This window comes from bacterium, assembly GCA_030652805.1.
GTDB lineage: Bacteria > JAHJDO01 > JAHJDO01 > JAHJDO01 > JAHJDO01 > JAHJDO01.
In genome coordinates, this window is the sequence record JAUSPT010000100.1 from 1 (window position 1) to 57,671 (window position 57,671).

At 36.9% G+C, this 57,671-nt stretch carries 53 protein-coding genes and 3 tRNA genes; 40 read left to right on the top strand and 16 right to left on the bottom strand.

Going from position 1 to position 57,671, the window contains the following annotated elements; translation table 11 throughout:
• Positions 1 to 140: 140 nt before the first annotated feature.
• The 18 genes from Q7J67_09650 to Q7J67_09735 all read left to right on the top strand — a co-directional run bounded on the left by Q7J67_09650 (position 141) and on the right by Q7J67_09735 (position 13,064).
• On the top strand, positions 141 to 1,283 hold the full coding sequence (locus tag Q7J67_09650; protein ID MDO9465544.1) for a glycosyltransferase family 4 protein: 1,143 nt from the start codon (positions 141 to 143) through the stop codon (positions 1,281 to 1,283).
• Between the two features lies 1 nt (position 1,284).
• Entirely contained in the window at positions 1,285 to 2,451 is a 1,167-nt protein-coding gene (locus Q7J67_09655; protein MDO9465545.1) for a glycoside hydrolase 100 family protein, read from the top strand.
• Positions 2,452 to 4,734, top strand: a complete 2,283-nt coding sequence (locus Q7J67_09660; protein ID MDO9465546.1) for a glycosyltransferase family 4 protein — start codon at positions 2,452 to 2,454, stop codon at positions 4,732 to 4,734.
• Between the two features lie 100 nt (positions 4,735 to 4,834).
• Positions 4,835 to 5,380 (top strand): cupin domain-containing protein, encoded by a 546-nt coding sequence (locus Q7J67_09665; GenBank protein ID MDO9465547.1) that lies wholly within the window; start codon positions 4,835 to 4,837, stop codon positions 5,378 to 5,380.
• A gap of 14 nt (positions 5,381 to 5,394) precedes the next feature.
• Positions 5,395 to 5,763, top strand: a complete 369-nt coding sequence (speD, locus tag Q7J67_09670; protein ID MDO9465548.1) for an adenosylmethionine decarboxylase — start codon at positions 5,395 to 5,397, stop codon at positions 5,761 to 5,763.
• On the top strand, positions 5,760 to 6,239 hold the full coding sequence (locus Q7J67_09675; protein MDO9465549.1) for an arginine decarboxylase, pyruvoyl-dependent: 480 nt from the start codon (positions 5,760 to 5,762) through the stop codon (positions 6,237 to 6,239). The genes speD and Q7J67_09675 overlap by 4 nt, the downstream gene beginning before the upstream one ends.
• Entirely contained in the window at positions 6,240 to 7,076 is an 837-nt protein-coding gene (gene speE / locus Q7J67_09680; protein ID MDO9465550.1) for a polyamine aminopropyltransferase, read from the top strand.
• On the top strand, positions 7,067 to 7,909 hold the full coding sequence (gene speB / locus Q7J67_09685; protein ID MDO9465551.1) for an agmatinase: 843 nt from the start codon (positions 7,067 to 7,069) through the stop codon (positions 7,907 to 7,909). The genes speE and speB overlap by 10 nt, the downstream gene beginning before the upstream one ends.
• A gap of 61 nt (positions 7,910 to 7,970) precedes the next feature.
• Positions 7,971 to 8,834 (top strand): lysophospholipid acyltransferase family protein, encoded by an 864-nt coding sequence (locus tag Q7J67_09690; GenBank protein ID MDO9465552.1) that lies wholly within the window; start codon positions 7,971 to 7,973, stop codon positions 8,832 to 8,834.
• 48 nt (positions 8,835 to 8,882) lie between these two features.
• Positions 8,883 to 9,533, top strand: coding sequence for a glycosyltransferase family 2 protein (locus tag Q7J67_09695; GenBank protein ID MDO9465553.1), 651 nt, complete (start codon positions 8,883 to 8,885; stop codon positions 9,531 to 9,533).
• 1 nt (position 9,534) lies between these two features.
• Positions 9,535 to 10,326, top strand: a complete 792-nt coding sequence (locus Q7J67_09700; protein MDO9465554.1) for a hypothetical protein — start codon at positions 9,535 to 9,537, stop codon at positions 10,324 to 10,326.
• On the top strand, positions 10,323 to 10,982 hold the full coding sequence (locus Q7J67_09705) for a protein-L-isoaspartate(D-aspartate) O-methyltransferase (protein ID MDO9465555.1): 660 nt from the start codon (positions 10,323 to 10,325) through the stop codon (positions 10,980 to 10,982). Before Q7J67_09700 ends, Q7J67_09705 begins: the two co-directional genes overlap by 4 nt.
• On the top strand, positions 10,963 to 11,574 hold the full coding sequence (locus Q7J67_09710; GenBank protein ID MDO9465556.1) for a YqaA family protein: 612 nt from the start codon (positions 10,963 to 10,965) through the stop codon (positions 11,572 to 11,574). Before Q7J67_09705 ends, Q7J67_09710 begins: the two co-directional genes overlap by 20 nt.
• A 4-nt stretch (positions 11,575 to 11,578) precedes the next feature.
• A tRNA-Pro gene (locus Q7J67_09715) sits at positions 11,579 to 11,652 on the top strand.
• A 95-nt stretch (positions 11,653 to 11,747) separates the two neighbouring features.
• Positions 11,748 to 12,053, top strand: a complete 306-nt coding sequence (locus Q7J67_09720) for a non-histone chromosomal MC1 family protein (GenBank protein ID MDO9465557.1) — start codon at positions 11,748 to 11,750, stop codon at positions 12,051 to 12,053.
• A 78-nt stretch (positions 12,054 to 12,131) separates the two neighbouring features.
• Positions 12,132 to 12,854, top strand: coding sequence for a ComF family protein (locus Q7J67_09725; protein MDO9465558.1), 723 nt, complete (start codon positions 12,132 to 12,134; stop codon positions 12,852 to 12,854).
• A 59-nt stretch (positions 12,855 to 12,913) separates the two neighbouring features.
• Positions 12,914 to 12,984: transfer RNA gene (locus Q7J67_09730), tRNA-Gln, on the top strand.
• Positions 12,985 to 12,988: 4 nt separating this feature from the next.
• Positions 12,989 to 13,064: transfer RNA gene (locus Q7J67_09735), tRNA-Glu, on the top strand.
• Positions 13,065 to 13,090: 26 nt separating this feature from the next.
• Here the strand turns inward: Q7J67_09735 and Q7J67_09740 are convergent.
• From Q7J67_09740 to Q7J67_09760, 5 genes are read right to left on the bottom strand one after another with little or no spacing between them, the layout of a single operon-like run.
• A complete protein-coding gene (locus Q7J67_09740) occupies positions 13,091 to 14,050 on the bottom strand; it encodes an acetyl-CoA carboxylase carboxyltransferase subunit alpha (GenBank protein MDO9465559.1) in 960 nt (319 codons plus the stop codon).
• Positions 14,047 to 15,210 (bottom strand): L,D-transpeptidase family protein, encoded by a 1,164-nt coding sequence (locus Q7J67_09745; protein MDO9465560.1) that lies wholly within the window; start codon positions 15,208 to 15,210, stop codon positions 14,047 to 14,049. Before Q7J67_09745 ends, Q7J67_09740 begins: the two co-directional genes overlap by 4 nt.
• 14 nt (positions 15,211 to 15,224) lie before the next feature.
• Positions 15,225 to 16,037, bottom strand: coding sequence for a serine/threonine-protein kinase (locus Q7J67_09750; GenBank protein ID MDO9465561.1), 813 nt, complete (start codon positions 16,035 to 16,037; stop codon positions 15,225 to 15,227).
• 14 nt (positions 16,038 to 16,051) lie between these two features.
• Positions 16,052 to 17,017, bottom strand: coding sequence for a hypothetical protein (locus Q7J67_09755; protein ID MDO9465562.1), 966 nt, complete (start codon positions 17,015 to 17,017; stop codon positions 16,052 to 16,054).
• Between the two features lie 53 nt (positions 17,018 to 17,070).
• The gene (locus Q7J67_09760; protein MDO9465563.1) at positions 17,071 to 17,928 is read right to left on the bottom strand and encodes a hypothetical protein; all 858 of its coding nucleotides are present in this window, start codon (positions 17,926 to 17,928) and stop codon (positions 17,071 to 17,073) included.
• A 140-nt stretch (positions 17,929 to 18,068) separates the two neighbouring features.
• On the opposite strand from Q7J67_09760, the gene def reads away from it, so the two are divergent.
• The 15 genes from def to coaD all read left to right on the top strand — a co-directional run bounded on the left by def (position 18,069) and on the right by coaD (position 33,538).
• Entirely contained in the window at positions 18,069 to 18,509 is a 441-nt protein-coding gene (gene def, locus Q7J67_09765) for a peptide deformylase (protein MDO9465564.1), read from the top strand.
• Positions 18,510 to 19,193 carry a YggS family pyridoxal phosphate-dependent enzyme gene (locus tag Q7J67_09770; protein ID MDO9465565.1) on the top strand — a complete coding sequence of 228 codons (684 nt, stop codon included), beginning with the start codon at positions 18,510 to 18,512 and terminating at the stop codon, positions 19,191 to 19,193. It abuts the gene before it with no gap.
• On the top strand, positions 19,180 to 19,407 hold the full coding sequence (locus Q7J67_09775; GenBank protein ID MDO9465566.1) for a zinc ribbon domain-containing protein: 228 nt from the start codon (positions 19,180 to 19,182) through the stop codon (positions 19,405 to 19,407). Before Q7J67_09770 ends, Q7J67_09775 begins: the two co-directional genes overlap by 14 nt.
• A gap of 1 nt (position 19,408) precedes the next feature.
• Positions 19,409 to 20,038: a hypothetical protein gene (locus tag Q7J67_09780; GenBank protein ID MDO9465567.1), complete on the top strand. Its 630-nt coding sequence runs from the start codon at positions 19,409 to 19,411 to the stop codon at positions 20,036 to 20,038.
• A 144-nt stretch (positions 20,039 to 20,182) separates the two neighbouring features.
• On the top strand, positions 20,183 to 21,235 hold the full coding sequence (locus tag Q7J67_09785) for a virulence RhuM family protein (protein ID MDO9465568.1): 1,053 nt from the start codon (positions 20,183 to 20,185) through the stop codon (positions 21,233 to 21,235).
• A 202-nt stretch (positions 21,236 to 21,437) separates the two neighbouring features.
• Positions 21,438 to 23,246 (top strand): DNA repair protein RadC, encoded by a 1,809-nt coding sequence (gene radC / locus Q7J67_09790; GenBank protein ID MDO9465569.1) that lies wholly within the window; start codon positions 21,438 to 21,440, stop codon positions 23,244 to 23,246.
• A gap of 2 nt (positions 23,247 to 23,248) precedes the next feature.
• Entirely contained in the window at positions 23,249 to 25,066 is a 1,818-nt protein-coding gene (locus Q7J67_09795; GenBank protein ID MDO9465570.1) for an AlwI family type II restriction endonuclease, read from the top strand.
• A 2-nt stretch (positions 25,067 to 25,068) separates the two neighbouring features.
• On the top strand, positions 25,069 to 25,857 hold the full coding sequence (locus Q7J67_09800) for a site-specific DNA-methyltransferase (protein ID MDO9465571.1): 789 nt from the start codon (positions 25,069 to 25,071) through the stop codon (positions 25,855 to 25,857).
• A gap of 86 nt (positions 25,858 to 25,943) precedes the next feature.
• Complete coding sequence (locus tag Q7J67_09805) at positions 25,944 to 27,650, top strand: AAA family ATPase (GenBank protein MDO9465572.1); 1,707 nt, start codon at positions 25,944 to 25,946, stop codon at positions 27,648 to 27,650.
• A 606-nt stretch (positions 27,651 to 28,256) separates the two neighbouring features.
• Positions 28,257 to 29,234, top strand: a complete 978-nt coding sequence (gene trxB / locus Q7J67_09810) for a thioredoxin-disulfide reductase (GenBank protein MDO9465573.1) — start codon at positions 28,257 to 28,259, stop codon at positions 29,232 to 29,234.
• Positions 29,231 to 31,120, top strand: coding sequence for an ASKHA domain-containing protein (locus Q7J67_09815; GenBank protein MDO9465574.1), 1,890 nt, complete (start codon positions 29,231 to 29,233; stop codon positions 31,118 to 31,120). Before trxB ends, Q7J67_09815 begins: the two co-directional genes overlap by 4 nt.
• A complete protein-coding gene (gene trxA, locus Q7J67_09820; GenBank protein ID MDO9465575.1) occupies positions 31,105 to 31,422 on the top strand; it encodes a thioredoxin in 318 nt (105 codons plus the stop codon). Before Q7J67_09815 ends, trxA begins: the two co-directional genes overlap by 16 nt.
• The gene (locus Q7J67_09825; GenBank protein MDO9465576.1) at positions 31,415 to 32,338 is read left to right on the top strand and encodes a radical SAM protein; all 924 of its coding nucleotides are present in this window, start codon (positions 31,415 to 31,417) and stop codon (positions 32,336 to 32,338) included. The genes trxA and Q7J67_09825 overlap by 8 nt, the downstream gene beginning before the upstream one ends.
• Entirely contained in the window at positions 32,335 to 33,051 is a 717-nt protein-coding gene (locus Q7J67_09830; protein ID MDO9465577.1) for an anaerobic ribonucleoside-triphosphate reductase activating protein, read from the top strand. Before Q7J67_09825 ends, Q7J67_09830 begins: the two co-directional genes overlap by 4 nt.
• Positions 33,052 to 33,055: 4 nt before the next feature.
• Positions 33,056 to 33,538, top strand: a complete 483-nt coding sequence (gene coaD / locus Q7J67_09835) for a pantetheine-phosphate adenylyltransferase (protein MDO9465578.1) — start codon at positions 33,056 to 33,058, stop codon at positions 33,536 to 33,538.
• Here coaD and Q7J67_09840 read toward each other — a convergent pair.
• Positions 33,527 to 34,858: a YhjD/YihY/BrkB family envelope integrity protein gene (locus Q7J67_09840; protein ID MDO9465579.1), complete on the bottom strand. Its 1,332-nt coding sequence runs from the start codon at positions 34,856 to 34,858 to the stop codon at positions 33,527 to 33,529. The two genes, coaD and Q7J67_09840, sit on opposite strands and share 12 nt — an antisense overlap.
• Positions 34,859 to 34,958: 100 nt before the next feature.
• Between Q7J67_09840 and Q7J67_09845 the strand changes: the two genes are divergently transcribed.
• Both Q7J67_09845 and Q7J67_09850 read left to right on the top strand, forming a co-directional pair.
• Positions 34,959 to 35,624 carry a helix-turn-helix transcriptional regulator gene (locus Q7J67_09845; protein ID MDO9465580.1) on the top strand — a complete coding sequence of 222 codons (666 nt, stop codon included), beginning with the start codon at positions 34,959 to 34,961 and terminating at the stop codon, positions 35,622 to 35,624.
• 102 nt (positions 35,625 to 35,726) lie between these two features.
• Complete coding sequence (locus tag Q7J67_09850; GenBank protein MDO9465581.1) at positions 35,727 to 36,359, top strand: corrinoid protein; 633 nt, start codon at positions 35,727 to 35,729, stop codon at positions 36,357 to 36,359.
• On the opposite strand, the gene Q7J67_09855 is transcribed toward Q7J67_09850, so the two are convergent.
• Complete coding sequence (locus Q7J67_09855; protein MDO9465582.1) at positions 36,352 to 36,576, bottom strand: DUF167 domain-containing protein; 225 nt, start codon at positions 36,574 to 36,576, stop codon at positions 36,352 to 36,354. The two genes, Q7J67_09850 and Q7J67_09855, sit on opposite strands and share 8 nt — an antisense overlap.
• Positions 36,577 to 36,653: 77 nt before the next feature.
• Between Q7J67_09855 and typA the strand changes: the two genes are divergently transcribed.
• A complete protein-coding gene (gene typA / locus Q7J67_09860; GenBank protein MDO9465583.1) occupies positions 36,654 to 38,489 on the top strand; it encodes a translational GTPase TypA in 1,836 nt (611 codons plus the stop codon).
• A gap of 5 nt (positions 38,490 to 38,494) precedes the next feature.
• Here the strand turns inward: typA and Q7J67_09865 are convergent, their stop codons facing one another.
• The 3 genes from Q7J67_09865 to Q7J67_09875 form a co-directional block, all read right to left on the bottom strand.
• Positions 38,495 to 38,926, bottom strand: coding sequence for a type II toxin-antitoxin system death-on-curing family toxin (locus Q7J67_09865; GenBank protein MDO9465584.1), 432 nt, complete (start codon positions 38,924 to 38,926; stop codon positions 38,495 to 38,497).
• Entirely contained in the window at positions 38,926 to 39,183 is a 258-nt protein-coding gene (locus Q7J67_09870; protein ID MDO9465585.1) for a helix-turn-helix domain-containing protein, read from the bottom strand. The genes Q7J67_09865 and Q7J67_09870 overlap by 1 nt, the downstream gene beginning before the upstream one ends.
• Before the next feature lie 213 nt (positions 39,184 to 39,396).
• Positions 39,397 to 39,846 (bottom strand): hypothetical protein, encoded by a 450-nt coding sequence (locus Q7J67_09875; GenBank protein MDO9465586.1) that lies wholly within the window; start codon positions 39,844 to 39,846, stop codon positions 39,397 to 39,399.
• A gap of 60 nt (positions 39,847 to 39,906) precedes the next feature.
• On the opposite strand from Q7J67_09875, the gene priA reads away from it, so the two are divergent.
• From priA to gcvPA, 4 genes are read left to right on the top strand one after another with little or no spacing between them, the layout of a single operon-like run.
• Positions 39,907 to 42,147: a primosomal protein N' gene (gene priA / locus Q7J67_09880; protein MDO9465587.1), complete on the top strand. Its 2,241-nt coding sequence runs from the start codon at positions 39,907 to 39,909 to the stop codon at positions 42,145 to 42,147.
• Complete coding sequence (gene gcvT / locus Q7J67_09885; protein ID MDO9465588.1) at positions 42,147 to 43,220, top strand: glycine cleavage system aminomethyltransferase GcvT; 1,074 nt, start codon at positions 42,147 to 42,149, stop codon at positions 43,218 to 43,220. Before priA ends, gcvT begins: the two co-directional genes overlap by 1 nt.
• A gap of 2 nt (positions 43,221 to 43,222) precedes the next feature.
• Positions 43,223 to 43,603: a glycine cleavage system protein GcvH gene (gene gcvH, locus Q7J67_09890; GenBank protein ID MDO9465589.1), complete on the top strand. Its 381-nt coding sequence runs from the start codon at positions 43,223 to 43,225 to the stop codon at positions 43,601 to 43,603.
• A complete protein-coding gene (gene gcvPA, locus Q7J67_09895; protein MDO9465590.1) occupies positions 43,587 to 44,927 on the top strand; it encodes an aminomethyl-transferring glycine dehydrogenase subunit GcvPA in 1,341 nt (446 codons plus the stop codon). The genes gcvH and gcvPA overlap by 17 nt, the downstream gene beginning before the upstream one ends.
• A gap of 3 nt (positions 44,928 to 44,930) precedes the next feature.
• Here the strand turns inward: gcvPA and Q7J67_09900 are convergent, their stop codons facing one another.
• The 6 genes from Q7J67_09900 to Q7J67_09925 all read right to left on the bottom strand — a co-directional run bounded on the left by Q7J67_09900 (position 44,931) and on the right by Q7J67_09925 (position 57,607).
• The gene (locus Q7J67_09900) at positions 44,931 to 45,965 is read right to left on the bottom strand and encodes an alcohol dehydrogenase catalytic domain-containing protein (protein MDO9465591.1); all 1,035 of its coding nucleotides are present in this window, start codon (positions 45,963 to 45,965) and stop codon (positions 44,931 to 44,933) included.
• A gap of 1 nt (position 45,966) precedes the next feature.
• Positions 45,967 to 47,088, bottom strand: coding sequence for a sugar phosphate isomerase/epimerase family protein (locus tag Q7J67_09905; protein ID MDO9465592.1), 1,122 nt, complete (start codon positions 47,086 to 47,088; stop codon positions 45,967 to 45,969).
• Between the two features lie 4 nt (positions 47,089 to 47,092).
• Positions 47,093 to 50,014, bottom strand: a complete 2,922-nt coding sequence (locus tag Q7J67_09910) for a glycosyl hydrolase (protein ID MDO9465593.1) — start codon at positions 50,012 to 50,014, stop codon at positions 47,093 to 47,095.
• Between the two features lie 184 nt (positions 50,015 to 50,198).
• Positions 50,199 to 52,259 carry a hypothetical protein gene (locus Q7J67_09915; GenBank protein ID MDO9465594.1) on the bottom strand — a complete coding sequence of 687 codons (2,061 nt, stop codon included), beginning with the start codon at positions 52,257 to 52,259 and terminating at the stop codon, positions 50,199 to 50,201.
• Positions 52,260 to 52,283: 24 nt separating this feature from the next.
• A complete protein-coding gene (locus Q7J67_09920; protein ID MDO9465595.1) occupies positions 52,284 to 56,777 on the bottom strand; it encodes a hypothetical protein in 4,494 nt (1,497 codons plus the stop codon).
• A gap of 113 nt (positions 56,778 to 56,890) precedes the next feature.
• Positions 56,891 to 57,607 carry a DUF1559 domain-containing protein gene (locus Q7J67_09925; protein MDO9465596.1) on the bottom strand — a complete coding sequence of 239 codons (717 nt, stop codon included), beginning with the start codon at positions 57,605 to 57,607 and terminating at the stop codon, positions 56,891 to 56,893.
• Positions 57,608 to 57,671 lie beyond the last annotated feature (64 nt).

Below are 57,671 nucleotides of genomic sequence, written 5' to 3' on the forward strand. Positions count from 1 at the left end.
AAAAAATGATACTATATATCAATATCAATCAAGCTGGAAAGGAGGTGGCAGAGAGCTTGAATTGTCGTGGCGTTTCTACGTATAAAGTAAAAATGCAAAAAAAGTTGAAAAGATCAACTTTTTATAACTAAACTATAACAATGAAAGTATTGCTTTTATATGATTACCCTCCCTCGCCGGCAGGTCTTGCGACACAAGGACATTTGCTGCATAGAGGGCTGGAGGAAATGGGGGTTGATGTTTATTCTGTAAACTTTGAGTCTGCTCAAGAGAAAGAGTGGTACTACAGATGGTTTGAACCAGATATTGTTGTAGGCATTGGATACTGGGGGCATACACCTCATTTAGTCCTTCATCCCCAAAGATACGGGTTAACAACTGTTCCTTGGCTGGTCGCTGATGGTTATATGGCGAACTATAGTGAGATACTTGATAATTTGCCTTTAGTGCTTGTTACTTCCAATTGGGTTAAAAAAGTGTATATGCGTGATGGTCTTAATGGTAAAAACATTGAGGTTTTGCCCGTAGGTTGTGATACGGATGCTTTTATTCCTCGTGATAAGAAAGAGCCAAAGGTTATCGCTGTGCGTGAAGCTTTAGGTATAGCAGACGACCAAATAATGGTGTTAACTATAGGCGGTGATGCAGCCTCAAAAGGCGCACAGGAAGTTATGCAGGCTTTAGCGATAAACGACACTAAGGCTCCTGATTGGAAATATGTTTGTAAGGTTTGGCCGCAACCGCGTACATATCGGCAGAATCTAGACGATTTACAATTAGCCACCCATTTAGGGATAGATAAAAATGTAGTTTATACCACAAACACTGTTTCCAGAAATTTTATGCCCTATTTATTATCTGCCTGTGATATTTATGCCGCTCCATCTCGTTTGGAAGGATTTGGTATGATTCAAATAGAAGCAAATGCATGCGGGAAACCGATTATAGGAATAAAAGCAATGGGAATGTTGGATACCTTGGTTCATGGGAAAACGGCTTTTTTAGCTGATGTTGCTCAGGAAATTAAACTTAGAGAAACAATTCTTGGAGATGAATCCGGATACGAGGATGGACATATACATACTTTTAAAAGACCAAGGACGGTAGATTACAGAGCTAGTGTCAATGATATTGCTAAATATCTTATGGATTTAATGCAAGACGCTGACTTGAGAGAAAAAATGGGTAAAGAGGGAAGAAAGAGGGTCGTTAAAAATTTTGATTATCGACTTATAGCTAAAAAGTTTGTTCAAATAGTATCAAAGCGTTTGGGGATTTCGTAGTATGAAAAAGAAAGATAAAGAATTTTTGGAAAAAGCGAAGCATGCTGCTTTAGAAGTTTTATTACATAATAACCATGGTCCATATCGTGGTTTGCCGAGAGCTGCAGGCTGGGGTTATCCTGAACCGTATACAAGGGATTTGCTGATTAGTTCCTTTGGGATTCTTGCGACAAAAAATGAAAAGTTGATTAAATCAATGAAGCGTGTTCTTGAAACATTAGCGAAAAACCAATCTCCTTTGGGCCATATTCCTTCTTTAGTTCACGATTCTGAAGACCGTGGCTCTAGTGATTGCACACCTCTATTTTTAATTGGTGTGGGGCTGTGGAGGAAGGTTATGAATGAACCGGATTTTCTTGAAGATGCTGTTCGAAAGTCTATTACATGGATGGAATATCGCAGCCCTACTAATCGCATTATGGTTTCACAATTACCAACCAGCGACTGGCGTGATGAGCAGTGGGTTTTAGGATATGGATTATTTGTGAACACACTTGTTTATATTTATCTTAAATTGTTTGGATTAAATGAACGGGCTGGAATTCTTAAAAAGCATATGACTCGTTTTACTGTAAAAGATGACAAGCAGAACCGCCATGTCCATGAAGGATTAGTGCTGCGGTCTAAACCTTATTATGCAATATGGTCCTATAAAATATATAGAAGTGAACGCTTTGATTTGCTAGGCAACAGCCTTGCAATCTTATCCGGAATAGCGCAACCTTCCAGAGCAAAAAAACTCATTAGCTGGATAGAGACTGAGTGCAAAGCGATGACGGATAGAGGAGAATTGGCTGTTGATTTACCCCCTAATTTTTTCCCTTATATCAAAGAAGAAGATCCTGATTGGTTGCCACGTTATAAGAAATACAATCAGCCGGGAGAATATCATAATGGTGGTATCTGGCCTTTTGTTTGTGGGTTTTATATCGCAGCTTTAGTTTCTGCGGGGATGTTGAATCTGGCAAAAAGAAAATTACTATCTTTGGCAAAACTTGTTAAACAGACAAGAGAAGCAAAAACCGAGTTCGGATTTAACGAATGGCATCGCGCACAAGACGGTACACCTCGGGGACAGAATTGGCAAAGTTGGTCTGCTGCTATGTATCTTTATGCTGCTGAGTGTGTAGAAAAAAAGAAAACTCCCTTTTTTGAAGAAATTAAATAAATGAGTCACAATTCAATACTTAATCGCATTGCGTTCATCGGCAACTACTTGCCGCGTCAGTGCGGTATCGCCACATTTACCACTGATTTGTGTGAGGCCATTGCCGCCCAATATAGTCAAACAGCCTGCATTGCCCTGCCGGTCAATGATATCAAGGCCGGCTATGCCTATCCGCTCCGCGTTCGGTTTGAGCTCACGGAGAAGGATATTGATTCCTATCGCCGTGCTGCTGACTTCCTGAATATCAACAACGTAGACCTCGTCTCTCTGCAGCATGAGTATGGCATTTTCGGCGGACGCGCAGGCAGCCACATCCTAGAGCTCTTGCGCGAATTGCGGATGCCTATCGTCACGACACTACACACCATTCTGCGCGACCCCGACCCCGATCAGAAGCGGGTGTTGGAAGAAGTCGCGGCCCTGTCTGATCGGCTGGTTGTTATGAGTAAGCGCGGCGCAGAATTCCTGCATGAGGTCTATGGCGTGCTGCCGGATAAGATTGATCTGATCCCGCACGGCATCCCTGATGTGCCCTTTGTAGACCCAAGTTTTCACAAAGACCTGTTTGGGGTCGAGGGCAAAATCGTCTTGCTCAGCTTTGGTTTGCTTTCGGCGAGTAAAGGTATCGAAAATGTCATAGCTGCCCTGCCCGCCATTTTAGCCCGACACCCGAACGTGGTGTACATCGTCCTTGGCGCGACCCACCCTCATGTCGTGCAGAATGAAGGCGAAACATATCGGCTGTCCCTGCAACGGTTGGCTCAGGAGAAAGGCATGGAAGGTCGGGTGATCTTTTACAACCGCTTTGTAAGTTTGGAAGAACTTGTTAAATTCATCAGCGCAGCAGATATTTACATCACGCCCTATCTCAATGTAGCGCAAATCGCCTCCGGCACACTCGCCTACACCCTGGGAGCGGGCAAGGCGGTGATTTCGACACCGTATTGGTATGCGGAAGAGATGCTGGCCGAAGGACGGGGAGTGCTGGTGCCGTTCCGGGATCCGGCAGCGCTGGCCGATCAGGTGATTGACCTTTTAGACAACGAGTCCCAGCGCCACGCCATGCGCAAACGGGCCTATGTGTTTGGGCGAGAGATGATCTGGCCGCAGGTAGCAAGCCGTTATATGGAGTGTTTTGAACGTGCGCGCGCGGAACGCCGTCATTTTGTTCACCCCGACTTTGCGGTTAAACCCCTGGACAAACGCCCGGGCGAATTGCCGCCTCTCAAACTGGATCACCTATATCATATGACGGACAAAACCGGCATCATGCAACACGCCATTTTCACGGTGCCCAACTATCACGAGGGCTACACTACCGATGACAACGCCCGCGCGCTGATGGTAAGCGCCCTTATGGAAGACATGGGCAACGAAGAGGCCTTGGCACTAGGCTCCCGTTATCTGGCCTTTATATGGTATGCCTTCAATACGAAAACCGGACGCCTCCGTAACTTTATGGATTACCAGCGCAACTGGCTGGAAGAGAGCGGTTCCGACGACAGCCACGGCCGAACATTGCGGGCGTTAGGCACCGTGTTGGGTCGATCGAATATGCTAACCTTACACAATATGGCGGGCTGGGTGTTCGAGCAGACTTTACCCGCTATTCTTAACACACCTAGCCCGCGCGCTTGGGCTTTCGCGATCATTGGCATACAAGAATACCTACAGCGGTTTGCCGGTGACCGCCAGGCTGGCCAGGTCCGCGAGGAATTGTCCACGCGGATGCTGACGTTGTATAAAAACCACCACTCAGATGAATGGTGCTGGTATGAAGACCGGCTGACCTATTGCAATGCCGCGTTGCCGCACGCCTTGCTCCTGTGTGGCCAAGCGATGTCCAATGCCGCCATGACCGAAACCGGATTGGAGTCGCTGAATTGGCTGGCCGACTTGCAACGCGCAGACGCAGGGCATTTTGTTCCTATTGGATCCAATGGTTTTTATCCGCAAGGTGGTGAACGGGCCCGGTTCGATCAACAGCCGGTGGAGGCGCAGGCGATGGTCTCCGCCTGTCTCGAAGCCTACCGAATCACGCTCGATGAACGCTGGCGCAAGGAAGCCCGCCGCGCCTTTGAATGGTTCCTTGGGCGCAATGATCTTAATCTGCCCCTTTACGATCCGACGACAGGCGGTTGTCGGGACGGCCTGCATCCCGACCGCGTGAACGAGAATCAGGGCGCAGAGTCGACGCTGTCCTTCCTCCAAGCCCTGCTGGAACTGCGGCTGGCTGAGAATATTATTATTGAGTCAGCCTTGTCTCCTCAATCTAGTGGGTAATGATGTATCTTACCATTTCCAAAGCATAAAGAATTTTTTTGTTGACAGGATTTTTTGTGTTTTATATACTTCCATAGAAAGTTTATATTAGGAAACTTCTATGGATATAAAGATTGGACAAAAGATAAAAAGATTACGTGTAGAAAGCGGACTGACTTTGCAGGAGCTTGCTTCCAGGTCAAATCTTACAAAAGGATTTCTTTCACAACTGGAAAGAGATTTAACATCCCCAAGCATTGCAACCTTAACTCAAGTATTAGAGGTGTTAGATGAAGATTTATCCTCTTTTTTCAGTAAGTTAGAAAGAAATAAAATCATATACAATAAGAGTGATAGAGTTGCCATCTCAGAAGGGGAAGGGGTTCCGAAAGTTGAAGTCCTGGTTCCAGGGGCTCAAAACAGAAATATGGATGTTTTGTTAGTGGATTTGGATGTCGGGCAAACAACCTCAAAAGATAAAATTCATGAAGGTGAGGAGTTTGGTTTTGTTGTGACAGGTAAAATTGCTCTTCATCTGGATAAGAAAGTTATGAAAATATTTAGCGGGCAGTGTTTTTATTTCCGGTCAGAGGCAAGTCATTATATAGAAAATGTCGGGAAAAAGAGAGCAAGGCTTCTCTGGGTTTCATCCCCGCCAACTTTTTAGAAAGGAGGTATGAGATGGATGCTTTAAGCAAACATATTTTAGGGGAACTATATGATTGCGACAAGACTCTTTTAAACGATCCATATATGATAGAGAAAATTATGAATGAAGCGGCTAATGTTTGCGGCGCGACAGTAATTAAAAGTGTATTTCATCTTTTTAATCCCCACGGCGTGAGCGGTGTAGTAGTGATAGCTGAGTCTCATCTTGCAATTCATACATGGCCTGAACATTGTTTTGCATCAGTGGATGTTTTTACATGCGGCAACACAGTAGCCCCGTGGAAAGCATATGACTTCTTGAAGAAGAAGCTAAAATCTAAACGTTCTACGGTATTTGAGATGAAAAGAGGGCAGGGGATAAAAGAGGGGCAGTATAAATGATTATTAAAACTCCAACCTGTTTTTTTCTTGTTTCAGGAGAAGGAGAGGGGAAGACTCCTTTAAATGCTTTTGACATGGCATTGCTTAATTCCGGAATAGGAAATACAAATCTTGTTAGAATGAGCAGCATAGTTCCTCCTGCTTGTAAAAAAATAAAACCTATTAATCTTCCTCTTGGAGCGTTAGTGCCAGTAGCGTATGCATCTATTAGTTCTGATATTCCGGGGGAGATTATTTCTTCAGCAGTTGCCGTGGCAATACCGGAGGATGATTCTAAATCCGGCTTAATAATGGAATATTCAGCCAGGGGTCATAAGGAAGATATTGAGAATATTGTAAAAAGAATGTCCGAAGAGGGAATGGCTTCCAGAGGAGAAAAAATAAAGAAGATTACTTCTAAAAGCATGGAGCATAAAGTAAAAAACATAGGTACTGCGTTTGCTGCAGTTGTCTTATGGTATGATGGAGAGATATAGATGGAACTATGGTTTACTGAGAAACACACAAAAAATTTAGGGATTAAGCTGAAAATAAAAACAGCTTTATTTCATGGCAAAAGTGAATATCAAGTGATTGATGTTCTAGATACGTTTGAATTTGGTCGCATGCTTCTTTTGGACGGGCTTGTTATGATTACTGAACGTGATGAATTTGTTTATCATGAAATGATTACTCATACTCCAATATGTGTTCACCCAAATCCGTCAAATATTCTAGTTATCGGAGGAGGAGATGGTGGAACTATCAGAGAAATCCTGAGGCACTCTGAAGTTAAAAAAGTAGATTTGGTTGAAATAGATAAGATGGTGATAGAAAAAAGCATGGAGTTTTTTCCAAATGTCAGCAGCAAGCTTAAAGATCCAAAAGTTGATATTATTGTTAAAGATGGGATAGAGTATATTAAGAAGCATAGAAATGAGTATGACATTGTAATTATAGATTCAACCGACCCAATTGGTCCGGGAGAGGGCTTAGTCAGAAAAGAATTTTACGAATCAGTTTTTGATAGTTTGAAAGAGGGTGGTATTATGGTTGCTCAAACTGAATCACCATTTATTAGCGGCAATTTAGTTGCGAATATATTTAAAAACATTAAAGCTGTTTTCCCGATAGCCAAAATGTATACTGCTTTTATTCCTACCTATCCGAGCGGATACTGGAGTTTTTCTTTTGGTTCCAAGAAGTATGATCCAATAGAGGATTTTAATCAGAAAAGGGCAGGAGATATTCAGACTCAACTAAAGTATTACAACTCTGGAATTCACAAGGCCAGTTTTGCCCTGCCAAACTTTGTGCAAAAATTATGCAGTTAAGCACTAACCAATACATCTGCGCTAATAAAAAATATGAAGAAGCAGACATAGTAATTTTTGGCGCTCCTTTTGATGGAACATCCTCATATCGCAGCGGTTCGAGATTTGCTCCAGACGCTATAAGGGAAGCATCCAGAAGCATAGAAACTTATAGTCCCTTACAGTTAAAAGATACGGAAGATTTAAAAATTGCTGATATTGGGGATCTGGAACTTCCATTTGGAGAGAAAATACGTGCTCTTAATCAAGTAAAAAAACTAGTTAAGGATATTTTGCGAGACGGGAAAGTTCCTGTAGCAATTGGCGGGGAACATTTAATTTCTGTGGCGACAATAGAAGAATGTTATAAAAAATACAAAAACCTAAATGTAGTACAGCTTGATGCACATGCTGATTTGAGAGATCAATATATGGGGGAAAGGTTATCTCATGCTACAGTCATGAGAAGAATATCTGAGCTTATTGGTTTTCAAAATATATATCAATTTGGTATCAGGTCAGGATTGAAGGAAGAGTTATCTCTTTGTAAAAAGAACAATATTATTTACCAATTCAGTAAAAAGGATTTTGAAAGGCTCATAAAGGCGGTTGCGAAGAAACCAACTTATATAACATTAGATATAGATGTTTTTGATCCATCCTTTGTTCCGGGAGTGGGCAATCCAGAAGCAGGAGGTATTTGTTTTAACACTGTTATGACATTCTTGGAATACGCAAAAAAGCTGCATATAGTTGGACTTGATTTGGTTGAACTTTCCCCACATTGTGACCCGTCAAATATATCTTCTTTTCTTGCTGCAAAACTATTACGTGAAATGCTTCTTGTAATCTAATTACAAAGCTTCGAGTATGTTTGAACTTGTAGACGGATGTTAAATATGATAAAAATGCAAAATGATTCGTTATTTATGTTATCTTATTGCTCAGTTTCTTACCATTCATCTTTCTAGAAAATGGGTATATTGTGTGGCAAGGATAGTCAGCAGATTATATTACTACTTTTCATGGCAAAGCAGGCGTGCTGTTAGAGACAACCTATCTCATGTCGTCAAGAGAAAGTTAACCAAGAAAGAGTTTCGCAGATTAATATGGCTGACCTATTTAAATTTTGGGAAATATCTGGCGGATTTTTTGTTTTTTCCAAAAATAGATGCAAGTAACATTGATAAAATTGTGAGAATAAAAAATAGGCATTACATAGATGAAGCTTTTAGCTATAAGCGGGGAGTAATCGCACTGAGCGCACATCTTGGTAACTGGGAAATAGGAGGGATAGCGCTTTCTCTTAAAGGTTATCCTATAAATGCAATTGTATTAAGTCACGATAACCCGAGAGTTAATCAGTTTTTTATTAAACAAAGAAAACAAAAAAATATGAATATAATTCCTGTGGGGTCTGCGTTTAGAAAGGCTCTCCGTATATTAAGAAAAGGAGAGGCAATAGCTGTTTTGGGAGATAGGGATATATTTAGAAAAGGAATTAAACTGGATTTCTTTGATAAAGAGACAATTGTACCAAAAGGGCCGGCAATGATGGCTGTTGAGACAGGAGCGGCTGTACTGCCTGTTTTTGCTATCAGACAATCAGATGAGACGTATAAACTAATTTTCGAGAAGCCTTTTTTTGCAAAAAGTGGGAAAAATAGAAATGAAAGCATACAAAAAACAGCTTTACAAATTGCGGGGATTATAGAAGAATACATAAGCTTTTATCCTGGACAATGGTTGCTTTTTCATCACATGTGGGAGGGAGAATAAATTAAACAAATATTAAGTATTAAACCTAGAAGCAATATTTGTGTTTTGGTGCCATGCTTCAATGAGGAAGAACATATCTGCAATTTGATAAAGGATATTAAAAAAATAGTTAAGGATGTCATGGTAGTGGATGATGGGTCAACAGATGACACCTCTCAAAGAGCACTGGATGGCGGAGCTATAGTTATAAAGCATGTAAGCAATCAAGGTAAAGGAGCAGCTCTAAGAACAGGTTTTTCCTATATTGAAAGAAAAAGGTTTAGCGCTTTAATAACTATGGATGCGGACAGACAGCACGATTATACAGAACTTCCAAAGTTTATAGAGGAATTTAAGAAGAATAGCGCTGATATAGTTGTAGGCAACAGGATGAGCGACACAAGAAATATGCCATTTGTACGATTGTGTACAAATAGAATAACATCCTTTTTTACTTCACTATTCCTTTCTTGCAGGATTAGTGATACTCAGTCCGGTTATAGGCTTATTAGAACAGAGGTATTGAAAAATATTAATCTATTAACAAGTAATTTTGAAACAGAATCTGAAGTATTGATAAAAGCGGGCAGAAAAGGATTTAGAATAAAAGAGATTCCCATAAAAACAGTATACTTACCAAACGCCCGGAGCAAAATAAGGCCGCTAAAAGATACTCTGAAATTCATAAGGCTTATACTATCCAGCATATTTTTCAGGTAAGATGAGAAAAAACAAGTTTATCCGACCATGGGTTTTAATTCTCGCTGGGGCTATAGTTGTACTGTTTGCAGTCATACCAGCACTAAATACAGTAGCATCTAATCTGATGTGCTCTAAAATTAAAAACATATGTAAAGATAGCTTTAACTGCAATATAAAACTAGAGAAGCCGCGTGTAAATACAATAAAGAGTATGATCGTCTTTGATAATATATCTATTGATAAATATATTGGTGGCAGGAAATTTAACGTTAATGTTGATAAAGTGTTTATCAAAATAAATATGGCTTCAGCAATAAAGAACATTCTTTATCTTTCTAGCCAGCCAACAAAATTTTTCGCAAGTATTGATTTCAGTTACAAGAAACATATTAAGGTGGATTTGAGGGGAAATGTTGATTTCAGAAGTTCAAAAGGAGATTTCTCTCTGGAAACAAAATGTTCCAATATAGATATAGCATATATGGGACAGTACTATACTGGTACTCCTATCTATTTTAAAAAAGGCACCGCAGATATTTCATCAATTGGAACATGTAGAAAAGGCAAGCTTAACTTTTCCCAACGTATATTAATCAAAAACCTATTCTTAAGTACAAAAAAAGACAAGGATTTAGATAGGCAGGTTTTTATTGGACTTGATTATGGAGATATCATTAATTATGTAAATGAGAAAAAGGGGAATATTGACCTGAGCTTCATTATAAAGGGAACATTAAAAGAGCCTGAGATAGACTTAAGCCCAATAATAGAGAATATACTTAGTGATATAGTGGCTTTAAAGATATCATGAAAGATTATACGGACGAACGTCTTAATATGGTAGACATTCAGCTGGCACATAGGGGAATCAAAGATAAGCGTGTTCTTGATGCTATGAGCAGAGTGCCGAGGCACCTCTTTGTTCCTTCTGATAACATCTCATCTGCATATACTGATCAGCCGCTTTCTATAGGAGAATCTCAAACTATATCCCAGCCGTATATGGTTGCTTTGATGAGCGAATGTTTAAAACTTAATGGCAAAGAGAAAATTTTAGAACTGGGCACAGGCTCAGGATATCAGACAGCAATCCTTGCAGAATTAGGTTCTTCTGTTTACACAATAGAGAGAATTAGCCCATTATCCATAAGAGCGCAAAGAACACTTAAACATTTAGGGTATGAAAACATAAAATTTAAGGTGGGAGATGGAACTCTTGGTTGGCATGAGAATGCTCCCTATGATGGAATAATGGTAACAGCTGGAGCTCCTAAAGTTTCGCAAGTTCTTATAGATCAATTATCAGAGGGTGGTAGAATAGTTATTCCTGTAGGTAATTCCTTTTCTCAAGAACTTGTTGTTACCTCAAAAATCAATAAAAAAATAAAAACCCAAAATATCTGTGGATGTATGTTTGTCCCCTTGATAGGTAAGTATGGATGGAATAGTGAGCAGAAATATTATTAGAAGATTATATAACTGGGTATTGAGCTGGGCTCATTCAAGGTATTCAATCGCGGCATTATTTACATTAGCTTTTACAGAATCCTCTTGTTTTCCTGTGCCTCCGGATGTTCTATTAATAGCTCTTTGTGTATCAAAGCCTAAAAGGGCCTTACTGTATAGTCTCATAACAACAATCGGTTCTGTATTAGGCGGAATATGCGGATATTTTATAGGTATGAAGATATGGGAGTATACAAGCAATTTCTTTTTTAAATATATTCCTGGATTTACCCCTGAATCTTTTAGCTATGTAAAAGATTTATATAACGATAATGCCTTTTTGGCGGTATTTGTCTCAGGTTTCACACCTATTCCGTATAAGGTTTTTACAATTGCTGCAGGCGTTTGCAAAATTAGTTTTGTTGTTTTTCTTGTATCATCAGTGTTAGGAAGAGGGTTAAGATTTTTTATTGTAGGCGGATTGATAAAGATTTTTGGAGAATCTGTTAAAAATTTCATAAATAAATATTTTAATCTGTTAACAATTTTGTTTACTATTCTTTTAATAGCCGGATTTTTGATACTTAAATTTGTAATCAAAAATAACCAGTAAATAGCGGGGCGTAGCGCAGCTTGGTAGCGCGCCACGTTCGGGACGTGGAGGCCGGTGGTTCGAATCCACTCGCCCCGACTACAAGGTTATCTGAGCATTGCGATTTTTTATTTGCATTTTGCAGAAGATTTGAATTATAATATAGAAAATGGCAAAAACAAGGAGGTGATACAATGGCAAAGAAAGCAGAAGCAAAGCTCTATTCGTTGAGAATAGGCAAAAAGGAAGCGAATGCATTCAAAGGAAAAGGAGCAAGACAGGCTGCTCTAAAGGCTGCTTCCAGAGGATTGAAAGATAGCGATGGTCTGATCAAACTCAGAGAACATGGGCAGAAGAAAGATGGCAAATGGAGACTGCATATATTTAAAGGTTCAGTACAGAAGGTTGCTAAACCTGCTAATGCCCCTGATTGGATGCCGGATAAAATTAATAAGCCTACTGTAAAGAAACTTCGTGTTGAGAAATTAGACAAAATATAATAGGTTGTTTCTTGCAAAGCAGTAAGAAGCCTGCTGTCACTTGGACAGCAGGCTTTTCTGTTAAGGATAAGATGTAAGGTGGAGTTCTCTATAAAACAGTTACAAAAACCAGTTAAATTTATTGTTAATCTTATTTTCCCAATTTATTGCCCAATATGCAAAAAACAGCTTTCATATCAGACTGATACCTATCTTTGTGACGCATGCAAGAAAAACATAATACCTATTACTGGAAAGGTTTGCAATAAATGTGGTAGGCCTTTTATAAATGGTATTTGTGGAATATGCAGAGAGAAGCAGTTTTGTTTCTCAAAAGCACGCGCTAGTGGAATATACGATGGCTCAGTAAGGGAGTGTATACATTTTTTTAAATATAAGAAAAAGACGTATCTTTTAAACACGTTGTTTGAGGTGTTTTTATTGCCAAATAGTCCTGATTTCCTTAGCTGCGATTTAATTGTTCCTGTACCCCTCCATTGGATACGAAAATATTCCAGAGGATTTAATCAGGCTGAACTAATAGGGAAAAAAATTAGTAAGAGGTTCAATATACCATTGTCAAAAACTAGTTTAAAGAGAACGAAAGCAACTCCTTCACAAACAGGTCTTTCTCTGAAAGAACGTACTAAGAATATTAAAGGAGCGTTTTCAGTAAGGAATGAACAAAAGCTAGATGGAAAAAGAATTTTACTTGTTGATGATGTTATGACAACAGGTGCAACTGTTAATGAATGCTCCAGAGTCTTATTGCAAGCCGGAGCAAGGGAAATTCTTGTATATACCTTAGCAAGAGGGATGTAGAGAGTTAAGAGTTAAATCTTGACTTTATACAATGTTTTTTTATAATTGTCTCAGTATTTTGCCCCGTCGTCTAATGGTAGGACGGATGATTCTGGATCATCTAGTCGAGGTTCGAGTCCTTGCGGGGCAACTCCGGCCCCATCGTCTAGTGGACCAGGACACGTGGTTCTCAGCCATGGAACAGGGGTTCAATTCCCCTTGGGGCTACCAAGGTTACAAAGCGGAAGCGTTGGCTACTACTTCTCTAAAAACATGCCCATTTTTCTATATTTTTCGTATCTTTGATTACTAATTTCTTCAGGAGAAAGTTTAGCTAGTTCACTTAAACAGGTTTTTAATGTATTCTTAATATTCTCGGTTACTTCGGCTGGATTTCTATGCACTCCGCCAATTGGTTCAGGTATTATTGCGTCAATAACTTTAAACTTTTTCAAATCCGATGCTGTTATGCAAAGCGCTTCTGCAGCTTCAGGAGCTTTAGTTCTGTCTTTCCAGAGGATTGCGCCGCATGCTTCAGGAGTACACACAAAGTAGACAGCATTCTCCAGCATAAAAACTTTATTTCCTAATCCAATTGCTAGTGCTCCTCCACTGCCGCCTTCTCCAGTAATTATAACGATCGTAGGTACTTGAAGATGGGCCATTTCTTTTAAGTTGTGCGCAATTGCCTCTGCCTGTCCTCTTTCTTCTGCTCCAATGCCCGGATAGGCGCCTGGAGTGTCAATAAAAGAAATGATTGGAATGGAAAATTTTTCAGCTGTTTTCATTAATCTTAACATTTTTCTATAACCCTCAGGATGAGGCATCCCGAAGTTTCTGTTAAGGTTTTCTTTTGTATTTCTGCCTTTCTGGTGACCAATCACCATAACCGTTTTATCTTGAAAGCTAGCCAATCCTCCTATTATTGCCTGGTCATCAGCAAATGCTCTATCGCCATGAAGCTCAATAAAATTTTTCATAAGGGCATTAATATAGTCCAGAGTATACGGCCTGTCAGGGTGACGGGCAATCTGCATTCTCTGCCATGCTGTAAGATTCTGGTATATTCTTTTTTTAGTTTCAAGTGTCTTTTTCTCAAGTACTTTTATCTCATCAGAAAAATCTATATTTTCTGTAGAAGCAAAGGCTTTCAACTCTTCTATCCTTTTCTCCAGCTCTATGATAGGCTTCTCAAATTCAAGACCATTTGTCGTCACTTTTTGTCTCCCTGTGTCTTAATTATAGTTACAGGTGTTTCAACGGGCACAAGGTCAAACAACTCTTCTACGTCCTTATTATACATTCTTATGCATCCTTCTGTAGATTGTTTTCCGATGCTGTCAGGCTCTATTGTTCCATGTATCCCATAGCCTTTTTCTGTTATTCCCATCCAGCGGTTGCCAAGTACATTTTTAGGGCTATCTGCTGAAACAATGGCTCCTGCGGTATACCAAGTAGGATTTTTTAATTTATTTACTATTTTAAAATTCCCCAGAGGTGTGCCGTCATGAGCTCCAGTAGCTACTGTATAGGTTTTTAAAATTTTCCCATTATTTTTTAGGATAAGCTTATTAGACTTTGTGTATACCTCAATAGAAAAGCCGGATCCGGGAGTTATTTTTAATCTCTTCTCAGGTCTTATTACAGTATCTTTCAACTTATTGCTTTTCATAATCAAATCAACAGTAGTATTAAATTGTTTAGCAATTGAGCTGATGCTATCTCCAGCTTCTACTTTGTAAATCACACTGTCTTTTGTAGGGATAGGGGAGAAGATAAGTCTTACGTTTATGTCTTCAATCTCTCTGCGCGCTGTATTTTTTAATTCGTCGTCATCTGATTTCAGCATAATCTTCTCGAACAGAGAGAGAGCATTTAGGAGTTTTCCTTGCAGTTTATAAACGCGAGCTTTGGCATACAGAGCATTAAAAAAGATGTTACTATTAGGATATTCGTTTAATATCCTGTCATATAGGGTCTCTGCTTTTTTAAGATCATCTTTTGTCTGTGCCAATTCACCCAGTTCAAGTAATGTTTCGTCGATATATTCTGAATTTTTGAATTGGTCTGTAATTCTGTCGAGAAGAGTCTCAGCATTTTTTAAATTCCCCATTTCTTTGTTGCATATAGCAAGTCTATAAACAAGTTCTGCCTGTTTTTCTTTGGATGCAAATTTATGCTTTTGACTTTTATTTAACAGATCAGCATAGATAGTCTTTGCTTTTTCAAAATCACCTTTATTATAAAACATGTCTGCTTTTTTATACTGATTAGAAATGTCTTTTTGAAGGAACAAAGAATATGCCTGCCATCCAACGTAAATAGCAATTATTAGTATCATAGTAACTAATATAAATTTCGTATTCTTTTTTTTCATATCTGTCTCCCTTTCTAGAATTTACTTCTACTAAAGTCCAAGATCATTTCCGACACCGTTCTATGCCTTTTATTTGGATTCGTTTCTATTGCCTTCATCACGCAATTTTCAATATTTTTTGGTATGCTGGAATCGTAATAAGAGACTAATCTTGGTCGTATATGTATATCGATGTGAGCTCTCATAATTGTGTTTTTATCATTAGCTTGATAGGGAACTTTGCCGGTTAACATTTCATATATGGTGATTCCATAAGAATATATGTCTGTTCTCTTGTCTGTGTGTCTTTTTCTTATCTGTTCGGGAGACATGTACGTAGGTGTGCCGTCAATAAAGCGGTTACGTGTGAAGATACTTAACCTGTTGTAACGCGCCAGACCAAAATCTATAATTTTTACTTCATTATTTTTCGAAACCAGAATATTTTCAGGCTTTATGTCACGATGGATTATGTTATTTTCATGGAGATAATCTAGCCCCTTTCCTATCTGTAAAATGAGATCATATCTCTGAAGTTTTTCAATTTTTTTATAGAGCAGGAGCCTTTTTAGATCTTCCCCATTAATATATTCCATCACCATATAAGGCATTCCATCTTCTTTCCCAAAATCCATTACTCGAATTATATTTGGGTGATTTAGCTTTTTTAGCATCTTAGTTTCTTGGATGAATCCTTTTATTGCTCTGCGGCTTGTGCCGGATTTCCTGAGCATCTTAATTGCTACCATATCATTTGTTATAGGATCACTTGCTTTGTATATGTGAGCAACTCCACCTGACTTAATAATATTCTGAATTATATATTTACCAAATTTTTCTTGTGTCATTTTTCCAACGACCTTTACTTAATGGGTATTTTTAAGCTATCCCAGTATTTTATCAGATTACTTAATTCAATATCTATATTAAAATTATCTTTAAGATTATAACTTAAATTAATGTTCTTTTGCATACAAATTCTGCTCAGTAGCTCCGATATAAATTTTATATCGTTTTGCAGTATAATTTTACCATGAGGAGTGATGTCAGAAGATATTAGATTAAAGGAGAGCTTTATTCTGTCCTGATCAACAACATCAAACTTTATTTTGAGGTTTTTTATTTTATTTAGATCAGGAGATGTTGCCAAAGAAAATCCAAGGCTGCTGGAGTATTTATTCAATAGACGAAGCAATAGATTGTTTTTGTTTTCCAATGTAATATACCCATCAGTTTTATCGTTTAATGTTGCTTGAGTATTTAGATTGTTAAAGTTTCTTTTTGCATATTCAACAATATTTAGTGCAGAACCAACGACTACATTATCTTCAATAAAAGTATATGCTGACAACTCTCCTCTTTTCTTTCTGTTTTCATTGTAAACAATACCTGTCTTGCTTTTTACTCCATCCGCTCCCTTAATATGTTTGTTTAAAAGACCAGATAAAATTGTCTTTCGCAACATTTTGCTGCTTTTTTTGTCTCCAATCCTAAGAGATACTGCTAGATCTCCTATTTTCATAGAGATATCAGAGGCTTCACTTACTATATGCCCTGTAATAAAATATGTGGTTTCTCCTGTGTCGGATATATATATATTGCCCCAGATTTTATCAAAAACAGGAAGAGATATATTCGAAATTTTCAGATCTCTGTTCTGAACAATTCTGCTTTGCACAAAGGATTGTATTATTAAATCAGCAGCTGATTTCAATCCTTTATCATCATAATCAATTCGCAAGAAAAATCTCAGACAATTATCCGGTTCTGTTAATAGATAGCTTTCGTTACCTTCCTGGGCATCAGATATGCCAGAATAATATCCCATTAAGATGGCAATGATGAGAATTGGCTTTATGATATATTGAGAAAAAAGGTTCACTATTTATCCGGCTCCATCAAGTATTTATCGTAGTTTTTGTTTCTTTTGTGCGCCTTAACTCGACCTGCAACATGTCCTCCCAGTATTGCTCCTAAATACACAGGATAAAATGGAAGCACAAAAAGATTTGATGCTTCTCGTCCAACATAGGATCCAAAAGCAGGGAAGAGCACTTTATAAGACTCTAGCTCATTGTCTTTCTCTTTTTTGTAGTATGTATATCTTATAGCATCTTTGGTTGCTCTGTATTCAAATATTTCTGTCCAGATGGGCACCATATACAGGAGGTTGTAGGTCCCTTTTAGCTTTCGCCGTGAAAAATCCTTTGCATGACCACATTCATGATAGGCAATGGATGATAGATTAGAATATATATTTACTGTGTCTGTATACGGATTGTAAGAATCTCCTCCAAATAAAATACCAGGGTATATCATATAATTAATCCATGCTATTATGCCGAAAGTCCATCTGTATCCTGCGCCTACTCTATAGTTTTTTCTTAATCGTCTAAACTCTCTCATTGGATTATATTGATTAATTCGAATCTTAACGTCCCATAAATTATTAGTTTTTAGGTATTCTTCAATATCATCAATTACTCTCTGAGAAATCCAGTGCTTATCAATATTCCAGTTCCATAGAATCAACTTTGAAGGCAAAGAGAAGACATAGTGGCCTAATGCATTTATAATTTTTATTTCTTTCCCTATTTCTATCCGAGGGTATCTTGAGTCAGAAACAGGCTCATTTCTTTTACCTACATATGGCTTTCCTTTGATATAATGGCCTGGTGGCGTTGCGCAACTTGAGCAAAAGAATATTGAAATAAATACTATAATCAGACATCTTTTCATTTTGCTTTTTTTGCCAATTCCAAATCACTTAGAATATATCACAACAGGCTTCAATCGTCAATTCAGGCAAGGATTTTTTTAATTGAATAAATAACTAACCAAGGATAAACTAACAAATAAAAATAAGTTGAAGTAAATATATGAATCCATTAGTAATTAAAAAACACCCTAATAAAATTCTCAGAGAAAAATGCACGCAGGTAGAAAAGATTACGAATAGAGAGAAAAAACTTTTTGACAAGATGTTTCTTACAATGAAATATTTCTGTGGCATAGGATTAGCTGCGCCTCAAATTGGTATATCTAAAAGATTAATTGTTGCCTGTGTCGAGGAAAGAACTATAAAATTAGCTAACCCTGAGATTATTGATATAAGAGGCTCGGATAATATGGTGGAGGGTTGTTTAAGCATTCCTGATATTACAGTTGATATAAAAAGACCTTTTGAGGTTGTTGTAAAAGGATTAAATGAGAAGGGAAAAAATATAGAAATAAAGGCTAAAGGACTTTTAGCAAGAGTCTTGCAGCATGAAATAGACCATTTAAAAGGCAGATTAATTATTGATTACAGAGTTGAATAGATGCATATAGCAGAAAACTATCAAATAATTAGAGAAGAAATTCCAGACAACGTAACTATAGTTTTAGCAGGTAAGACAAGGACCAGAGAAGAGATTGAAGAGGTTATAGATGCTGGAGCGACAGACATTGGGGAAAATTATGTGCAGGAAGCTGAAAAAATGTATGATTCTTTGGGTGAAAAAGCAAAAAAGATTAGATGGCACATGATAGGATATTTACAAAAAAACAAGATCAACAAAGCGCTTAGAATTTTTGATGTTATACAAACAGTTGATTCTTTAGAAAAGGCAGTAGCTATTGATAAAAGAGCACAAGGGATAGGGAAAACAGTTTCCGTATATTTAGAAATAAACATTGGCAGCGAAGTGACAAAAGCGGGTGTAAAACCGGAGTATGAAGTTATTAAAAATTTAGTTAGAGAAATTGCAAAACTTGAACATTTGAGTTTAGAAGGCCTGATGACAATGTGCCCTCGATTGGGGGATCCCGAAGATTCGAGACCTTATTTCAGAAAAATAAAAGATGTTTTTGAAAGGGTAAAAATGATTAGTCTACCAAGAGTTAAAATGGAGACATTATCTATGGGAATGTCAAATTCTTACAAGATAGCCATAGAAGAAGGAAGTAATATGATTAGATTAGGAACGGTTGTCTTTGGGGAGAGAAATAATGCCCACTTATGAGTATGAGTGTTTAAAGTGTGGTTATGAATTTGAGAAATTTCAAAACATGAGTGACGAACCAGTTAAGAAATGTTCGAAATGTAAAGGGAATGTTAGAAGACTAATAGGTGCTGGAGCAGGAATTATATCCAAAGGATCATCACAGGATATACCATGTTGCGGAATGAATGCTGCCTGTGCCAACGCCAAGTATTGCGAAGGATGCAAAACCTGATATGTTAAGACAAATTTCTAAGGAATTAAAAAGGCATGTTCCGTTTACTATGTTTGGAGCCGTTACAGGCATTATCATCATGGTTATAATGGTTTTTTCCCATGCTTCCAAGGAGGCTTCTAATGCAATTTTTTACACTTTGCATCCCACCCATGTTGTCTTGAGCGCGTTTGCAACAATATCTATGTATAAACTGCATGGAAAAGGCAAGCTCTGGGTGGCAATTCTTATTGGTTATACAGGCTCCATTGGAATAGCTACATTAAGTGATGCTGTAATCCCTTACCTTGGAGGAGGTTTGCTTAATGTTCCAATGGAATTTCATGCGCCATTTATAGAGACTGCAAAGATGCCATTTATTGGAATTGCAAAATGGAAGATTGTGAACTCTGCAGCAGTACTTGGAATTGTAATCGGTTATTTAAAACCTAAAACTAAATTTCCGCATTTTGGACATGTTTTATTAAGTACATGGGCATCCTTATTTGGTTTCACAGCGTTCGGCATAGCAAATTGGATTCCTTTACTTCCTTTTGTTTTTCTGTTTTTATTCCTCGCAGTTTGGCTACCCTGTTGTGTAAGTGATATTATATTTCCTCTTTTATTTGTAAAAGAAAATCAAGAAGATTAGAAAACGGGATGAAAAGCTTAATTGAGATGGCAGGAGGTAAATAAAAAGTGAATTGCGCTAATACAAAGGGAATATTCCGTATCATTCAGTCTATTCCTTCAAAAAAAGGCTGGTTGGAGCGTGATAAAAAGGAGGTGATAGACGATGTTAGATCAAAATAAATCACAGCTTATTATTTACCAGACCGAAACAGGTGAAACTAAGATTGACGTGAGGTTCCAAGATGAAACGGTATGGCTGTCTCAACAGTTAATGGCAGAACTATTTCGGACAACCAAGCAAAACGTAAGTCTTCATATTAGAAATATTTATGAAGAAGAGGAATTGTCGCCTCAAGCAACTGTCAAGGAATTCTTGACAGTTCAAAAAGAAGGCGAACGAAAAGTTAGACGTAAAGTAGAATTTTATAATCTCGATATGATTATATCTGTTGGGTATCGCATTAAGTCTAGGGTAGCAACTCATTTCAGACAATGGGCAACACGTCATTTAAGGGAATATATAGTTAAAGGGTTTGTTTTAGATGATGAGCGGCTTAAGAATCCGAATCAGCCGTTTGATTATTATGATGAGTTAATTAGACGTATTCAGGATATACGAACATCCGAACGGCGTTTTTATCAAAAAATCACAGATATTTATGCCACAAGCGTTGACTATGACCCAACAAATGAAATGAGTATTGATTTTTTTAAGACCGTTCAAAATAAGATGCATTGGGCGATTACAGGGAAAACCGCTGCAGAAATTATTCATAAAAGAGCAGACAGTAAGAAAGCAAATATGGGATTAACAAGTTGGCGGGGAGTAAAAATTCGCAAAGATGATGTAGAAATTGCGAAAAACTATTTAGACGAAAAAGAATTGATGGCTTTAAATAATTTAGTTGAACAATATTTGATTTTTGCAGAGGGACAGGCAATGAGACGTATTCCAATGTATATGAGAGGTTGGATTACTAAGTTGGATTCCTTTCTGCAACTCAACGAAAGAGAAATATTGATGCACGCAGGGAAAATATCGCATCAGATTGCCATGGAAGCCGCAGAGAAGGAATACGAAAAATATTCTAAAAAAAGACAGATTGCTTATGACAAAAGAGAAAATTCTTTTGATGTATTAGTTAACGAAACGAAGAAAATAGAAAGTAAAAAAGGGACACATACAATGTTAACATCAAAAATGGTCAGGGGATAGACGCACCTGTTTGGTAATTGTTTGTAGGGGCACAATATCTTGTGCCCTTTTTTTATGTCATTGCGAAGAGCGAAGCGATGTGGCAATCTCTTCGTAATTCTCCGATTTTCATATTGTAGGGGCGGGGCTTGCCCCCGCCCTTTTTTCTTTATGATTTTGGGATGGTGGAGTATAATTGGAGTTTGAAAGAAGAAGAAAGACTATGCCAAGAATAAAAGATATACCAAAAATTGATCGGCCAAGGGAAAAGTTTCTCAAAAAAGGGCCAGAGGCTCTTTCTAAAAGTGATCTTTTGGCAATCCTTTTAGGTAGTGGGATAAAGGGCAAAAATGTTAAACAGCTTTCAGAAAATATAATAAAAAAATTCGGTAAAAACTTTTTAAATATAACTGTTGATGATTTATTAAAAATTTCAGGAATTGGTCAGGCCAAAGCTTTGCAAATCGCTTCTGCTGTTGCTTTAGTAAAAAGATATTATGACGAAAAAGAGCCAAAAAGAAATCTCGTTTTATCGGTCAATGACGCAATTGCTTTAACCTCTGACTTAAAAGAAAAGAAAAAAGAATATTTGATTTGTCTTTACTTGAATGCAAGAAATGCTTTGCTGAAGAAGGATATTATATCAATCGGTACTCTTGATAAAAGCCTAATTCATCCAAGAGAAATTTTTGGTCCTGCCGTAGAATTGCGATCAGCAGGTATTATATTGGTTCACAACCATCCCTCAGGCGATCCGTCACCAAGCAAACAGGATATTGATATTTTTAACAAGATTATTGAAGCTGGCAAGATAATGGGAGTCAATATTATTGATATTATCATTATTGGCGACGATAAAATCTACAGTTTTTTCAAAGATTTACAGCAGGGTAAAAGCACTGATTATGTTTCAGACGGCATACAGTATTCGCTTTTTGATTTACTAGAAGCAGAAACATCTGCCTACACTCCCGCAACTACTAAAGTTAATAAAATTTATTTTTCACTAAAAAAAAGAAATATTGTAGGGAAATTTCAAATACAAAATCGACGTTTTCTTGGGAACAAATATAAACTTCTTGGTTTCATTGAGGATATTGTTAATGAAAAATGCAATGGATTTAATTCCTTTTGCGATATATTTGCTGGTACTGGCGTTGTAGGCGAGCGGTTTAATGAAAAAGATATAAAAGTTATCAGCAATGATTTATTATTTAGCAATTACTTCCCTCTAAAAACTTTTCTTGGCTCTACACAAATAAACTTGGATACTCTCAAAGAAAAAATTGATTTATTGAATGACTTAAAAGTCAATCAAGACAATTATTTTTCTATTCACTACGGTGATACTTATTTTACCTTGGAGAATGCAAGAAAAATAGGTGTCATTAGAGAAAAGATTGAAGAACTTGCAAGCAATAAAGATGAAAAAGCCGCACTTATAACTGCCTTGCTATACGCTACCGATAAAGTTGCAAATACAGTTGGACACTATGACGCATATAGAAAAAAATTAGATACAATACAGCCAATACAGCTTTTAGTGCCTGACATTGCTTTAGATAGTAACAGCAATAATGAAGTTCTACGAGAAGATGCGAATTTACTTATTCGAAAAATATCTTGTGATGTTTTATATATGGATCCGCCTTACAATTCGCGCCAGTATTGTGATGCTTATCATTTGCTAGAGAATCTTGCAACTTGGAAAAAACCGCAGGTGTATGGAAAGGCAAAAAAAATGGATAGGTCTCGTATAAAAAGCGATTACTGTTTGAAAGCCGCCATGAGAGCATTTAATGATTTAATTAAAAATGCAAACTGTAAACATATTTTAATTTCGTATAATAATACTGGTGAATCAAAAGACGGAAGATCAAACGCGCGTATAAAGGATGAAGAGATTATAAATATACTCAAAAATAAAGGGGATGTTGAAATTTTCGAAAGAGATTATAAAGCTTTTACAACAGGCAAAAGTAATGGTAATGGAAACACTGAACGTGTCTTTTACTGTAAAGCAACAAAATAACTATGAAAAAACCTTGGTCAATAACAACAACACTTCGGAATCCTGAAAGATTAAGAAATTTCTTAACTGTTTTACAGCAGCTAGAAAATCTTGAATGGAATTTGGAAAATCAAAAGAAATACCAAATTCTCTTAATCAAAAACAGAATTTATGGATATGGAAGCGTGCAATTTTATAATGGATTATTCCAAGAACAAATTGATTTGATAGATGATCAAACAAAAGAAATCCCTTTTGGAAAAGCAGAAGAAATTTTTAATACAAAAAACTATGAAGACTCAGCCATGAGAGGAAGGCAGTCAATAAATCCTCTCAAAAAAATTGGGCTAGTTTCCATAAAAGATAAAAAAATATTCATAACAAGTTTGGGGAAGTCATTTTTAAAAGATGATTTCGATTTTGGAGAAATATTTTTTAGAAGTTTTATAAAATGGCAAATCCCGAATCCTGACAGCAGTGATTATAAACTTGAAGATGGATATGATATAAAACCATTTATAGGAGTTTTGCATCTTATTCAAAAAGTTAATGAAAAGTCTTTAAAGTTAGGGAAAAAAGCAAAAGGTATTAGTAAAGGGGAATTTTCTTTATTTGCCCCAACTCTCGTAACTTTTTCAAATATAGATTGTTATGCTAAAAAAATTATTAAATTAAGAAAGAAAATGGAAGAAAAAACCAAACAAGAACAAAAAACGATTTTTAATAATTATAAGAAAGTTTTTGCACAAGAATTTTTGGAATCATCAAATGTGGAAGAAACAAACAAACTCTTACAAAATCTAAAAGATTATGGAGATAATGCAATAAGGTATTTTCGTTTAACTCGCTACATTTATATTCGTGGTGGCGGATTTTATATTGATTTAGAACCAAGAAGATCAATTGAAATTGAAAATTTACTCAGCTTTGATAATGGACAATCAAAAACCTTTAAAAATAAAGAAGAATATTTAGACTATATTGCTGACATTTCACAACCAAAACTGTCTTGGGAAACAAAAGAAAAATTTATTGAAATTATTTCTAAACTTCTAGAAGACATAAAATCTTACGAAGAACAATTAAACATAACCTCAAGAGAAATTTTAGATTTTAAAGATTTGGAAGAAGATTGTCTAAAAAACTATATTACAGAACTAAGACAATATAGAAGAGAATTACAAGACAAAGAAAATCACTTAAAATCACAAGATATTGAACAAATTGATGAATATATAAAGAATCTCGAAAATATTTTTGATTTTGAAGATAGACCAATTTTACTGGAAAAATTATCTGCCCTTGGATTAAACGCTTTAAACGATGCTTTAAAAATCAAACCAAATTACCCTGTTGGGGATGACAATGAGCCGACTTTTACAGCGCCAGCCAATACGCCAGATATTGAATGTTTTTATGAGAATTTTAACGCAATTTGTGAGGTAACAATGCTTACGAGCAAGGATCAGTGGTATAATGAGGGGCAACCAGTAATGAGGCATTTGAGAGATTTTGAAAGCAAACATCAAGACAAAAAATCTTATTGTTTATTTATAGCTCCAAGACTTCATCGGGATACAATCAATACGTTTTGGACAGCTATAAAATATGAATACGAAGGAAGTCCACAAAAAATAATTCCGTTATCAATAAATAATTTTGTATTACTCTTAAAAATCTTAGTTCAAATAAAATTAGAGAATAAGTTTTTAAGACACAATGAACTTGCACGTTTGTATGATGAAATACTGGATTCCTCAAAATTTTTTAATAACTCTAATAAGTGGTTAAGAAATATTCCCAACGCCATTTCTTCATGGCAAAAAGGCCTTAGTTTTTAACTATGAGTATGAAAAAAAATATTATTTACAACGATGATTGCATAAAAATACTTAATACAAAAATTGATAAAAAATCAATTGATCTTATTTTTGCTGACCCTCCTTATAATCTTTCTGGCAATGGGTTGAAGTGGGAAGGAAATAAAACGGGTGGGGACTGGTATATGGTAAATGAAGAATGGGACAAAATGACCGCTCCTGAATATATGCAATTTACAAGAAAGTGGATTGGAGCTTGCCATAAAATTTTAAAAGATACTGGTTCAATTTATATTGCTTGTAGTTATCACAATATTGCTGAAGTAATGATTATTTTAAAACAGCTGGATTTTAAGATAAATAATATCATTACTTGGTACAAAACAAATGCTATGCCAAATATGACAAGGCGAATCTTTACTCATTCTACAGAATTTATTGTTTGGGCGGTAAAAGGTAAAAAGTGGATTTTTAATTACGAGGAGCTTAAAAAGATTAATCCGGAAAAACAAAAAGATGGGTCGTTAAAACAAATGCGAGATGTGTGGTCTTTGCCTTTGGTGCAAGGTAAAGAAAGATTGAGAGGGAAAGATGGTCGAGCTTTGCATCCAACACAAAAACCAGAGGAGGTGCTTAAACGAATTATTGTTGCCTCTTCTAATAAAGGCGATTTAGTTTTAGATCCATTTTTAGGAAGCGGCACAACTGCGATAATAGCAAAAAAAATGGGAAGAAATTGGATTGGAATTGAGAGAAGCAAAAAGTATATAGAGATGGCAAAGAAGCGGATTGATGTGAAATTAAAGAAATAAAACATAGGGGCTAATTATGAACAAAATAAAACTTGATCTTACATATTGCTATGGAATAAAAATCGTTGAAAGTGGAATAAATTAACATGAGAATCAAACAATTAATACTTAAAGATTTCGGCCCTTTCAATCGCTACAAGATATCATTTGTAGAAGAAGATGAAATCTGCATGCTGCTGACAGGAAAGAACAATGAAGGAAAATCTAGCATAATAAATGGATTAAAACTCCTTAATGATGCAACAAAGGTCATAAACAAGAAAAAACAGGAAATAAAGATTGACGGAGACTACTATTACAAACTTCTTCAACAAGACACAGAAAATTTTCTTGTTGGTAGAATGATTCATAACTATAAAGAAAATAGGGCGGAGATTATTGGAATCTTTCAAGGTGGTTTGGAAATTACCGTATACTTAGACCCTATCGAAAATATGATATTTGCAAATTTTGAAGGTTGCATCCCTGTTGATGTACATAACATTTTCGGTTTCATACCTCCCCTTGGACCACTGAATGAGAACGAAGACATAATTACAAAATTATCCTATCTCAAAGCAAGTATTGATACTTCTCTTGCACCTCGACATCTTAGAAACCACTTTTATCAAATTCTCACTAAAGACGAATTGGCTCTTGTTAGGCAACTTATAAAGAGGTCTTGGGTAGGCATTGAACTACTTGACTATGAGCTTAACTATCAACAAGGGAAAATATATTGCTATTACAAAGAGGGTGGTATTGGTCGTGAGATTTCTTGGGCAGGTCAAGGGCTTCAAGTTTGGTTCCAAATTATTACTCATGTTGTCAGACTCAGGGAATCTTCAATCCTAATACTTGATGAGCCAGAAATTAATCTCCATCCAGAAAAGCAAAACGATATTATAAGAATATTAAAAGATTATTATCATGGAAGTATTATAATCGCAACTCATTCCATTGAATTAATGAACAATGTTAGTGTTAGCCATATCATTAATGTCCAAAAAAAACACAACAAGCCAAAAATTAAATCAACAAAGGATAGGGTTTACTTAAACTTGGTACGGTCTCAAATTGGAAGCAATTTTAATCTAATTGCTTCACAATTCGAAGAGTTTGATATTATTGTTTTCACCGAAGATACATTTGATTTTGACATACTTCAACAGATAGCATTGGATTATAAAATAAGGAAAAAAGCTTTCAATATTCCAATTTATGGTTTTAGCGAATTTAATAAATGTATCTCCTATAAGCACGCATACAAGACACTAATTGGAAAGGACATAGACTATACCCTTGTCCTGGATAGGGACTACTATCCGGAGGAATATCTAAAAAAAGTTACAGAAATCCTTAAAACCTCAAGCATTAAGGTCGTTTTTACGCCAGGAAAAGAAATTGAGAACTTATTTCTATCACCGGATATTCTAACTGCGTTAATTCCAGAAACATCTCATAAAAAATTTTCAAAGATTTGGGATGAAATGTTTGAATCACTTCGTCTGGATTGCTATGGAAGTTATCTCACACTTCATGGCCAATTCTTAGATCCTAAATTAGACACAAAAACTATTGCAACACGTTACACTCCTGTTTTTGAAAAATGCTGGAGTGATACTAAGAATAGGCACAAGATTGTTTCAGGAAAAGAAGCGTTGAAGGTGTTAAGAAAATTTTACAGAGATGAGACTAAAAGTAATCTAAGCCAAAATTTACTTATTGAAAAACTTATTCAAATAGAAAATGAAAACATCAAGCAATTCATTGAAGAAGTTTACCAATTAAGGAAAACCAGGGGACGTTCATAAAAAACATGAAAAACAACCCCAATGCCGACACCAGCGCATTGGAGGCAGAAATTGCCCATCCGGGCCTAACCGAGGAAGAGATTGGGGGGTATTAAATGAGCAAAATAATGGCAGAAAAAAGGAAACCAGGCGACAAGGTAACCGTGACGAAGTAAAAGGACACAGCACCCTTCCTCCAAAATTCATATTAAGGGCACAAGATATTGTGCCCCTACAAAACCCCCAATCAACCCAAAGAACGACACAACAAAGCAAAGGGACAGGCATGCCAGTCCCCTACATAAAAATCACAAAAGAAACCAATCTCTTGGAATGGGCGAATACACGGATTCGCCCCTACAATCTGGAAACAGGGATAATTTTATTTTTCGTAATGACAGAATGGGGATATTCAAACGGGCAGACGCAAGGGCTGCCCCTACAATAACCGCCAGCTAAAGCAGGCGGTTGAGGGGGAGGGGACAAACGAGATTGTTTCGGGATTTCATCCTTCGCAATGACAGAATGGGCAAATAGTTTTGAACGAATGCAGATAAATTGTTTGTCTAAATATTCTGAGTATTCTATAATGTAAAAAAGTTTCTAAGGCATACGGAAAGAATAACTATGATAAAATCAAAGAAAGAGACTCCTGTATCTATATATGATGTAATTATTATAGGAGCTGGGCCGTCCGGTCTGACAGCAGCGATATATACTTCAAGAGCAAGGTTAAAAACTCTATTGCTTGAGGGTCTTTCTGTGTCCAGTCAAGCTCTTGTGACTGATAAGATAGAAAATTATCCTGGATTTCCCGAAGGAATCAATGGATTTGATCTGATAGATAAGTTCAAAAAACAGGCAAAACTCTTTGGCGCAGAATTCGCGGCAGAAGATGTGAATAATATCCACGTCTCTAAACAGCAGAATATTAATAATATCTGGCAGGTTGAGGTAAAGGACAAAACATATCATTCACTATCAGTGATTATCGCTTCTGGTGCCCGGTTCAGAACATTGGGGATAGAGGGAGAGAAAAGGTTGCTTGGAAAGGGAGTGTCCTATTGCGCTGTGTGTGATGGAGCATTCTTCAAAGACAAGGATGTTGTTGTGGTCGGAGGAGGTGATGCGTCAGCAGAAGAAGCATTATTCTTAACCAGATTTGCCAAAAAAATTACCATGGTACACAGAAGAGATAGATTAAGAGCGGCAAAAATTCTGCAAGAAAGGATATTTTCAAATAAGAAGATAAGCATAGTCTGGAATTCAGTCATAAATGAGATTCTAGGCGAGACTAAGGTTCGGGGAGTTAGAATAACAGATCTCAAAGCAAAGAAAGAGACAGATATTTCTTGCGATGGTGTGTTTATCTTTGTTGGACTTGTACCAAATACAAATTTTGTCAAAGACATAATTAAGCTGGATGAAAATGGGTATGTTATTGTTGATAGCAAGATGAGAGCATCACGCGATGGAATATTTGCGTGTGGCGATTGCCGGCAAACCATCTTGCGGCAAGTAGTAACTGCCTGTGGAGATGGCGCATTTGCCGCATTTTCAGCCCAGCAGTACGTGGAGGACTTAAAAGGTACTGCATACAAATGAGTTCAATAAAAGCTACTTTCAAACCAGGAAATCGTTCGGTTTATGTGCTGTCCAATACTTCAATACTGGAAGCTGCGGGCAGAACGGGTATTGTTATTACTTCTCCATGTGGAGGGCAGGGAACATGTGGAAAATGCAGGGTTCATATTATTGAAGGTAATGTTCCTCCAACCTCTACAGAAGAAAAAATATTATCTAAAGAAGATATATCAAGCGGCGTGAGGCTTGCATGTCAGAGTAAAATAACGTCAAACTGTATTATAGATATTCCTCAGACTTCCATGGAATCCGCTCAGCAGATTCTTACAAAAGGCATACAGAGCAAGAAGGAAATTAAGCCAAGTGTTTGGAAAAAATATGTAGAGTTACAAAAGCCAACGCTTGCCAGTCCACAAGCCAATCTCAATCTAATAAGGGAAGCCGTTAATACAGATTTTCATGCAGATATATATGTTATTCGCAACCTTTCAGTAATCTTGAATGAGTCAGATTATAAGGTTACTTGTGTCTTTTCTGATGGAGAATTAATAAGCGTTGAAAAAGGGGATACAACAGGAACGGATTATGGAGTGGCATTTGATATTGGTACAACAACGCTTGTAGGCACACTTCTTGACCTCAATACAGGAGAGGAACTTGCGCTTGTCTCAAGAACAAATCCACAGATAATTTATGGAGATGATGTTATCTCCCGGATAAACTTTACAATAACAGATAAGGACGGCTTGGATAAGCTTTTTTACAAAATAAGCAGAGAAATGAATGATATGATCTCTCAATTATCAAATGAGTCAGGAATAAATATTCACAACATATACAAGGTTGCAATTGCAGGTAATTCTACAATGCAGCACATCTGTCTAAGGGTTACACCAAAAAGTCTTGCTAAAATTCCGTTTAATCTAGTGATTAGAGAACCTGTAGAAGTTAAAGCAAAGAAAATAGGCATTGATATAAATCCGGACGCCCTTGTATATGTTTTGCCCAGCATTGCAGGTTTTGTTGGAGGAGACACAGTTGCGTGCATACTGGCAACACAATTACACACAAAAAAAGCCCTTAAATTAATTATAGATATAGGTACAAATGGAGAAATAGTACTTGGCAATAATAAGAAAATAATTGCTGCTTCTACAGCTGCAGGTCCGGCATTTGAAGGAGCGCGCATATCTCAGGGGATGAGAGCAACTATTGGAGCGATAGAAAAGGTAATTATCAATGAGGACGTTGAATACAATGTTATTGGAAATGTAGTACCATTTGGAATATGCGGTACCGGTCTAATTGACGGAGTGGCAGAATTATTAAAGGCAGGAGTAATTGATGAGACTGGCAGGATAGTTTCTCAAATCGAATACAAAGGGAATGAGAATATCCGAAGACGAATCATAGAGACTGAAAAAGGGAATGACTTCCTGCTTGTTGACGGACATGCTGCCAGAAGCAAGCGCCCTATTTTTATCTCGCAAAAAGATGTGCGCGAACTTCAGCTTGCAAAAGCGGCTATTGCAGCAGGAATAAAAATACTGCAGAAGGAATTGAATGTTACAGATAAAGATATCTCTGAAATATATCTTGCGGGAGCGTTTGGCAATTTTATTCGCCGCACAAATGCAAAGAGAATAGGTTTAATCCCAAACATTCCTTCAGAGAAGATTGCTTTTGTAGGAAATGCGTCATCTTCCGGAGCAAAACTTGTTCTATTATCCTATGATATGGAAAAGGAAGCGGAACATATTTCTACACAAACTAATTATATAGAGTTGTCTGCCAGAAGCGATTTTAATGAAAACTTTATGAATGAAATAGTGTTTCCCCTTCTCTGTCAAGAGAAGGGGATAGGGGATGAGTTAAAAGAAAGGAGAACAAAGTGGAAATCAAAGTAGATGACACAAATTTTAAGCAGGAAGTATTAGAATCAGATATTCCTGTCCTTGTGGATTTTTGGGCAGAGTGGTGCGGCCCCTGCCGTATGATTGCTCCGGCAGTTAAAGAGATAGCTGAAGAATATGATGGTAAGTTAAAAGTCTGTAAATTAAATGTTGATGAAGCGCCAGGAATATCTTCAGAATACGGCATTATGAGCATACCTACTTTAGCTATTTTTAAAGATGGTGCTGTAGTAGACAAGGTTGTAGGTGTAGCTTCCAAGACAGAACTTGTTTCTAAAATTACGCCTTATGTTTAATACTTCTATTTTTGGACCTGTCCCCTCAAGAAGATTGGGATTTTCACTGGGAGTAGATCTGGTCCCTTTCAAGGTATGCAGTCTTAATTGTATCTATTGCCAGCTTGGGAAAACAACATGCAAGACAGTTGCAAGAAAAGAATATGTATCCTGTGATAAGATCTTAACTGAATTAGAAAAAGTATTAATAAATTCAAAAACCATTGATTATATTACCTTATCTGGCAGTGGGGAGCCTACACTCAACTCAAAGACGGGCGAAATTATAAGAAAAATAAAAGAGATGACAACTATCCCTGTAGCAGTTATTACTAATGCTACACTGCTTAGTGATGATGCATTAAAAAAAGACCTGCTGCCTGCGGATTTGGTGGTGCCTTCTCTTGATGGAGCGACACAAGATGTATTTGAGAAAGTAAATAGGCCCTGTACATCTTTGAAAATAGAAAAGATAATCAGAGGAATGATTGATTTTAGTAAAGCGTATGAAGGTAAAATATGGCTTGAAATAATGCTTGTTAAAGGCATAAATGAAAATGAGGATGAATTAAATGCTTTAAAGGCTGCAGTAGGTCAAATTAAGCCTGATAAAATTCAGCTAAATACTCCTGTTCGTCCTCCGTCCGAAGAATATGTAAGGGTATTAAGCAGCAAAAAGCTTTTTGAAATAAAAGAATTTTTTGGGAATAAGTGTGAGATTATCGCCAAGTTTACGAAAAAGAGACATAAGGCATATCTCAAGGATGTAGAGGATGAAATTCTTACTCTGATCAATCGTCGTCCTGTAACGTCTAAGGATATATCGTCTTCCTTGGGTTTGCACATTAATGAGGTTATAAAATATGTAGAAGATTTGGAAAAGCAAAAGAAAATAAGCTCAAAAATCTATCAGGGAAAGAGATATTTTCAAAAATGAATCTGATAATAAAGGGATTTATTCAAACCTCGCTTCTTGACTGGGATGCTAAAATCGTCTCCACACTTTACACGCCGCACTGCAATTTTCGATGTCCTTACTGTCAAAACACTGGGCTTATTATCAATCCCGAAAAGTTAGAAACCATTTCTTTTAGAGTAATTAAGGAGTATTTGCGCAAAAATAATAGATGGATTGATGGAATATGTTTAACAGGCGGCGAGCCATGTATGTATGAAGATTTGCCGAAATTTATTCAAAAAATACGAGAGCTTGATATAATGGTGAAGCTTGACACTAATGGGGGATTTCCCGATATGCTTGCAGAGGTAATTGAGAGAAAATTAGTGAATTACATAGCTATGGATATAAAGGCGGCTCTGGATTTCACGTCATATTCCAAATCTACTGGTATCAAGAATCCCTTGATTTTGGAGAAAGTTAAGAATAGTATTAGATTAATAATGAAATCTGATATTGATTATGAGTTCAGGACTACTGTAGTGCCGACTTTACATGAAGAAGAAGATATATTGAGAATAGCTAAATTTATCAAAGAGGCAAGAAAATATGCTCTGCAAAATTTTTCAGCCCAAGGAGAGATATTAGACCCAAAATTTAAGAAAATTAAACCTTATCCAATAGAAAAACTGAATAAGATCCAGAAACTGGTTTCTCCTTATGTAGAGAAGTGTGTGGTGAGAGGAAGTTAAAAATATGAATAAAATAGCGATATATCCAGGTACTTTTGATCCCATAACTCACGGACATATTGACCTTATCAAAAGAGGTATTAAAACATTTGATAAATTAGTTGTTGCAGTTGCGCATAATCCTGACAAAAATCCCCTTTTTACGGTTTCTGAAAGAGTGGACATGTTAAAGGAAATCACAAAGGATATGAAGAATGTGAAAGTTGACGATTTTGGAGGGCTTCTTATTGATTATGTACGCATTAAAGGGGCAAATGTTGTTTTAAGAGGCATTCGTGCCTTTTCTGATTTTGAGTATGAATTTCAGATGGCATTGATTAATCGAAAACTATCTCCGGAAACAGAGACAATATTTATGATGCCAAATGAGTCCTTTTCCTATGTCAGTTCCAAGATAATAAAGCAAATTGCATCCATGAACGGAGATATCTCCAAATTTGTTCCAGAAGTTGTAGAAGAATATCTGAAGAAGAAATTAAATTCCTAACCCATTGCTGGGCAGGCGGTTTATAATATCTTTCAGGGTTAACTTATCAAGGATCTCTGTTTCAGCTTTCCTTGCATCAGAAAGAATATCTTTTAGATATTTTGTGGTGTTATCCTCTGTAATTTTAGGTATGTTTTCTCCATATCCTCTAAATACATCCAAAACTTTTCCGGCAGTAATTGCTTCTATAGAGAATGAGGGTTGATATGAAGACTCTCTGCCGCTAACCTCGTTAATCAACCCGCCTTCCGCAAGCTGGAAAAGGATCTGATTTACAAGTCTTATTGATACATCAAGCTTTTTGGAGAGTTGAGCAGCTGTTAGTGGCTGTTTCGCTTTATAAAAGTTACTGGCTATACTTATCATAATTCTTAGTCCAAGAAGTTCTTTGCATTTTGGACTTATAGATAATGATTTTCCTTCTCTTGTGTATGTTCTCACATTTTGATGCGCAAAGGATATTTCTGCACCAAATAGGACTATTAGCCAGCTAATGTAAAGCCAGATAAGAAAAACCGGAATAGAAGCAAATGTCCCATAGATTGCACTATACCTTGAAACACCTATCTGAAAGTGAATGTGTCCCCATTGAGCAAACTGCCACAAAGTTCCTCCAATAATCCCTGCTGTTAAGGCAGACGAGAATTTCACTTTTGTATTAGGCATAAACATGTAGATAAAAGTGAACACAAGCCACATAGATAAATATGGAGTCATTCTTAACAGTTGATGCATGAGAACTCCGATGAATTCCATACCAAGTATTTTGTTGACCAGACTACTATTTGATAGAAAGGCATTTACGCCTGTTGTACAAAGCGCGAGAATCGGACAGATTAAAATTACGCTCAGATAGTCAGTAAATTTTCTGAATATATTTCTGGATTTTTTAATTCCCCAGATATCGTTAAAGGATCTCTCAATGGTCCCCAACACAATAATTAATGTCCATATTAAAAAGACGAGTCCTACTATACCCAGAGTTTTTAGACTAGTTTTACTGGCAAGATCAATAATTTTCGTTACAATCTCTTGTGTTACTGCAGCCTTCTCAAGCACTATGCTTTTCACTGCATCAAATGCGCCAAAGGCTTTTGATATAGAAAAGATGAAGGCTAAAAAAGGGATTATAGTCAGAAGCGTTACATAAGTTAGTCCAAAAGCCCTGAGCTGACATTTATCTGTAATAAATCCTCTTGCAACCATATATCCCATTTTTAGAATATTATATGCCCATTTTTTAAGATAGGACAGGCCTGAGAGCTCCCTCTCCCACAGATCCTTTAAAATAAAGTTTGTTATTCTTTTTATTATGCTCATAGCTCTACCATCTACTTATTAATATATGTTATTATAACAAGTTATGCAATAATTTGTTATAATATAGTGGCTTTTTTAAAATTGAATGGGAGAAGCAAAGATGAATCCTCTTTATCCTATGAAGAAGGAAAAGGAATTAGTCGCAAGGATTAAACTTGGTGATAACACTGGAGCAAAAACCATTCTTAATAAACTAGTTGGAGAGATACTTTTTGCAAATTCAGGGAAAGGAGATGTGCGTAAAGCACGGATTCTGGAGCTTATTGTTGTAATTTCAAGAGCCGCAGTTGAAGCTGGAGCTAATATGGAGAAGTTATTGGGGCTTAATTATACGTATATAGGTGAATTATCTGAAATAAATGAAGAAGAAGCATTGTATAAATGGATGATAAAGGTGTTCTCTTCTTTTATGGAGGAAGTGTCCAGATCAAGCAATAAAAAGAATATGGCGATTGTAGAGCGCGCAATGAAATGCATGAGAACTAATTACAATAAGAATCTGACATTAAGCAAGATAGCAAAGGCAGCGTGTGTTAATACGTATTATCTGAGCCATCTTTTCAAGAAAGAGCTAGGTATGACTGTTGTTGACTATCTTACTAAGGTTAGGATTGAAGAGGCAAAGAGCCTTTTGCAGAATGATAAAATGAGTATTATTGAAATTGCCTTAGAAGTTGGATATGAAGACCAGAGTTATTTTAGTAAGGTATTTAAGAAGAATGAGCATACAACCCCAATGGTCTATCGTAAGAGAAATCTGATATAAAAAACAATATATTCCCAAAAAAGACAATATATGTCGAGACTTAATTAGTGTTATGTGTATAATTTTAAAATACAATAAAAACTTTTGAAAGGAGAACTGGTTATGGCGGATTTACAGGCAATAGCAGACAGCTTAATTAAAGGACAGGCGCAAGCGGTTTCAGATTTGGTTAAAAAGGCTGTGGATGAAGGTGTTGGTCCTGAAGAAATTCTAACTAAAGGTCTCATTGCAGGTATGAATATAATAGGAGCAAGATTTAAGAAGAACGAGGTCTATGTTCCTGAGGTTCTTATAGCTGCCAGAGCAATGCATGCAGGGATGAGTATTTTGGAACCACTGCTTGCAGAAGCTGGAGTAAAGCCTCTTGGTAGGATAGCAGTAGGAACTGTTAAAGGCGACCTTCACGATATTGGCAAGAATCTGGTAGCTATGATGCTTAAAGGAGCAGGGTTCAATGTGGAAGACCTTGGTGTTGATTGCGATGCTCAAAAATTTATTGATTCTGCAAAGGGTGGAGCACAGATAATAGCTATGTCAGCGCTACTAACAACAACAATGCCTTCAATGAAGACTGTGATAGATACTCTGAAATCCGCAGGAGTTAATGTTAAAACAATGATTGGAGGAGCGCCTATTACACAGGGATATGCTGATGAGATTAAGGCAGACGGCTACGCTCCGGACGCTGCCTCAGCAGTTGATACAGCAAAAGAGCTTATAGCAGCGATTAGCTAGAAGGTATTTCAACAACCTTTTCTCTTGATTTTGTACCTCTGATTATTCTGATATTGTTTTTCTTTATCTTGAAATATTCTGCCAGAACTTTAATCAGAGCTTTATTTGCCTTGCCGTCTACAGCCGGAGCGCTTATGTGCACCTTAAGCTTTCCCTGCTGTTCAGAAACATTATTTTTTTTAGCATTTGGAATTACTCTTATATTTATCAGTTTCATTTTGTCTCCAACTCATCCCCTAGTTAATTTAATAAAAACTACTTGCAGTATAGCAAAATTGGGTTATCATGCAACAAATGAATAAGAAAATGGAAATTCGAAATATTGCTATTATCGCCCATGTTGATCATGGAAAAACAACTTTGGTGGATTTTTTACTGAAGGCAGGAGGGGCATTCAGCTCTCATGAAACAGTTGATGAGCGCGTGATGGACAGTAATGATCAGGAAAAGGAGCGTGGGATTACGATTTATGCCAAAAATGCAGCAATCCATTATAAGGGGACGAAGATTAACATTGTAGACACACCAGGTCATGCTGATTTTGGTTCAGAGGTAGAACGTGTTTTGCAAACAGTGGATGCGACCGTTCTTTTGGTGGATGCCTGTGAGGGCCCTATGCCACAGACTAAGTTTGTTCTTTCTAAGTCATTAGATCTTGGTTTGCCTGTTCTTGTTGTGATCAATAAAATCGATAGGCCCGCTGCAAGGCCGGACAAGGTGGTTGATTTAACCTTTGATTTATTTGGCAGACTTGGGGCGTCTGATGAACAAATGGATTTTCCTTATATGTATACAATTGCCCGTAAGGGAATTGCTATTCGAAATTTAAAGGACGAACATAAAGATATTACTCCTCTTCTGGATTTTATTCTGGAGAATGTTCCGGCTGCGAAAGCAGATACCGAAAAAGATTTTAGAATGCAGCCAGCCACCTTGGCTTACGATAACTTTTTAGGCAGAATAGCGGTTGGCCGTGTTTATGAGGGTAAGGTTACCTCAGGTCAAATGGTGACTGTACTGAATTCTGACGGCGAAAGTCGTTCAGCACGATTAACAAAGATTTTTACATTTCAGGGGCTGAAGAAAGTTGAGGTTTCAGAGGTAGAAGCGGGGGACATTGTTGCAATAGCAGGTATTTCTGATATTTATGTAGGGGAAACTATTACAGATAACCCCGATGTTGAGCCGCTTCCTGCTATTCGGGTTGATCCGCCTGCGCTTGCAATGGATTTCATGGTTAATACTTCTCCTTTTGCAGGGCGAGAGGGGAAGATATTAACAAGCCGCAATATTCGGGAGCGTCTTTTAAAAGAGCTGGAGACCAATGTTGGATTGTCTGTTGAAATGACTAATAATACGGATACGTTCAAGGTTTATGGTCGTGGAGAAATGCACCTTTCGGTTTTAATTGAAAGTATGCGTCGGGAAGGTTTTGAGCTTCAGGTTTCTCAACCGCAGGTGGTGTTACAGGAAATTGATGGCGTTTCTTCTGAGCCGATTGAGTCGGTAATAGTGAATGTACCAAAAAATATGGCTGGAAAAATCATTGAGATATTGTCCTCTCGAAAAGGGATAATGAAAAACATGTCGAATGAAACTGGCAACACGATTATGGAATTTGAAATTCCGACACGAGGACTGCTCGGCTTCCGTTCAACCTTTGTTACTTTAACCAGAGGAGAGGGGACTTTATATCACGCTTTTAGTCATTTTGCTCCTCATTGCGGAAAGATTGAAAAGCGTAAAGTTGGATCAATGGTTTCGGGAGCGACCGGGACAGCAACTGCTTATGCATTATGGAACCTTCAGGAGCGAGGCCCTATCTTTATTCATCCGGTAACGGAGGTGTACGAAGGTATGATTATTGGAGAGCATAATCAGGGGACTGATTTAGCGGTCAATCCTGTTAAGGGTAAGAGCCTTACAAATGTTCGCGCTTCTGGTGCTGATGATGCAATTAACCTGACTCCACCGGTGGAGGTTGAGCTTGAAAAGGCGCTTGAATACATTCAGGATGATGAATATGTGGAGGTAACTCCTAAGAACATTCGCCTGCGTAAGAAGTATTTAACAGAGAACGACAGACGCCGCCACAAAAGAGCATCTGCATCTCGAAAGAAAGTTAAGTAAGAATCTCAGGTTCCTAATCTAGTAGTATCAATCGTATATAATGTCAAGAACGTTTCTATTGCCTTTACAGTTTCTTCTTTGAGTTTTGGAGGGCTGGAAGCTATCCATACAGTAAAGTTATAAAGTTCTTGAGTATCAACCCTCAGCCACTTTCCTTCTTTGTCGAGAAAAACCAGTAATGTCGTTATTGCAATTCTTTTGTTTCCATTCTGGAATGGATGATTTTTAATCATGAGATAAAAAAGAATACTTGCTTTTGATATAAGCGTTGGATAAAAGGACTTCTTTGAGAAACTTTGAAATGGAGTAGCCAGGCAACTTTCTAAAGCATTAGGAAAGCGTGTGGAAAAATCAGGTATTGGTTCATTAAACGACATCATTTCTTTTGCCACTCTAAAAGCAATATATTCTACTTCTTTTACAGTAATTGTCTGCATTATTCTCTACCAAGAAGTTTGAGAACTTCACCGTATTCTTTCACCGTCTTTTTTACGGCTTTATCAATCTCCGCTTTGGCTTCCGGGCCTAAGGCAGTTCCCAATATATTATCAACATATTTCCTTGATATAGCGTAATTCCTTCCAATTTTAACAGCTTTTATCTGGCCTTTTTTGACTTTTGTATAAACCGCAATACGTGTTATGCCTAAAATTTTAGCTAACTCGGGAATAGTAATATATTCACTTTGTTTCATAGCAACCGTCCTTTTTTATTCCTCTCTTTTTAAGAGAGGGTTAGGGTGAGTTAACTCATCCCCTGGCCCTTCTCTTGCAAGAGAAGGGGAAATATTAAACACTTGGATTTGATTAACCTATGTTAACCATGTGCAGGCAGGTTAACATAGAGGTTGTGAGAAGTCAATAGGGAAGCACATATACTGTGTTAGGGGTCGTGTTTTAGTAGTTAATTATTTTTTCAATTCATCTATTAGACGTTTCGCTAGTTTTCTGCTTAATTTAGTCGTTTCCTTTAATAAATCCTCATCTATTACATCAAGTGAAATATCTTTCCCAGTGTCTTTTATTGTAGATGGTCTTATTGTCCTATCGTCTGAATCCATATCCATAATCATAATAAAACCATGATGAGCAAGAATTCGGCGATATTTTTCGTTAAATTTGTTTAAATCGCCTTCTAAGGAAGGATGTATTAGAAATTTATTTTCTTGTATTTTTTGCCCCAATGTTTGTCCTTGGCATGATTTTTTAAAAACCTTTTGTCTCTTTTTTGAACAATCAATGAGAACTCCAAGCAAGTAATCGACTTGGTTGATCCATGCATGAGCTCTACCGTATTCCAATAATAATAGAGGATTGTCTTCTAGCGGTATTTTTATTTTACAAGTCATTTCACGCACACTAAAGAAAACACATATAAGCTATTTATAGTGTAGCAAAATTAGGTTATTATACAATAAATGAATAAGAAATTTGCAAATGTTGTATTTCCAATAGCGGTTGATAAGGAATTTCAGTATGAAATACCTGAGAGCATTGGATATAGGATTGAGGTTGGCATGCGGGTGTCTGTGCCGTTCGGCAGACGTAAGAGCATTGGGTATGTTGTAGGTATTACGGATAAGCCCGTTTATAAGAATCTAAAAGCTATAAGCAGATTGCTGGATAATTTTGCAGTGTTTGATGAAAACATGCTTGAGTTCACAAAGTGGATAAGCAGGTATTATTTTTGCAGCTGGGGAATGGTGCTTGAGACAGCTTTGCCGCCAGGTATGAAAAAAGAAGTCATCTCACGTAAAAAGCAGAGAATTGTATCTGTAGCAAAACCTCAAAAGACAATCTGTTCTGACATTGATTCCAAAAAGATAAAATCTGCTAAACAGATAAAAGTCCTGAAGATATTATTATCTGCTAAAGGGCTTTGTATGGAATGTAAGGCGTTATGTAATATCGCAGGCGTAACAGAAGCTGTTGTGAAATCATTGAAGAAGAATGAATATGTTAGTGTAAGTCATAAGATTTTTTACAGAGACCCGTTTGCTAGAGAGACTGTTATGAACACTCAACATCTTTCTCTGACCAGTGAGCAGGGCAGAGTTTTTAACAAGGTGATAAGTTCTATTAAAAAAGGAGGGTTCAATACCTTTTTGCTGCATGGTATTACAGGCAGTGGAAAAACAGAGATTTATCTTCAGGCAATTGATTTTTGCATAAAAAACAAAAAACAGGCAATTGTACTTGTTCCTGAAATATCTTTGGCTTCCCAGATTATTCAAATATTCAAATCGCGCTTTGGAGACAGAGTTGCCATATTGCATAGCCGATTATCCAAAGGGGAGAGATATGATGAATGGGAGAAAATCAAAAGGGGAAAAGTAGATATTGTTGTTGGTGCAAGGTCAGCAATATTTGCACCGTTTGCCAATCCCGGACTGATAATAGTGGATGAATCACATGAACCTGCATATAAACAAGGAGAGGCGCCCAGATATAATGGCAGGGATGTGGCTATAACGCGCGGAAAGCTCGCTAATATAACGGTTTTGCTTGGAACAGCCACTCCTTCCCTTGAGACATATTATAATATAGAAGTAGGGAAGTATGAACTTATTGAGTTGAAAGAGCGAATAGATAAAAGAAAGCTGCCTGATGTCAGGATTGTTGATATGCAGGATCGCAATGTGAAGATTCCTGAGTCTCAGGTTTTCTCAAAGCCACTGCTACTGGCTATCAAGGATAAACTTTCAAAGAAAGAGCAAATAATATTGTTTTTAAACAGGCGGGGTTTTTCAACATACATTATGTGCTATAAATGCGGCTATGTTGCAAGATGTCCGGAATGTAACGTGTCGCTGGTTTATCATTCACAACAGGATAAAGTGAGATGCCATTATTGCAATTTTGAGGATAAACCTCCAAATATATGTCCTGAGTGCCAGGCCTTCTATGTGAAATACAGTGGTTATGGAACAGAGAAGGTAGAGGAAGAAATATCAAACTTATTTCCTCATGCGAAATATCAGAGAATGGATACGGATACTACAACCCGAAAGAATTCTCATCAGGGAATATTAAGGGGATTCAAGCATCATGAATTTGATATACTTATAGGAACGCAGATGATAGCAAAAGGACTGGATTTCCCAAAAGTTACATTGGTAGGTGTTATTTCTGCCGATACAAGTCTTTTTTTCCCGGACTTCCGCTCAGGAGAAAGAACATTCCAGCTTTTAACGCAGATTGCAGGTCGTTCAGGCAGAGGGCCCGTCCCAGGCGAGGTTATTATTCAAACTTATAATCCAAATCATTTTAGTATTATTGCTTCAAGCACCTATAATTATAATGATTTCTACAAAAAGGAAATGCTTTTCAGAAAAGGTCTTAACTACCCGCCTTTCAGACACATAGTTCTAATAACCGTCAAAGGACATGACAGCGCAAAGGTTGTAAGAGTGTCTAATGGTTTGGTTTTCCTGCTGAAGAAAGAATTGAGCGGTCAGGATTGTAAGCTTCTTGGCCCTGCGCCAGCTCCTATGGCAAAAATAAAGAATCAGTATCGCTGGCATATTCTTATAAAGCATAAGATGCCGGGAAAAATAAACATGTTTATTGAAAGGTCTATGAAGGGACTAAAAAACAGCAAGTTGCAAATGGGCAAAACTAATATAATAGTGGATATTGATCCGATGAATACGCTATAATGAAAACCCCGTTATATGAGTGGCATGTTGCTAATAAAGCGAGAATGGTTGAATTTGGCGGATGGGAAATGCCTGTTTATTATACTACTGTTTCAGATGAACACAATTGTGTCAGAAAAAATGTCGGGCTTTTTGACCTGTGTCATATGGGGCAGATTAGTGTTTCAGGAGATAATGCATTAGAATTTCTGCAACAGATAGCAACTAACAATATTTCTAAAATTACAATCGGACAGGTTCAGTATTCTCTGGTTTGTAATGATTTAGGCGGGGTTGTCGATGATATTCTTGTCTATAGAAAGAGCGATAGCTATCTTGTTGTAGTAAACGCGTCTAACACCCGTAAGGATTTTGAATGGTTTAACGCGCATAAAATTAGAGATGTAGAGATTAGTAATGTATCAAAGAATATTTTAATGTTAGCAGTACAGGGTCCAAGTGCTGAGACGTGTCTTCAGAAGATCGCAAGTATAGATTTAAAGGAAATAAAGTATTATTATTTCAAAATGGGGGAGATAAACGGGACGAAGTCCCTGATATCACGAACAGGTTATACAGGGGAAGACGGGTTTGAAATATATGCAGAATGCGACACGAAGACATGGGAAGCTATACTTGATGCAGGAAGAGAATATGCAATTAAACCAATAGGGCTTGGAGCACGGGATACTTTGCGTTTAGAAGCAGCAATGCCTCTTTATGGACATGAATTAGATATAGATACTAATCCATTGGAAGCCGGATTAGGACATTTTGTAGACAGCAATAAAAAAGAGTTCATAGGAAAAGATGCGATTGAAAGGGTAAAGAAAGAAGGAATAAGGAAAAAACTAGTTGCGTTTCGTATGCTCGAGAGAAGCATACCAAGGCATGGATACAAAATAGTTAAGAATGGTAAAATAGTTGGAAAGGTAACAAGCGGCACAATGTCTCCGACTTTGAAAGAATCAATAGGATTGGGATATATAGAGAAAGAGTACTCGGATTTAAACACAAAGATAGATATTGTTATAAGAGATAAAGGTTATGAAGCAATTATTATAAAAAAGCCATTTTATAAAAGGAAGGAATAGTAATGGGAATAGAGAAAAAGGGATTTAAATTCTTAGAAACACATGAATGGATTAATGTCTCAGGAAATATCGGCAGAGTAGGTCTCTCGAAGCATGCAGTAAAAGAATTAAATGAGGTGATTTTTATTGAACTCCCTGAAGTTGGAGTACAAGTTAGCCAAGGCAAACCATTTGGAACAGTTGAATCCGTTAAAGCTGTTTTTGATTTGAATTCACCGGTAACAGGGAAGGTTATAAATGTAAATCAATCAATAAAAGACAGTCCTGAAAAGGTTACCTCAGATCCCTATGAAGAAGGATGGATGATAGAAATAGAATTATCCGATATTTCTGAGCTCAATTCATTAATGGATTATGAAGAATACAATGGTATATATACCTAATACTTCCAGAGATAAGAAAGAAATGTTTGAGGCTATAGGATGTAAATCTATAGATGATTTATTTATGGAAATAGATCAGAGAGTTAAGTTAAAGGGCAAATTAAAGCTGCCGAAATCCATGTCTGAAATGGAAGTTGCAGCCCTTATAAAAGAGATAGGGAAGAAAAATGCTAATTTAGAAGATTACATATCGTTTCTTGGGGGGGGAGCGTATGAACATTTTATTCCGAGTGTCGTAAAGCATATTATAGGCAGGTCAGAGTTTTATACCGCTTATACTCCATATCAGGCTGAAGCAAGTCAGGGGACATTGCAGGCAATATATGAATATCAGTCTCTTATATGTGAACTTACTGGAATGGATGTTTCAAATGCATCCATGTATGATGGAGCATCAGCAGTGTCTGAAGCAGCTTTTATGGCATCAAGAATTACAGGACTAAAGAAGATTATTGTCTCAGAAACAGCTCATCCACATTATCTGCAGGTTTTGAAGACATATACTAGAGCAGCAGGGTTAGAGTTGTATGAGCTGCAGTCTAAAGAGGGGATAGTGGACATAGATATGCTCAAAGGATTAATAGATGATAATACAGCGTGTGTAATAATTCAGAATCCAAACTTTTTTGGATGTCTTGAACATGTGGATACTATTGAGCATATTGTCCATTCTAAGAAATCGCTGTTTATTATGTGTATTGATCCTTTATCTCTCGGTATTTTAGCTCCACCCGGAGAATATGGAGCGGATATTGTTGTTGGGGAGGGGCAGTCTCTTGGTAATAACCTTGCTTTTGGAGGTCCTTATTTAGGGCTTTTTTCCTGCAGGAAGGATTTTCTTCGACAGCTGCCTGGAAGAATTGTGGGGAGGACGAAGGATAAAAACGGGAAGACTGGATATGTTCTCACTCTGCAAACACGTGAACAGCATATAAGAAGAGCAAGAGCAACCTCGAATATCTGTTCTAACCAGGCTTTAAATGCTCTTGCTTGTACTGTATATCTTTCGTGTATGGGGAAACAGGGCATTACCGGTGTAGGCAATTTATGTTTGCAGAAAGCTCATTATGCTCAACTACAGATTGAGAAGATAGATGGATACGAGCTGAAATTCAAGCAGCCGTTCTTTAAGGAATTTCTTATACAATGTCCCGAAAATCCTGAAGAAATTAATAAGAGGTTATTAGAGCACAAGATCATTGGCGGTCTCTCAGTTGACAAATTTTATCCTGAATTAAAAGATTGCATGCTTGTGTGTATAACTGAGATGAGAACAAAAGAACAGATTGACAGATTTGTTAATGTACTGGCTAAGATAAGTTAAAGCTTAAAAAGAGATAAATGCCTTAATCACACCATCTTTGTAATTTGAAACAAGTTCAAAAGCTTCAGCAGCCTGTTCTGGTTTAAATCTATGCGTTATGAAAGGATCTAATTTTATTCTGTTTTGAGCAATATCTTCTACAACTTCAGGAAGTTCTCTGCGCTGGCGGCGGATATTTATAAGTGTTAATTCTTTTCTGCGCATTTTATCAGGGACAAATGATACGGTTTCTGTTTGGGGAATTCCTATCATTATTAATTTTCCGCCAGGTCTTAATATATCTATTGCCTGATCAAGTGTTTCCTGTTCTCCTGCACATTCAAACACAATATCAATGCCGTCTTGACAGATGCTTTTTATTTTCTCAATAATATTTTCTTTGTTTGGATTAAATCCATAGTTTATATTGAGCTTTCTTGCAACATCTAATCTTTCATTAATTAGATCAGTTCCAAATATATTTTCCGGATTTTTTAATTTTGAAAAGATCAGCACAGATAGCCCTATTGGCCCCATGCCAAGTATTGCGATATTCTGATGTGTTTTTTGTTTACTAATCTTTACAGCATATGAACCAATACATAATGGCTCTGTTAGGACTGCTTGTTCAAAGCTCATAGTATCAGGAACTTTACATAGACTAGCCTCAGGCATTAAAATATATTCTGATAGACAGCCCTCTGCCTGTCCTGGGCATCCGAGAAATTTGAGGCTTCTGCAGGTGTTTTCTCTGCCTATAAGACACTGGTCACACTTTCCACAGGTAATTGCCGGGTCTATAGCCACCTTATCTTCAATTTTTATCTTTTTAACTTCAGATCCTATATCTTCAACCATGCCTGAGCATTCATGTCCTAATGTAAAGGGATATTTAACGACTTGTGAGCCAATTCTTCCAGTCTTATAATAGTGAACATCTGAGCCACAAATGCCTACGGATTTTATTTTAATCAATACATCGTCTGAGTTAACTATTTTTGATTTGGGAATATCCAGCACTTCAAGTTTTCTCAAATCTACAAGTTTGATCGCCTTCATTCTAGGTTAGTATCCTTTTTACCACATCTATTGTTTTCCCTGCATCACCTGTTGCCTGAGCTTTCTTTAACTCATCTCGTCTGTCATAAATCATAAGAGCCTTTTTCATTACATTGGCAAACAGCTCTCTGGAAAGAGACATTGCTTTTACAGGGTCCATCCTATAAGTAAACTGATCTTCACCGAACCATCCCTGATATCCTGTATCAATTGCTGCGTAACAGAAATCTGCAAGCCTCCAGTTATCTCCCGTTCCGGCAACTCTGTCCTCATCATTGGAATGCAATTTTGCGTTATTAACATGAAAATTGACAACAGGTATGCCAAATTTCTTAGCTGTGTATAAATTATCTGCCGGCTCATTTCCATACATCTGCTCATGTCCGTAATCTATTGCAACACCCATGTTTTTCCCTCCGCAGGCAGAGTTGACACAGTCTGCAACAAGCATTGCCTTTGGAGTTGTTGATATGATCATATTGCCTTCTCTTGGCTCGTGCAGCTTTGCTTCAATTCCGAATTTTAAGCCGAGCTTTTTAGCTTTTTTATTTATCTCAATACATCCTTGTACAAATCTGTCAAGAAGTACGCCATAGTTGGCCTGAAAGTTATAGTCCCAACCATCAGAACCAGGCCATAGGGCAACGCTTGCGCATCCAAGCTCCTTTGCTATCTCAATCCCCTGAAGCGCTATCTCAAGTGCGTCTTTTCTTACTGCAGGATTTGCATTTGTTATCCCGCCGAGCTTCCACTTTGGATCAGTCCACAGGTTTGTATTCATATTTGTTGGCGTAATTTTATACTTCTTAAGCGCTTTTTTTACTTCATCTATGAGCTTTTTGTTCTTTCTGTAATTTTTGTCTATAAAAACAGCCTCATGAAATTCTATTCCAGCTATTCCTGCTTCTGCTACTCTTTGTATTTGTGAAACGATATCACTTTTGAAATTTTCCTTATTACTGTTATATCCAAGAGGTGCAAACCTGTCGCAGAAGTCCCCTGCGCACCAATGTCCCGCAGCAAACTTTATTTCGTATGTTTCAAAAAACGCATCAAGCTTTTTCCCTTCAAGATATCCTTGAAATTTTGGGAGTTGACTCAGGGTATTTTTGTCCGCTTTCATTCTTTCAATCTCCTGTTTTGTTATATTCGAGAATTTCTACTTTACCAAATATTCCATAAGATACAAACTTATATTTATCTGTCCATTTTTCTTCCTTGCAAAAATGTCCGGGACCTACTGATTTTAATTTACCTTTGTAGTGGAGCGGACCCAGCATATTTCTCAGGCTTCCAACAAGCTCAAGACTGATTTTGTTAGTGCCTCTCTTTAGAAGTTTTGTAATATCCAGTTCATATGGCTCCCAGCACAAAAGACCGGCTTGCCTGTTGTTTATCTTTATATTTATTATCGCTGCCTTATGCTTATTAATCTTGAGTATATATTTCCTGTTTTTCTTCTTATCGACGGACATATCCTGTTTATACGTTATTGAACCCGGATAAAATGGAAAACCCTGTCCTACCCAATTACCTGTTTTAAGTTTGTCTTTTGCCTTCTCAAGTACAAGATTATCCTTGTTGACAGTGAAGTCTCCGAGTATATAACAGTTTTCCAGCTCAACATCCTGCTGGTATTTCTTTGTCACAAGCAGAACTTCATTTTTCCCATTTTTCAGATATTTGGCTATATGAATTAATTTGAAACTTATATCAATGTACCACTCAGGGTTTTTATACATAACTTTTTTGTTATTAATAAAAATATCAAAGTTTTGCGGCTCTTCAATCAACAAATTAATATTATTAGCAGAATCCAGATTTGATAAGAATTCAAATTTCAGAGAGACTTTTGCATTGTCTAAGTCTTTCATATTCTTGTATGCTTTCCAGAATTGAACGCCACTGTTACTCTTTATCTCAGGCAATCCGAAGTGTTCTCTGATCTGTTCCTGAGCTTTCCATACAGGGAGGAGCATTCTGCTCTCTTCTTTATCCTGTATTCTGTATTTACAGAAATCAAGTGTCAGAGCATTCATATGAGACAAATCAATATCCCATTTGTCCTCTGAAACTGCTGCTTTTTGTGTCTCCATTTTCTTTCTTTTCACAGCTTTTGGTTTCTTCTCTGGATTTAATGACAGAAGCAATGAACCTGTCGGATATATATGCTGTTGTGTTTCAGCATATCCTGCTGTGTTTGTAGTTTCAATTTCACATACATCTCCAGCTTCAGAATCCCATTTTTCAAAAACACCTTTCCCCTTCATCTTTATCGTAAGATCAAGCCCCATTTTTCTGTTCGTATTAACTAAAAACAGAAACTTGTTTCCATCTATTTCTCTGAGCTGATAGATAATATCTTTTGTATCATCTTTCTTCTCACCTGAAATTTGGACTTCTTTTTTCAAGACTTTATTGAGTGTTTTTTCTATTTTATGCTTATCGTTCTCTATAACAATTGCGTCTTTATCTAAAAACTTGTTTATCTCATTATTCAGGCTTCCGTCTATTCTATTGGGCAGTTTACCTATGGTTAGAATTTTTCCACCTTGTGCAGTAAAATCCCTTAGTAGCTTAAATGTATTGCTATTCCAGGTGATAGAGTAGGGGATAATTACTAATTTGTATCCAGCTTTTCCAATTACAAATTCCCCGTCTTTTATTTTACCGTACTTCTCGATTACCATCTCATCCCCATAATCAAAATCCCTGTGAATCTCAAGAAGATTCTTGGAAAGCTTCAGGAATTCATCATCCAGTTTGCTCAGCGCTTCCGTTCCTTTTGGATGATATACACTCCATGCGCTTCCTATTGGATGAAGAACCAGAATATCTCTTATAGCTTTTCCCTGAGACAGAATAAAACTCAGTCTGCCATAATAATCCTCTACTTTCTTATAATACTTCCACCATGGAGATTGATAATGGATTGAGGCAGGATAATCCCTCTTTCTGCAGCCTTTTAGAGAGTATAAAGATAGGTGCTGGCATCTGAAGTTTACACCAAGCGCATACTGCCAGTCTCCAACCCATTTCTGCCCCTCAAAACTGAAATCCCAGCCTGTGCATCCATAAAGTTCTGACAGGACTCTTTTACGCCCAAGTTGATTTGCGACAGAAGAACACTGTTTTACTGTAAAAATTTCCGATATTCTTTCACAGAGAATATCTATCCCCGGCTGATGCATATACATATAATGAGGCATTGCTGCTCCAATAACGCGAATTTGGGATTCCAAAGTTTGTTCTGCAAGGTAATGTCCTGTTTGCTGAAGATTGTGTTTTTCGCACCAGCTATAAATATTCTCGGAAAAGTTCTTGAGGAATAGTTCTGTTACGCATTTCCAGTAATTATATCTATGTTTTTTAAAATTGCCCGTTTCATATATTAAAGAGGGAAGTTTATCAATAATACTGTAATTGCATCTTGAGTTAAAATGTTCCGGAAGTTTATCTGTCCACGGCAATACAGCCTTTACTTCTTTGGGTTTGACTTTAGTGAAACTGGCCCAGTGATGATAATTGGGCTCATCAGTAAAAATACCAGGTATTGTTTTACCGAAATCTCCGCCAGCTTCTTTCAAATAAGCTTCATGTGTGCTTTTTATAAAAGCATCAACTGCTTCTTTACTCATTGTGTCAAGATATGAAGCTCCGTTATACCACGGGCTGTCAGGAGCATACTCAAAGGTTATTGTTTTTTCTCTAAAGACAATTCCTTTATTTCTGTATTTCTTATTCTTTGATGTAACAATTCCCCCTGCTGCTCCGCTTGGCCAGCGGTCTTCATCATAGAGCCATGCGTTCATTCCTGTTTTTTTAGCCTCATCAACACATGCCTTTATCATCTTCATCCATTCCCGAGACAGGTATTCTGTAATAAGACCAACCCTGGAATGCATGAAAAAACCACCCATGCCGGCTTTTTTCATCTCCCTTATCTGTCTTCTAAGTTCAGCTTGTTCCAGCTTATCATTCCAGCTCCAGAACGGTGCTCCTCGCCAATCTTCACCTGGATTTTTAAATGTTTTTTGTATCTGGTTCATGATTGCTCCTCTTCTTGGTTATTTGTTATTCTTTGTGCCTCTGCGCCTTTGTTACTTTGTGCCTTATTTGTTCTAATTATGATTTATATTAGAAAGATAAGCTATAACAATTTTAAGAAAAGCTAGGAGGATTTTAGGGCTTGTCAGATAATACTTGTTCTATTTGTTGAATTGGTTGTCCTATTCATTTTACTTGAAGAACAATCACAAAATACCTTTTTATGCCTTCCATGGAGAAACTTATTTTGCCATTATTAATTTGTCCTTCTCGTGACTCAATTATGTCGGGTAAATATAGTAATGCTTTTTGTACAGGAGCAGTAATATTAACATTTCTGTCACCTGTTTTATATCTAATATGTCTTATCAACGGTTGATTATTCATTCTATTTACATAAACTTTATCTGGGATAATCTCGAAATCATTAGAAAGTCCGTGAACAATAATCTTATTATGCTTTCTGTATATGCGATATAACCAGCCCTCTGGAACTTCCACAGATATTGCATTATCAGGAATTTGTTCTTTTACCTTATTAATTACACCATTAACAATATTTTTATCCAGACATCTACCTGAAGTCCAGTAAAATGAGCCTTTGCCTCTTTTTATTTCTATCCACCTAGAGATTATTCTTTTACCTTTGTATTCACCATGGCAGGATAAGGATATATCCCTTTTCGGACATTTACGAAGCTCAAAAAAAGCATCTATATCAACATCTCTTTCAGGTTCCTTGATATCTACATTGATACCAAAAGACGAAAGAAAAGTTGTTTTCTCAGTATGTCCCCTTTCATCTCTTAAGCCTAATGGTCCTGAGCCTATAACTTTCCCGCCTTGCTCAATATATCCGATGATCTTTTCCCGAATATTGTCAGAAATGCAGTTAATATCACATAGTATCAAAACAGGATAATCCTTAACTGAAGGGATATCTTCCACTACATCAAATTGCATATTTTTTTCAAAAAGAGTTATAGCAACGCTTCTGTAGGAAGTAACATAATCATCTTCAGTGTCCCCATAAAAAACCTGCGTTTCAAAAGAAAAATAAAGAGCAATGTTTGCCATGCTTTCTCCATTGAATAATTCAGGATATTTTTCTTCAAAAAGATATCCTTCTTTTACAATATCCGATTCATCAGGAAGCAATTTTAAGTTCTTTTCAGGAATACCTAATCTCCCCTTCAGAGTAGATATCCATGAACTTGTTCCAACTAGTTTGTTAAATGCCCAGATGAGAAACGCAGCATCAGGAAAATGTGCATAGCCCAATCCAATATTGGGAAGATTCTTTTTAGATGAAATTGCCTGATGAAGCATAATATCTGGTATTCTTTCTAAATAACCCTTATTAGACGAAACAAACTCTTTGCACATCTCCAGCATAAGATGATTTACTGATTTTGACAGAGTTTGAGAGCTTAATCCACTTGCATTCAGGCACTTTCCTGCACTTTTAGAACAACAGGTCATCAATGGAAAGTCACTTCCTAATTCATCTCTTACTATGGCAAGGAAATCGGCTGAATCATTGTAGCGCATCTCAACCCAGTCTTTGAACGCATCAGACTCATAATTCCCCCAAAAAGTTTTATCAGCAGCATCAGGAAGTTCTTTTCTATAAAGCGTTTTGTATTTTTCCCGGCAATATGGACAACGACATCCTTCCCATCTAGGATAATAAATCACATCATCGCACATAAGCCCATCTATTTTTGTCTCAGCCATTAACTTTTTCAAATATAGTTTATATGCCTCCCTGAATTTTTTATTATTCATGCAAAATATCTCTGCCTCATAATCAGGTAAATAGCAGGGTTTTCCTGTTCTTACACTTATCATCCGAAAATCATTTAACTTAGTTCCATTACATATAAGTGAGTTTGCCATTTCTTTTGAAGGATAAAAAGGCACATGATGCCTGTTTTTGTAGTAAATATTCCATTTCTGCTCCTTGTTTTTTGGCCTATGTACAAGGTTTGCAGAGTGATGATCAAAAAGCTTTATTCCTTGTTCATGCAGTGTATTTGCAATGAAGTTTAGAAGTTCATGAAGTCTGTCCCAGATATATATATAGTCCCATCTAAAATGAGCACCAAAAATGATAGCTGTATCGATCCCGGCTGCTTTGAATCGCTCAGCTTTTTTTATAATCTTTTCTTCAATCCCTTTATCAGGATATATCAAATCTTCCCATAAGATCCACCAGCTAGCCATTCTGTAAGTATTTTTATTCATAATATCAAATCGAATAACGAATTCTTAGTTCGTAAGTTTCTTATAATCCATAAAGTTTAAAAACTTAGCGCTATCTCCCACAAAAAAGACCTTTGTTCTTTCTTTTGGTATTTCAAATGAAAAGGTGTCAACGTTTTTAAATAAAACCTCTCCTTCAAAAATATCTACCACATCGCTTTTTTTATTTAAGCTTATAGTCTTTTGTCCCCCTTGAGCAGAATGGAACATCAAAAATTCTTCATTGGCATCAATGAAATCCAAAGAATCGCTGTAAATATGCACTCCCGCCCCTTTCGCTATACTCAATAACAAATCTGGCGATATCTTATTTGAACCACAAAAGATAGAATTGCTTTTATTGACATTTTTAACAGCAAATGATGGTCTTTTATTCTCTCTGTAAACACCCAATACTTCTGCTTCATTATCACAAACATAAAAGAGTGGCGCAAAGCTGTATTTCGCACCATATGAAGTATTATTAAAGTTTCCGCTTGTAAACTCATTTGTAAAGTTAACTATATCTGTTAATGGAGAGCTTTTATCTTTTATCATTCCAAACTCTATGCCAGTCAGATTTTTCATATTATTAAGATCCGCTTTCATGTCATGAATAAAACCAGGCGCATAACACCACATCATAGTAACATCTTTTGATTGAATTTTTCTTATAGCATTTAATGTTTTATTATCATACTGAAAACAGTTTAAGAATATGTATAATTTATAATCATAGTCTTTTTTCAAAAGATCACTGAAAAGGATATAATCAACCGGCGCGCCAACTTGTGCAATTCTGCTTCTTTGATAATAAATAAGGTCTCCTGTTAAAGTATTCACTTTCCTTTCCGGATAGGTAATACTCCCGTTCCAACAAACATATTTTATTATCTCTCCCGATGGTATTTGTTCTTTATCAAAAGATAGATACTTTACTGAATCTTCATCAACTACTACTGCAATCTCTACATTACGCTTGCTCTTATTAAGATTTATATATTCTCCCGCTTTCTTGCTTATCTTCAGGTCTTTTATTGTGCATGGATCACTAAAATCAAGTCCACTGATAAGAGGTATAATGCATATGGGACTCTGTCGGCAAAGAGATCTGCCAAAATTCCTTTTTAAAACAGCTGTTGTTTGAGAAGGATTTATTGTTGGACAATGGCCCGCAGGGCCGGACATATGTGTTCTGGTATCATCATCAACGAATACTAATTTACCTGCGTTTTGAATTGATTTAAACGCCCACATCCACTCTCCTGAGTCACCAATTGCTCTTACACCATAAGTAGGGGGAGCAGATATAAAATCAATATCTTTTGAATCTAACACTTTTCTAAAAGCATTGTGTCCGCTCATATGATAAGCCCAATTCATATTTGCATATTCAAGGGTATACCCTCCATAGATTCCAACAATTTTTTTTCTATTAACCGAATTCTTAATGACTCCTGCGAAATACACAATTGTATCTGAAACACTTTCTGAATAATATTGGTCATAATCTATTGCCAGAGAGGCTTGCTTCGGATCCCGGAATAAACCTATCTCCGATTTTAGCCGGTCCTCTTTGGTCGGTATATTTATCCCACTAAATTTCTGTTTTTCTGTCGAATATTTTGATTTCAAAAATTCACAAAATCCATTTATAGAAGCATTGCTATAATCCATAAGTTTGTCAGTTCTATGGCATTCATGACATCCCCACCCTTGCCATTCGGCAGAGACCCCTCCTGTAAACCAATAACCAATTATCTTATCTCTATATGGTGAAGTTTCAAGATGCCCAACAAATTTTTCTATTGCTTTAGAAGCATCTTTCTTCCATTTTTCTGAGGAAAATGATGCTGTAGCTCTGTAGTAGGGCCAGAAACTTTTGTCATCAAATAATGAAATTTCTGACAGATTATTAGTTTGCCACCATGTCGGAGGCGCAACCCAAAACAAAGGCATAATTAAAACTTCCGGATTGTCTTCAATCATCTCATTAATATATTTATCTACTTCAATAAAATTATATCTATTGGGCCCAAGCCACCACTCTTTTGCATCCATCATTCCACCAATCCAAAGTGTTTGTATATTAACTTTAGCCTCTTTCATGGCTGGGGCACTATTTTTATGAATCATATTTCCTATCAACGGATAGATAACTTTCCCGTTTACATATAACTGCGGAAAGCCATTATCAGATTTGACCTCACTTACCAGATTTTCTGTATCTGATCTATTATTTTTATAAACAAAATTTCTTTGAATATTGTCCGGCATAGAAATTTCTCTGCCGTAAATTCCAAAAATAAGTTCAATATTCATATCAGGATAGTATTTATAAAAAGGTTTTGTGCTCACACTGATATCAAAAGTATTATCGTCTTGTTTTTGACAAATATTTTTTGTTAAATCAAATTCAAATTTTTCAAAGATTACATCGTCATGTTTAAATCTTAAATAAAGAACTTCATCTTGACCTACAGGTTTTTGTGATTTAAGCTTGATTTTTAAAACCTGTGCTTCTGCACCGCTAATTACTTCTTTATATTCGCATGATAGGCATTCTGTCGGCACCTGATATCTTTTGTCAAAATAAGGTGAAATTTTTGTCCATGGAGCAGCGGGTGGAGGAGACATTTTCTTTGGTTTGACCCAACTACCGTCATCAAAACTTATTTTTGTCCACCCTTCCTCTAATCTATTAGTACAAACAAAACTACTATCTGATACTACCTTCAGATAAGATAAGTCCGTTGAATTAATTGTTAAGTCGAAAAGTAAACCTCCCGGCCCGCCGGCATTTACACTTTCAACAGCAATGACATTCATGCCTTTCTTTAATCTTGATGATATATTAATAAGTGCCGGGTCAAGCCATGAGTTAGGAGTAAAATTTTCTGCGATTTTATTACCATTAAGATAGAGCTTATAATAATCGTCAACAGTTATTTGAACCCATGCTGTTTCAAAATTATCCGGCACAGTAAAAACTCTTCTAAAATAATAGCTGCTATCATCGGTGTTTATAGGCTTATTCATTGCATCGGATGAATGGGCAATCATATATCCTGTCCAATAAGGAGCCTTGCCGCGTTTTATAATATTCTTTTTTATATCTGCTGAAACGGTACTTTTCTCGGCTGGTTCTATTATTGCTTTTTTATCTTTTGGAGATACTTTACCTGTGCAAATTAATAGTGAGTCTAGAGCTATTGATAGTGACTGGGAAAGAACCATTGAGATATTTCCTCCTGATGTTTTTCCTATAAGAAACCATTTAAATTCTCCTGTATTACTAAAGGGGGGATTTTTTTTAACCGCTCCTAAAAAAGAAATCTTTTCAGCGGCGGTTTTTCCTGAGATATCATCCAATGCCCTTGCCCAGATAGAAAAATCACCTTCAGGCAAGACTATATTTCTTTTATATTTCTTCCCATCCAACGAAGTAAATGAATCTAATGAAATAAAATATCTTTTTACGGAATTAATATCAATTTTTGAAACAGAGTCCAATTTTAATTTTTCCATGGGTGGATACATCCTTATATATTCAATTTGTATTTTACCGGGATATTGGTCAACTATATCAAGCCTTAGGCTGTTTATTTTCCCTGAAAGCCAGTCTTTAAAGTTACCGTGAAAATCCTTTTCTCTATTTAAAAAAACTTCATGCCAGTTGTTGTCGCTTACTAGCGAAGGAATCTTCCAGTAAAATTTATCGCTAAAGCCATGTTTATTATTTGCGTAGAATATCTGGCCGGTAGTTTTATCAGGCAGTCCGGAAGCTTTATATTTTATTACTATACCCTGCGCCCTTAAAGGGTCTATGTTTACATCATTGTTGGCCAGATGAGAATCTGATTTTTGAATATTAAGGCAGAGCAGGCCATTATTTATTTCCCACTCCAGACCTTTCGGGTCATCCCATCCCTGGGCATCATTTGTTTTGAAGTTCCATGTGTATTTCTCAAGACTACTGCGCTGAAAAAATGGCTGATTACTAAGTTGCACCCAATCAATCTTTATTCCTCTATTTTCTCCATCGCCAGGGTCTATCCTAAGAACAGAAACCACACCACTTATCCCGCCCCACTTGACTGCGCCTGACCCGGAAGACTCTCTCGCTGACCATCTCACTTTATTAAGATCTATATGATAAGTCTTCCATCCAGTTTCTATTTTTTGAGAATACCCTAAACACCAGTCTTTATTGGGTGAAGAGTAAAAAATTTGCAATGCGGTATCTTTTTCTGAGGAATATAATCGTATGGAAAGAAACGAAACTTCCTTAGCCGTTATTCCTTCATCAGGCAGTTTTAAATACAACCGCGGATCAATCTTTGTCTTTCCTTCAAATAAACCTTTCTCAACTATATGGTGCTGAAAATTCTCAACCTTACTTATTTCTGATGAACTGTTGAAATTCCATGTAAGTTGTTCCTGCGAGACAGCATGACACAACACCCCTATCCTGCCGAACAAACAAATACTTAACATAAACAAAATCAACTTTCTAACCATAACAGCACCTCCTTATCTTGTTTAGACTTTCGCAACTGACACAACTTGTAGCGACAAGCTGTAGTCTGTTAATTACAACTTTTTTAAGGTATTACCCGACTCTCACGTCTTAATTAATCAGCAGCAGGCTTCCAATATTTATCAAGACCCTTATAAGTTTCATATGCATTCTTAACATGGCTTACATGCCAATCAGCCCACAAAATATTAACTCCCCCTTGATGTCGATCGTCGTCCATTTTATAAGCAGAACTAGATGAATTAGTAATTAGATAGTAGGTAATATTTAGGCTTGCATAGTAAGCATCTGCTAAAACGATCAATTCTGCAGGATACTTTATTTTAGAAGTTTTTGTTGGAGTATGAGCTACACCAAGAGTTGCCCCTACACCTGTTTCATTATACCCATAACTTGCTCTTGAATACATTCCATCATTGGCAGTGGTGGTTCCAACAAAGCTCTCTGTATCTTTGCGTAGTTTCACAGCAGTTGGACAAACAAACAGCATATCATTAGCTACATAGCCATCTTTTCTTAGGGCATAAGGCCAATGGTAACTTGTAGTAGGGGGGAAATAACCATCATAATCCTCTGTATACATAGAAAAGGCAAGCCCTAGTTGTCTTAGATTAGAGATACATTTTATTCGTCTTCCCATCTCTCTTGCCTGTGATAACGCAGGCAAGAGCAGCGAAGCCAGCAAAGCAATAATAGCTATTACGACCAAAAGCTCAATAAGCGTAAAACCTCTGAATAAGCGCAAAGGGCGAAGCGTAGAGGGCAAAGAAGATTTTTTTGACCCCCAAATTTTTCTTATCTTACTCATCATAATTTGTTCCCTCCAATCTTTTAGAGACAATTATAGCATATAACAAATAGTTTTAACAAACTAT

Excerpts from the sequence above, each read along its gene's own strand:
- Q7J67_09910 (MDO9465593.1), bottom strand. The coding sequence starts at position 50,014 with ATGAACCAGATACAAAAAACATTTAAAAATCCAGGTGAAGATTGGCGA.
- coaD (MDO9465578.1), top strand. The coding sequence starts at position 33,056 with ATGAATAAAATAGCGATATATCCAGGTACTTTTGATCCCATAACTCAC.
- Q7J67_09780 (MDO9465567.1), top strand. The coding sequence starts at position 19,409 with ATGTTAAGACAAATTTCTAAGGAATTAAAAAGGCATGTTCCGTTTACT.
- Q7J67_09840 (MDO9465579.1), bottom strand. The coding sequence starts at position 34,858 with ATGAGCATAATAAAAAGAATAACAAACTTTATTTTAAAGGATCTGTGG.
- Q7J67_09650 (MDO9465544.1), top strand. The coding sequence starts at position 141 with ATGAAAGTATTGCTTTTATATGATTACCCTCCCTCGCCGGCAGGTCTT.
- speD (MDO9465548.1), top strand. The coding sequence starts at position 5,395 with ATGGATGCTTTAAGCAAACATATTTTAGGGGAACTATATGATTGCGAC.
- Q7J67_09700 (MDO9465554.1), top strand. The coding sequence starts at position 9,535 with ATGAGAAAAAACAAGTTTATCCGACCATGGGTTTTAATTCTCGCTGGG.
- radC (MDO9465569.1), top strand. The coding sequence starts at position 21,438 with ATGCCAAGAATAAAAGATATACCAAAAATTGATCGGCCAAGGGAAAAG.
- trxB (MDO9465573.1), top strand. The coding sequence starts at position 28,257 with ATGATAAAATCAAAGAAAGAGACTCCTGTATCTATATATGATGTAATT.
- Q7J67_09675 (MDO9465549.1), top strand. The coding sequence starts at position 5,760 with ATGATTATTAAAACTCCAACCTGTTTTTTTCTTGTTTCAGGAGAAGGA.
- Q7J67_09655 (MDO9465545.1), top strand. The coding sequence starts at position 1,285 with ATGAAAAAGAAAGATAAAGAATTTTTGGAAAAAGCGAAGCATGCTGCT.
- Q7J67_09815 (MDO9465574.1), top strand. The coding sequence starts at position 29,231 with ATGAGTTCAATAAAAGCTACTTTCAAACCAGGAAATCGTTCGGTTTAT.
- Q7J67_09690 (MDO9465552.1), top strand. The coding sequence starts at position 7,971 with ATGATTCGTTATTTATGTTATCTTATTGCTCAGTTTCTTACCATTCAT.
- Q7J67_09660 (MDO9465546.1), top strand. The coding sequence starts at position 2,452 with ATGAGTCACAATTCAATACTTAATCGCATTGCGTTCATCGGCAACTAC.
- priA (MDO9465587.1), top strand. The coding sequence starts at position 39,907 with ATGAATAAGAAATTTGCAAATGTTGTATTTCCAATAGCGGTTGATAAG.
- Q7J67_09750 (MDO9465561.1), bottom strand. The coding sequence starts at position 16,037 with ATGACACAAGAAAAATTTGGTAAATATATAATTCAGAATATTATTAAG.
- Q7J67_09825 (MDO9465576.1), top strand. The coding sequence starts at position 31,415 with ATGTTTAATACTTCTATTTTTGGACCTGTCCCCTCAAGAAGATTGGGA.
- speB (MDO9465551.1), top strand. The coding sequence starts at position 7,067 with ATGCAGTTAAGCACTAACCAATACATCTGCGCTAATAAAAAATATGAA.
- Q7J67_09850 (MDO9465581.1), top strand. The coding sequence starts at position 35,727 with ATGGCGGATTTACAGGCAATAGCAGACAGCTTAATTAAAGGACAGGCG.
- gcvH (MDO9465589.1), top strand. The coding sequence starts at position 43,223 with ATGGGAATAGAGAAAAAGGGATTTAAATTCTTAGAAACACATGAATGG.
- Q7J67_09845 (MDO9465580.1), top strand. The coding sequence starts at position 34,959 with ATGAATCCTCTTTATCCTATGAAGAAGGAAAAGGAATTAGTCGCAAGG.
- Q7J67_09720 (MDO9465557.1), top strand. The coding sequence starts at position 11,748 with ATGGCAAAGAAAGCAGAAGCAAAGCTCTATTCGTTGAGAATAGGCAAA.
- Q7J67_09795 (MDO9465570.1), top strand. The coding sequence starts at position 23,249 with ATGAAAAAACCTTGGTCAATAACAACAACACTTCGGAATCCTGAAAGA.
- Q7J67_09745 (MDO9465560.1), bottom strand. The coding sequence starts at position 15,210 with ATGAAAAAAAAGAATACGAAATTTATATTAGTTACTATGATACTAATA.
- Q7J67_09830 (MDO9465577.1), top strand. The coding sequence starts at position 32,335 with ATGAATCTGATAATAAAGGGATTTATTCAAACCTCGCTTCTTGACTGG.
- Q7J67_09755 (MDO9465562.1), bottom strand. The coding sequence starts at position 17,017 with ATGGGATATTATTCTGGCATATCTGATGCCCAGGAAGGTAACGAAAGC.
- Q7J67_09920 (MDO9465595.1), bottom strand. The coding sequence starts at position 56,777 with ATGGTTAGAAAGTTGATTTTGTTTATGTTAAGTATTTGTTTGTTCGGC.
- speE (MDO9465550.1), top strand. The coding sequence starts at position 6,240 with ATGGAACTATGGTTTACTGAGAAACACACAAAAAATTTAGGGATTAAG.
- Q7J67_09665 (MDO9465547.1), top strand. The coding sequence starts at position 4,835 with ATGGATATAAAGATTGGACAAAAGATAAAAAGATTACGTGTAGAAAGC.
- Q7J67_09870 (MDO9465585.1), bottom strand. The coding sequence starts at position 39,183 with ATGAAACAAAGTGAATATATTACTATTCCCGAGTTAGCTAAAATTTTA.
- Q7J67_09770 (MDO9465565.1), top strand. The coding sequence starts at position 18,510 with ATGCATATAGCAGAAAACTATCAAATAATTAGAGAAGAAATTCCAGAC.
- Q7J67_09905 (MDO9465592.1), bottom strand. The coding sequence starts at position 47,088 with ATGAAAGCGGACAAAAATACCCTGAGTCAACTCCCAAAATTTCAAGGA.
- Q7J67_09915 (MDO9465594.1), bottom strand. The coding sequence starts at position 52,259 with ATGAATAAAAATACTTACAGAATGGCTAGCTGGTGGATCTTATGGGAA.
- def (MDO9465564.1), top strand. The coding sequence starts at position 18,069 with ATGAATCCATTAGTAATTAAAAAACACCCTAATAAAATTCTCAGAGAA.
- gcvT (MDO9465588.1), top strand. The coding sequence starts at position 42,147 with ATGAAAACCCCGTTATATGAGTGGCATGTTGCTAATAAAGCGAGAATG.
- Q7J67_09705 (MDO9465555.1), top strand. The coding sequence starts at position 10,323 with ATGAAAGATTATACGGACGAACGTCTTAATATGGTAGACATTCAGCTG.
- Q7J67_09805 (MDO9465572.1), top strand. The coding sequence starts at position 25,944 with ATGAGAATCAAACAATTAATACTTAAAGATTTCGGCCCTTTCAATCGC.
- Q7J67_09855 (MDO9465582.1), bottom strand. The coding sequence starts at position 36,576 with ATGAAACTGATAAATATAAGAGTAATTCCAAATGCTAAAAAAAATAAT.
- typA (MDO9465583.1), top strand. The coding sequence starts at position 36,654 with ATGAATAAGAAAATGGAAATTCGAAATATTGCTATTATCGCCCATGTT.
- Q7J67_09865 (MDO9465584.1), bottom strand. The coding sequence starts at position 38,926 with ATGCAGACAATTACTGTAAAAGAAGTAGAATATATTGCTTTTAGAGTG.
- Q7J67_09760 (MDO9465563.1), bottom strand. The coding sequence starts at position 17,928 with ATGAAAAGATGTCTGATTATAGTATTTATTTCAATATTCTTTTGCTCA.
- Q7J67_09775 (MDO9465566.1), top strand. The coding sequence starts at position 19,180 with ATGCCCACTTATGAGTATGAGTGTTTAAAGTGTGGTTATGAATTTGAG.
- Q7J67_09925 (MDO9465596.1), bottom strand. The coding sequence starts at position 57,607 with ATGATGAGTAAGATAAGAAAAATTTGGGGGTCAAAAAAATCTTCTTTG.
- Q7J67_09800 (MDO9465571.1), top strand. The coding sequence starts at position 25,069 with ATGAGTATGAAAAAAAATATTATTTACAACGATGATTGCATAAAAATA.
- Q7J67_09900 (MDO9465591.1), bottom strand. The coding sequence starts at position 45,965 with ATGAAGGCGATCAAACTTGTAGATTTGAGAAAACTTGAAGTGCTGGAT.
- gcvPA (MDO9465590.1), top strand. The coding sequence starts at position 43,587 with ATGGTATATATACCTAATACTTCCAGAGATAAGAAAGAAATGTTTGAG.
- Q7J67_09785 (MDO9465568.1), top strand. The coding sequence starts at position 20,183 with ATGTTAGATCAAAATAAATCACAGCTTATTATTTACCAGACCGAAACA.